Annotated in this window: 52 protein-coding genes (2 of these 52 cut by a window edge); 31 read left to right on the top strand and 21 right to left on the bottom strand. The window is 52.3% G+C overall.

Translation table 11 applies throughout. The annotated features are described in order from the left end of the window. The 8 genes from csrD to tldD all read left to right on the top strand — a co-directional run. Positions 1–1,722, top strand: partial view of an RNase E specificity factor CsrD gene (gene csrD / locus CLR69_RS14535; protein ID WP_129713548.1) — the 3' portion only. It extends 216 nt beyond the left edge of the window; 1,722 of the gene's 1,938 nt are visible here — the last part of the coding sequence; the start codon falls outside the window, past its left edge; it ends in the stop codon at positions 1,720–1,722. A gap of 317 nt (positions 1,723–2,039) precedes the next feature. Further along, positions 2,040–3,083, top strand: coding sequence for a rod shape-determining protein MreB (gene mreB, locus CLR69_RS14530; RefSeq protein WP_010300322.1), 1,044 nt, complete (start codon positions 2,040–2,042; stop codon positions 3,081–3,083). Between the two features lie 174 nt (positions 3,084–3,257). Then, the gene (gene mreC, locus CLR69_RS14525) at positions 3,258–4,241 is read left to right on the top strand and encodes a rod shape-determining protein MreC (RefSeq protein WP_129710270.1); all 984 of its coding nucleotides are present in this window, start codon (positions 3,258–3,260) and stop codon (positions 4,239–4,241) included. Further along, on the top strand, positions 4,238–4,726 hold the full coding sequence (mreD, locus tag CLR69_RS14520; protein ID WP_011091903.1) for a rod shape-determining protein MreD: 489 nt from the start codon (positions 4,238–4,240) through the stop codon (positions 4,724–4,726). Before mreC ends, mreD begins: the two co-directional genes overlap by 4 nt. Positions 4,727–4,734: 8 nt before the next feature. Continuing rightward, positions 4,735–5,328 carry a Maf family protein gene (locus CLR69_RS14515; RefSeq protein ID WP_129713547.1) on the top strand — a complete coding sequence of 198 codons (594 nt, stop codon included), beginning with the start codon at positions 4,735–4,737 and terminating at the stop codon, positions 5,326–5,328. Next, entirely contained in the window at positions 5,318–6,787 is a 1,470-nt protein-coding gene (rng, locus tag CLR69_RS14510) for a ribonuclease G (protein WP_048258346.1), read from the top strand. Before CLR69_RS14515 ends, rng begins: the two co-directional genes overlap by 11 nt. Positions 6,788–6,828: 41 nt before the next feature. Next, positions 6,829–10,659 (top strand): AsmA2 domain-containing protein YhdP, encoded by a 3,831-nt coding sequence (gene yhdP, locus CLR69_RS14505; protein WP_129713546.1) that lies wholly within the window; start codon positions 6,829–6,831, stop codon positions 10,657–10,659. A 56-nt stretch (positions 10,660–10,715) separates the two neighbouring features. Beyond that, positions 10,716–12,161 (top strand): metalloprotease TldD, encoded by a 1,446-nt coding sequence (gene tldD / locus CLR69_RS14500; protein WP_129713545.1) that lies wholly within the window; start codon positions 10,716–10,718, stop codon positions 12,159–12,161. A gap of 39 nt (positions 12,162–12,200) precedes the next feature. Here tldD and aaeR read toward each other — a convergent pair whose 3' ends face one another. Next, positions 12,201–13,145 carry an HTH-type transcriptional activator AaeR gene (gene aaeR / locus CLR69_RS14495; RefSeq protein ID WP_129713544.1) on the bottom strand — a complete coding sequence of 315 codons (945 nt, stop codon included), beginning with the start codon at positions 13,143–13,145 and terminating at the stop codon, positions 12,201–12,203. A gap of 466 nt (positions 13,146–13,611) precedes the next feature. On the opposite strand from aaeR, the gene aaeX reads away from it, so the two are divergent. From aaeX to CLR69_RS14475, 4 genes are all read left to right on the top strand, one after another. Then, positions 13,612–13,815, top strand: a complete 204-nt coding sequence (gene aaeX, locus CLR69_RS14490; RefSeq protein ID WP_005975424.1) for a p-hydroxybenzoic acid efflux pump operon protein AaeX — start codon at positions 13,612–13,614, stop codon at positions 13,813–13,815. 7 nt (positions 13,816–13,822) lie between these two features. Beyond that, positions 13,823–14,788, top strand: coding sequence for a p-hydroxybenzoic acid efflux pump subunit AaeA (aaeA, locus tag CLR69_RS14485; RefSeq protein WP_129702512.1), 966 nt, complete (start codon positions 13,823–13,825; stop codon positions 14,786–14,788). A 38-nt stretch (positions 14,789–14,826) separates the two neighbouring features. Then, positions 14,827–16,788 (top strand): p-hydroxybenzoic acid efflux pump subunit AaeB, encoded by a 1,962-nt coding sequence (gene aaeB, locus CLR69_RS14480; RefSeq protein WP_422762869.1) that lies wholly within the window; start codon positions 14,827–14,829, stop codon positions 16,786–16,788. A 139-nt stretch (positions 16,789–16,927) separates the two neighbouring features. Beyond that, the gene (locus CLR69_RS14475) at positions 16,928–18,382 is read left to right on the top strand and encodes an NAD-dependent succinate-semialdehyde dehydrogenase (protein WP_129702513.1); all 1,455 of its coding nucleotides are present in this window, start codon (positions 16,928–16,930) and stop codon (positions 18,380–18,382) included. A gap of 99 nt (positions 18,383–18,481) precedes the next feature. Here CLR69_RS14475 and yjgA read toward each other — a convergent pair whose 3' ends face one another. Further along, a complete protein-coding gene (gene yjgA, locus CLR69_RS14470) occupies positions 18,482–19,033 on the bottom strand; it encodes a ribosome biogenesis factor YjgA (RefSeq protein WP_129702514.1) in 552 nt (183 codons plus the stop codon). A 295-nt stretch (positions 19,034–19,328) separates the two neighbouring features. Here yjgA and pmbA point away from each other — a divergent pair, with 295 nt between their 5' ends. Beyond that, positions 19,329–20,669 carry a metalloprotease PmbA gene (gene pmbA / locus CLR69_RS14465; protein WP_129713543.1) on the top strand — a complete coding sequence of 447 codons (1,341 nt, stop codon included), beginning with the start codon at positions 19,329–19,331 and terminating at the stop codon, positions 20,667–20,669. 72 nt (positions 20,670–20,741) lie between these two features. Here pmbA and rnk read toward each other — a convergent pair whose 3' ends face one another. The 12 genes from rnk to CLR69_RS14405 all read right to left on the bottom strand — a co-directional run bounded on the left by rnk (position 20,742) and on the right by CLR69_RS14405 (position 29,458). Next, on the bottom strand, positions 20,742–21,152 hold the full coding sequence (gene rnk, locus CLR69_RS14460; RefSeq protein WP_129713542.1) for a nucleoside diphosphate kinase regulator: 411 nt from the start codon (positions 21,150–21,152) through the stop codon (positions 20,742–20,744). Positions 21,153–21,306: 154 nt separating this feature from the next. Continuing rightward, positions 21,307–21,579: a PTS phosphocarrier protein NPr gene (gene npr / locus CLR69_RS14455; protein ID WP_129702517.1), complete on the bottom strand. Its 273-nt coding sequence runs from the start codon at positions 21,577–21,579 to the stop codon at positions 21,307–21,309. Between the two features lie 31 nt (positions 21,580–21,610). Continuing rightward, the gene (gene rapZ / locus CLR69_RS14450; RefSeq protein WP_129713541.1) at positions 21,611–22,468 is read right to left on the bottom strand and encodes an RNase adapter RapZ; all 858 of its coding nucleotides are present in this window, start codon (positions 22,466–22,468) and stop codon (positions 21,611–21,613) included. Between the two features lie 151 nt (positions 22,469–22,619). Then, entirely contained in the window at positions 22,620–23,093 is a 474-nt protein-coding gene (ptsN, locus tag CLR69_RS14445) for a PTS IIA-like nitrogen regulatory protein PtsN (RefSeq protein WP_129713540.1), read from the bottom strand. Between the two features lie 96 nt (positions 23,094–23,189). Further along, positions 23,190–23,477: a ribosome hibernation promoting factor gene (gene hpf, locus CLR69_RS14440; protein ID WP_011091920.1), complete on the bottom strand. Its 288-nt coding sequence runs from the start codon at positions 23,475–23,477 to the stop codon at positions 23,190–23,192. A 23-nt stretch (positions 23,478–23,500) separates the two neighbouring features. Beyond that, a complete protein-coding gene (gene rpoN / locus CLR69_RS14435) occupies positions 23,501–24,934 on the bottom strand; it encodes an RNA polymerase factor sigma-54 (protein ID WP_129702519.1) in 1,434 nt (477 codons plus the stop codon). A gap of 49 nt (positions 24,935–24,983) precedes the next feature. Beyond that, a complete protein-coding gene (gene lptB / locus CLR69_RS14430) occupies positions 24,984–25,709 on the bottom strand; it encodes an LPS export ABC transporter ATP-binding protein (protein WP_010296638.1) in 726 nt (241 codons plus the stop codon). Positions 25,710–25,712: 3 nt separating this feature from the next. Continuing rightward, on the bottom strand, positions 25,713–26,285 hold the full coding sequence (lptA, locus tag CLR69_RS14425; RefSeq protein ID WP_129702520.1) for a lipopolysaccharide ABC transporter substrate-binding protein LptA: 573 nt from the start codon (positions 26,283–26,285) through the stop codon (positions 25,713–25,715). Continuing rightward, positions 26,266–26,832, bottom strand: coding sequence for an LPS export ABC transporter periplasmic protein LptC (gene lptC, locus CLR69_RS14420; protein ID WP_129702521.1), 567 nt, complete (start codon positions 26,830–26,832; stop codon positions 26,266–26,268). The genes lptA and lptC overlap by 20 nt, the downstream gene beginning before the upstream one ends. After that, complete coding sequence (kdsC, locus tag CLR69_RS14415; protein WP_129702522.1) at positions 26,829–27,395, bottom strand: 3-deoxy-manno-octulosonate-8-phosphatase KdsC; 567 nt, start codon at positions 27,393–27,395, stop codon at positions 26,829–26,831. The genes lptC and kdsC overlap by 4 nt, the downstream gene beginning before the upstream one ends. A gap of 19 nt (positions 27,396–27,414) precedes the next feature. Beyond that, a complete protein-coding gene (gene kdsD, locus CLR69_RS14410; RefSeq protein ID WP_129702523.1) occupies positions 27,415–28,452 on the bottom strand; it encodes an arabinose-5-phosphate isomerase KdsD in 1,038 nt (345 codons plus the stop codon). 40 nt (positions 28,453–28,492) lie between these two features. After that, the gene (locus CLR69_RS14405) at positions 28,493–29,458 is read right to left on the bottom strand and encodes a calcium/sodium antiporter (protein WP_129702524.1); all 966 of its coding nucleotides are present in this window, start codon (positions 29,456–29,458) and stop codon (positions 28,493–28,495) included. A gap of 392 nt (positions 29,459–29,850) precedes the next feature. Between CLR69_RS14405 and mlaF the strand changes: the two genes are divergently transcribed. The 7 genes from mlaF to murA all read left to right on the top strand — a co-directional run bounded on the left by mlaF (position 29,851) and on the right by murA (position 34,691). Further along, positions 29,851–30,663, top strand: a complete 813-nt coding sequence (gene mlaF / locus CLR69_RS14400; protein ID WP_129702525.1) for a phospholipid ABC transporter ATP-binding protein MlaF — start codon at positions 29,851–29,853, stop codon at positions 30,661–30,663. Positions 30,664–30,670: 7 nt separating this feature from the next. After that, complete coding sequence (gene mlaE, locus CLR69_RS14395; protein ID WP_113626491.1) at positions 30,671–31,453, top strand: lipid asymmetry maintenance ABC transporter permease subunit MlaE; 783 nt, start codon at positions 30,671–30,673, stop codon at positions 31,451–31,453. Between the two features lie 4 nt (positions 31,454–31,457). Beyond that, positions 31,458–32,024, top strand: coding sequence for an outer membrane lipid asymmetry maintenance protein MlaD (mlaD, locus tag CLR69_RS14390; protein WP_129713539.1), 567 nt, complete (start codon positions 31,458–31,460; stop codon positions 32,022–32,024). Positions 32,025–32,036: 12 nt separating this feature from the next. Then, on the top strand, positions 32,037–32,666 hold the full coding sequence (gene mlaC, locus CLR69_RS14385) for a phospholipid-binding protein MlaC (protein ID WP_129713538.1): 630 nt from the start codon (positions 32,037–32,039) through the stop codon (positions 32,664–32,666). Between the two features lie 13 nt (positions 32,667–32,679). After that, a complete protein-coding gene (mlaB, locus tag CLR69_RS14380) occupies positions 32,680–32,970 on the top strand; it encodes a lipid asymmetry maintenance protein MlaB (protein WP_129713537.1) in 291 nt (96 codons plus the stop codon). A gap of 123 nt (positions 32,971–33,093) precedes the next feature. Further along, positions 33,094–33,348, top strand: coding sequence for a BolA family iron metabolism protein IbaG (gene ibaG / locus CLR69_RS14375; protein WP_039304057.1), 255 nt, complete (start codon positions 33,094–33,096; stop codon positions 33,346–33,348). 80 nt (positions 33,349–33,428) lie between these two features. Next, a complete protein-coding gene (murA, locus tag CLR69_RS14370) occupies positions 33,429–34,691 on the top strand; it encodes a UDP-N-acetylglucosamine 1-carboxyvinyltransferase (RefSeq protein ID WP_039304060.1) in 1,263 nt (420 codons plus the stop codon). Between the two features lie 107 nt (positions 34,692–34,798). On the opposite strand, the gene degS is transcribed toward murA, so the two are convergent. From degS to zapG, 3 genes are all read right to left on the bottom strand, one after another. Beyond that, entirely contained in the window at positions 34,799–35,896 is a 1,098-nt protein-coding gene (degS, locus tag CLR69_RS14365) for an outer membrane-stress sensor serine endopeptidase DegS (RefSeq protein ID WP_129702529.1), read from the bottom strand. A 214-nt stretch (positions 35,897–36,110) separates the two neighbouring features. Further along, entirely contained in the window at positions 36,111–37,481 is a 1,371-nt protein-coding gene (gene degQ, locus CLR69_RS14360; protein WP_129702530.1) for a serine endoprotease DegQ, read from the bottom strand. Positions 37,482–37,919: 438 nt separating this feature from the next. Then, positions 37,920–38,324 carry a Z-ring associated protein ZapG gene (gene zapG, locus CLR69_RS14355; protein ID WP_010296674.1) on the bottom strand — a complete coding sequence of 135 codons (405 nt, stop codon included), beginning with the start codon at positions 38,322–38,324 and terminating at the stop codon, positions 37,920–37,922. A gap of 215 nt (positions 38,325–38,539) precedes the next feature. Here zapG and zapE point away from each other — a divergent pair, with 215 nt between their 5' ends. The 5 genes from zapE to sspB all read left to right on the top strand — a co-directional run bounded on the left by zapE (position 38,540) and on the right by sspB (position 42,244). Next, positions 38,540–39,691, top strand: a complete 1,152-nt coding sequence (gene zapE / locus CLR69_RS14350) for a cell division protein ZapE (protein ID WP_129713536.1) — start codon at positions 38,540–38,542, stop codon at positions 39,689–39,691. A gap of 237 nt (positions 39,692–39,928) precedes the next feature. After that, complete coding sequence (gene rplM / locus CLR69_RS14345; protein WP_005975488.1) at positions 39,929–40,357, top strand: 50S ribosomal protein L13; 429 nt, start codon at positions 39,929–39,931, stop codon at positions 40,355–40,357. Between the two features lie 15 nt (positions 40,358–40,372). Continuing rightward, on the top strand, positions 40,373–40,765 hold the full coding sequence (gene rpsI / locus CLR69_RS14340) for a 30S ribosomal protein S9 (RefSeq protein WP_012773012.1): 393 nt from the start codon (positions 40,373–40,375) through the stop codon (positions 40,763–40,765). 328 nt (positions 40,766–41,093) lie between these two features. After that, a complete protein-coding gene (gene sspA / locus CLR69_RS14335) occupies positions 41,094–41,735 on the top strand; it encodes a stringent starvation protein SspA (protein ID WP_039304076.1) in 642 nt (213 codons plus the stop codon). A 5-nt stretch (positions 41,736–41,740) separates the two neighbouring features. After that, positions 41,741–42,244 carry a ClpXP protease specificity-enhancing factor gene (sspB, locus tag CLR69_RS14330; protein WP_129702532.1) on the top strand — a complete coding sequence of 168 codons (504 nt, stop codon included), beginning with the start codon at positions 41,741–41,743 and terminating at the stop codon, positions 42,242–42,244. Positions 42,245–42,359: 115 nt separating this feature from the next. On the opposite strand, the gene CLR69_RS14325 is transcribed toward sspB, so the two are convergent. Next, complete coding sequence (locus CLR69_RS14325; RefSeq protein ID WP_129713535.1) at positions 42,360–43,133, bottom strand: (S)-acetoin forming diacetyl reductase; 774 nt, start codon at positions 43,131–43,133, stop codon at positions 42,360–42,362. Positions 43,134–43,457: 324 nt separating this feature from the next. Between CLR69_RS14325 and CLR69_RS14320 the strand changes: the two genes are divergently transcribed. Continuing rightward, entirely contained in the window at positions 43,458–43,916 is a 459-nt protein-coding gene (locus tag CLR69_RS14320; RefSeq protein WP_340137996.1) for a GFA family protein, read from the top strand. Between the two features lie 66 nt (positions 43,917–43,982). Here the strand turns inward: CLR69_RS14320 and CLR69_RS14315 are convergent, their stop codons facing one another. Both CLR69_RS14315 and gltB read right to left on the bottom strand, forming a co-directional pair. Next, positions 43,983–45,401, bottom strand: a complete 1,419-nt coding sequence (locus CLR69_RS14315) for a glutamate synthase small subunit (protein ID WP_129713533.1) — start codon at positions 45,399–45,401, stop codon at positions 43,983–43,985. 9 nt (positions 45,402–45,410) lie between these two features. After that, positions 45,411–49,871: a glutamate synthase large subunit gene (gltB, locus tag CLR69_RS14310; RefSeq protein WP_129713532.1), complete on the bottom strand. Its 4,461-nt coding sequence runs from the start codon at positions 49,869–49,871 to the stop codon at positions 45,411–45,413. A gap of 651 nt (positions 49,872–50,522) precedes the next feature. On the opposite strand from gltB, the gene mnmL reads away from it, so the two are divergent. From mnmL to CLR69_RS14285, 5 genes are all read left to right on the top strand, one after another. Further along, positions 50,523–51,452, top strand: a complete 930-nt coding sequence (gene mnmL / locus CLR69_RS14305; RefSeq protein WP_129702537.1) for a tRNA modification radical SAM protein MnmL/YtqA — start codon at positions 50,523–50,525, stop codon at positions 51,450–51,452. Positions 51,453–51,571: 119 nt separating this feature from the next. Further along, the gene (arcB, locus tag CLR69_RS14300) at positions 51,572–53,938 is read left to right on the top strand and encodes an aerobic respiration two-component sensor histidine kinase ArcB (RefSeq protein WP_129702538.1); all 2,367 of its coding nucleotides are present in this window, start codon (positions 51,572–51,574) and stop codon (positions 53,936–53,938) included. A gap of 462 nt (positions 53,939–54,400) precedes the next feature. Further along, complete coding sequence (gene elbB / locus CLR69_RS14295; RefSeq protein ID WP_129713568.1) at positions 54,401–55,054, top strand: isoprenoid biosynthesis glyoxalase ElbB; 654 nt, start codon at positions 54,401–54,403, stop codon at positions 55,052–55,054. Beyond that, a complete protein-coding gene (gene mtgA / locus CLR69_RS14290) occupies positions 55,051–55,785 on the top strand; it encodes a monofunctional biosynthetic peptidoglycan transglycosylase (protein ID WP_129713531.1) in 735 nt (244 codons plus the stop codon). The genes elbB and mtgA overlap by 4 nt, the downstream gene beginning before the upstream one ends. Before the next feature lie 71 nt (positions 55,786–55,856). After that, complete coding sequence (locus tag CLR69_RS14285; protein WP_129713530.1) at positions 55,857–57,152, top strand: alginate lyase family protein; 1,296 nt, start codon at positions 55,857–55,859, stop codon at positions 57,150–57,152. 137 nt (positions 57,153–57,289) lie between these two features. On the opposite strand, the gene dolP is transcribed toward CLR69_RS14285, so the two are convergent. Continuing rightward, positions 57,290–57,671: the 3' portion of a division/outer membrane stress-associated lipid-binding lipoprotein gene (dolP, locus tag CLR69_RS14280; protein ID WP_129702541.1), read on the bottom strand. It continues 191 nt past the right edge of the window; only the last 382 of its 573 coding nucleotides appear in the window; its start codon lies beyond the right edge, outside the window — the gene reads right to left on this strand; it ends in the stop codon at positions 57,290–57,292.

Genomic DNA, 57,671 nt, shown 5'->3' with positions numbered 1-57,671 from the left:
GGTATTGTCGCACTGGAGATTCAGGATAACGATTCGCCTCTCTATTCAATACAGCTGCCCGAGGCCGGCTGGGAACGCACGCATCTCTATCATGAGGTCGAGTTTCCACTGATGCATCATCTGAACATGACGATCGTCTTAAAATATGTCGATCCGCTGATTGGTCTACCGCGCTTAGTGGTGTCGACTCTGTCGGTGTTGCTGGCCGCTGGCCTGATGCTTCTGATGCTGTACTTCTCCATTCTTTGGCTACGTCGCCAGACTGCCGGACAGGAAGAGTTAGAAAAGCGCGCGCAGCGTATTCTCCAGGGCGAGCGTGAATCCGTTATGCAGGGATCGGTACGTGAATGGCCAGTCAACACCAGCGGAGCGCTCGATCAGCTGTTGTCTGATTTAGTGGAGGCGCGGGAGGAGCGTGGGCGGGTTGATACCTTAATCCGTGCTTTCGCTGCGCAAGATGCTGAAACCGGGCTGAGTAACCGTCTGTTTTTCGATAACCAACTGACCACCCAGTTGGAAGATGGTGAAGAGGTGGGAACGCACGGTATCGTCATGATGATCCGTGTGCCAGACTTTGAAACGTTGCAGGAAACGCACGGCGATAGCAACGTGCTTCAGGAGTATCGTTTTACTCTTGTTAACCTGCTGTCGACATTTGTCATGCGCTATCCCTCTGCGCTGCTAGCGCGTTATTTCAGTAGCGATTTCACCGTGTTACTCCCTCACAGTACGCTAAAAGAAGCCAATGCGATTGCCACGCAGCTGGTGAAAGCCATCGATATCCTCCCTGCCTGCTCGTTGATCGACCGGGAGGAGGTTCTCCACATCGGTATCTGCGCCTATCGTGGCGGGCAAAGCGCCGAGCAGGTGATGGAAAGTGTGGAAGACGCGACGCGCAATGCGGTATTGCAGGGAGGTAACAGCTGGTGCGTGTTTGACAGGCAAGTGCCGGATAAGAGTCGCGGTAGCGTAAAATGGCGAACTTTGTTGGAACAAACGTTGGCGCGCGGCGGCCCGAGACTGTATCAAAAGCCTGCGGTGACGAAAGAGGGGGTCGTACATCATCGTGAAATGATGAGCCGGATTTATGACGGAGAACAGGAACTGCTTGCGGCCGAGTATATGCCGCTGGTTCAACAACTGGGGCTGGCGACCAGCTATGATCGGCAGCTAGTTGCACGAATTGTTGATTTGTCAGCGAACTGGCCCGGAGAAACACTGGCTTTACCAGTAAGTGTGGACTCACTTTTACAAAAACCTTTTTTGCGTTGGCTGAAAGAAATATTGCTGCAATGTCCGAAAACGCAGCGGCAGCGCATTTTATTTGAACTTGCAGAGGCAGATGTTTGTCAATATATCGGCCGTCTGCGCCCGGTTCTCAATTTGATCCTGGGATTAGGCTGTCGCCTGGCAGTTACGCAGGCGGGTTTGACGCTGGTCAGCACGACGTATATCAAGTCACTTCCCGTGGAGATCATCAAGCTTCATCCCGGTTTGGTGCGCAGTCTTGAACGCCGTCCAGAAAATCAGCTTTTTGTACAAAGCCTGACCGAGGCGTGTAAAGGAACCCAAACGCGGGTGTTTGCCGCTGGTGTGCGTACCAAAGAGGAGTGGCGGATGCTGTTGGGCAAGGGGGTTTATGGTGGGCAAGGCGATTTTTTTGCCGCATCTGTCCTTGTAACGGATGAGATGAAAAAATATTCACCGCGGCATCGTGTTTAGTATAAACGTCCTGTTCAAATTGACGTAGAATGAGGCGGTTGTTAAATCGGTTAGTGTGTGCTTACGTTAGCGTCAATCCGATTAAATGTTAGATTTTATGTCCTGTGTTAGCGCAATTCTGTCGGGTGGACAGCGGTAAGATGCCTTGCCGCCTGAGGAGAAGGCATTCTGTGCCTTTCCCCTGACGCCGACCGTGCGCAACTCAGACTTATTTTTCACCGAAGCAGAGCTTTTTCGTGCCTTGTCGCTGCTTCGTGTGGTTGGTAAAGTAGGCGGATTTATTTTTCGCCCCCAGCTTGCAGGATTATCCTTTAGTTATGTTTAAGAAATTTCGTGGCATGTTTTCCAACGACTTGTCCATCGACCTGGGTACCGCCAATACCCTAATTTATGTTAAAGGGCAGGGCATCATACTGAATGAACCCTCTGTGGTTGCGATTCGTCAGGATCGTGCCGGTTCCCAAAAAAGCGTGGCAGCAGTAGGCCATGATGCTAAGCAGATGCTGGGCAGAACGCCTGGGAATATCGTGGCGATTCGCCCGATGAAAGATGGTGTGATTGCCGATTTCCAGGTGACGGAAAAAATGTTGCAGCACTTCATCAAACAAGTGCATAGCGACAGCTTTATGCGTCCAAGCCCGCGCGTACTGGTGTGTGTTCCAGTTGGAGCCACGCAGGTTGAGCGTCGTGCCATCCGTGAATCTGCGCTAGGTGCCGGTGCCCGCGAAGTGTTCCTGATCGAAGAGCCGATGGCGGCAGCGATCGGTGCTGGCATGCCAGTATCTGAAGCGACCGGTTCCATGGTTGTGGATATCGGTGGTGGTACCACGGAAGTTGCGGTGATCTCGCTGAACGGCGTGGTGTACTCCTCTTCTGTACGTATTGGCGGTGACCGCTTTGATGAAGCGATCATCAACTACGTTCGTCGTAACTATGGTTCACTGATCGGTGAAGCAACGGCAGAACGTATCAAGCATGAAATCGGCTCCGCGTATCCGGGTGACGAAGTGCTTGAGATTGAAGTGCGTGGACGTAACCTGGCTGAAGGTGTACCGCGTGGATTCACGCTGAACTCCAACGAAATTCTGGAAGCGCTGCAAGAGCCGTTGACGGGTATCGTCAGCGCGGTAATGGCAGCGTTGGAACAGTGCCCACCGGAACTGGCCTCCGACATTTCCGAGCGCGGTATGGTGTTAACTGGCGGCGGTGCGCTGCTGCGTAACCTGGATCGCTTGCTGATGGAAGAAACCGGTATTCCGGTTGTAGTGGCTGAAGATCCGCTGACCTGTGTTGCCCGTGGCGGCGGCAAGGCGCTGGAAATGATCGACATGCACGGTGGCGATTTGTTCAGCGAGGAGTAATCCTGTCTGGAAAAAGGGGGGACCGGATGGATGAACGCCTGCGTTTTTCATCTCTCGTGGTTACCCCTTTTTTATTTGCCTGATCAATGAAACTCGCCCTACGGGGTGCTGCTTTGTGACGTTAAAAATCGCCAAGGGCGATTTGAGGTTGCTGTCGAGGAATACGCAAATTCTATGAAGCCGCTTTTTAGCAGGGGGCCTTCCCTGCAATTACGACTTTTTCTTGCTGTCGTTACCGCGATTGTTGTGATCGTTGCGGACAGTCGGCTCGGTTCGTTCGTCAAAATTAGAACGTACATGGACACCACTGTTAGCCCATTCTATTTTCTGGCAAATGGGCCCCGTCAGGTTCTGGACAATATGTCTGCATCACTGGCAACCCGTGAGCAATTAGGCATTGAAAACACCGCGCTGCGTCAGGAACTGTTGATGAAAAACAGCGACCTGCTGCTGCTGGGCCAGCTTAAGCAGGAAAATGCGCGGTTGCGTGAACTACTGGGCTCGCCGTTGCGTCAAGATGAGCAGAAGATGGTTACGCAGGTGATGTCCGCCGGAACCGACCCTTACAGCGATCAGGTGGTGATTGATAAAGGTCAGGCGAACGGCGTGTATGAAGGGCAACCGGTCATCAGCGATAAAGGCGTGGTGGGTCAGGTTGTCGCGGTTGGCCAGTTTACCAGCCGGGTTTTGTTGATTTGTGATGTTTCCCACGCGTTGCCGATTCAGGTGCTACGCAATGATATCCGCGTAATTGCTGCTGGTAATGGCTGTACCGACGATCTGCAACTAGAACACCTTCCTAACAATACCGATATCCGAGTGGGTGATGTGTTGGTCACATCGGGTCTGGGCGGACGTTTCCCCGAAGGGTATCCAGTCGCAGTAGTATCATCGGTTAAAGAAGATACACAGCGCGCCTATACGATTATTCAAGCGCGTCCGACAGCGGGGCTGCAACGCTTGCGCTACCTGTTATTGCTGTGGGGCGTGGAAAACAACGCCAATACGTCGCTGCCGCCAGCGGAAGTGCATCGGGTTGCTAACGAGCGTCTGATGCAGATGATGCCGCAGGTTTTACCGTCACCTGACGAAATGGGGCCGCCGCTTCCACCTGATGCCGCCGCGCCCACCGCTGAGCCGCAGAGAGGCCGCCAATGAACCGTTATCGCAGGCATGGCAACTGGATTATTTGGCTTTCTTTTCTGATCGCTATGGTTTTGCAGATCATGCCGTGGCCGGATGAAATCTATATGTTTCGCCCCTCCTGGCTGACGCTGTTTCTGATTTACTGGGTGATGGCCTTGCCGCATCGCGTGAATGTCGGTACCGGATTTGTGTTGGGCCTGATTATGGACCTGATTCTTGGGTCTACACTGGGAGTACGGGCGCTGGCACTGAGCATTGTTGCTTATCTGGTTGCCTTTAAATTCCAACTGTTCCGAAATATGGCGTTATGGCAGCAGGCATTAATCGTCATGCTCTTGTCGCTGCTGATGGATCTCACGGTGTTCTGGGCAGAATTTTTAGTTATTAATGTCTCTTTCCGGCCGGAAACATTCTGGAATAGTGTCGTTGATGGCGTACTCTGGCCGTGGCTGTTCCTGCTGATGCGTAAAATTCGTCGTCAGTTTACTGTGCAATAAGGTGATTCATGACTCTGCTTTATCTGGCCTCCGCTTCTCCCCGCCGTCGTGAACTGCTCACGCAGCTCGACATTCCTTTTTCTGTGCTGAATGTCGCGGTGGAAGAACAACGTTTACCAGAGGAAGCGGCGGAGGTTTACGTCCGGCGTCTGGCGCATGAAAAAGCCACCGCGGGTGTCGCGGCTGCACCGTCTGATTTACCGGTTCTGGGGGCGGATACTATCGTCGTGCTGAACGGCCAGGTATTGGAAAAACCTCAGGACGAAACCCATGCGGCAGAGATGCTGAGCCAACTGTCCGGCAAACAACATCAGGTGATGACCGCCGTCGCGCTGGCAGATAAAGACGATATATTAAGTTGTCTGGTGATAACCGACGTCATCTTCCGTCCGCTCTCGCAGCAGGATATCGAACGGTATATCGCGAGCGGTGAGCCGATGGATAAAGCGGGCGCTTACGGTATTCAGGGCAAAGGTGGATGCTTTGTCCGGTCGCTCAACGGGAGCTATTACGCGGTCGTTGGGCTGCCGTTGGTAGAAACCCATGAGCTATTCAGTAATTTTGCTGCATTGCGGAGTGCAAGAGGAAAACATGACTGCTGAGTTACTGGTAAACGTTACACCATCAGAAACGCGCGTTGCCTATATCGACGGCGGTATTCTGCAAGAAATTCATATTGAGCGTGATGCGAAACGCGGTATTGTCGGCAACATTTATAAAGGTCGTGTGAGCCGCGTCCTGCCGGGCATGCAGGCGGCGTTTGTGGATATTGGCTTGGATAAAGCCGCGTTCCTGCACGCCTCCGATATTATGCCGCACACCGAATGTGTTGCCGGTGACGAACAAAAGAATTTTCACGTCCGTGATATCGCCGAACTGGTGCGTCAGGGGCAGGACCTTATGGTTCAGGTTGTCAAAGATCCGCTGGGAACCAAAGGCGCACGTCTGACTACCGACATCACACTGCCATCGCGCTATCTGGTGTTCATGCCCGGCGCATCGCACGTTGGCGTTTCACAGCGTATTGAGAGTGAAGCGGAGCGCGATCGCTTAAAGAAAACGGTCGCTGACTATTGCGATGATGATGGTGGTTTTATCATTCGCACCGCAGCAGAAGGGATCGGTGAAGAAGAGCTCTCGCAGGATGCGGCGTTCCTGAAGCGCCTGTGGGGCAAGGTGATGGAGCGCAAAAAGCGTAACCAGAGCAAATGTAAGCTCTACGGTGAAGTCGCGCTCGCACAGCGAATCTTACGGGATTTTGCAGGGGCTGCACTGGATCGTATTCGGATTGACTCCCGACTGACGTACGAAGCGTTGCTGGAGTTTACCTCTGAATATATCCCGGAAATGACGCGCAAACTCGAACACTACGCGGGTAAGCAGCCGATTTTTGACCTGTTTGATGTAGAAAATGAGATCCAGCGTTCGCTGGACAGAAAGGTTGAACTGAAGTCCGGTGGCTATTTGATCATTGATCAGACGGAGGCGATGACGACTGTCGATATCAACACGGGAGCATTCGTCGGCCACCGCAATCTGGATGAAACCATTTTCAATACCAATACGGAAGCGACGCAGGCGATTGCGCGGCAGCTGCGCCTGCGTAACCTCGGCGGCATCATCATTATCGACTTCATCGATATGAATAACGAAGATCACCGTCGGCGTGTGCTGCATTCACTGGAGCAGGCGCTGAGTAAAGATCGGGTTAAAACCAGTATTAACGGCTTCTCTCAACTAGGATTAGTAGAGATGACGCGCAAGCGCACGCGTGAGAGTATCGAACACGTGTTGTGCCATGAATGCCCGACGTGTCATGGTCGTGGCACGGTGAAGACGGTAGAAAGCGTCTGTTATGAAATCATGCGTGAAATCGTGCGTGTCCACCACGCTTATGACACTGACCGTTTCCTGGTCTATGCCTCACCAGCTGTCGGTGAAGCGCTGAGAAGTGAAGAGTCGCACGCGTTAGCTGAGGTTGAAATTTTCGTCGGCAAGCAGGTCAAAGTACAAATCGAACCCCTGTATAGCCAGGAGCAGTTTGACGTCGTAATGATGTAAATTCGTGCGCTCGTCGTCGGCGACGAAAGAAGGAGAAATTAGTGAGGCGACTGCCCGGAATATTAGTCATCACGGGTGCCACTCTTGTCGTGATGGTTGCGCTGTTAGTCAGCGGCTTAAGACTGGTGCTGCCACAGCTCGATCATTTCCGGCCACAGCTGGTGGCCTGGGCGCAGTCTGCTGCCGGTGTTCCGTTAGAAATCGGCTCAATGACGGGGCGCTGGGAGTCCTTTGGCCCCACGCTGGAAATTGAAAAATTTCGCACTTCTCTGCCGGAATCGGACTGGCAGGTTGATCGCATTACGCTGGCGCTGGATGTGTGGCAGTCGCTGTTGCACGGGCGCTGGCAGTTCCGCGATCTCACGTTTCATCAGTTAAAGCTCGATCTTAATAGCCAATTTAATGAGCCGCAGCAGGATAACAAACTGATGGAGTCCGGAAAGGTCAGCGATCTTTTCCTGCGCCAGTTTGACCACTTTGATCTGCGTGATAGCCAAATTACCTTTCTTACCCCTTCCGGTTCCCGAGCGGAACTCAGTATTCCTCAACTGACCTGGTTGAATTCCGACAATCGTCACCGTGCAGAAGGTTTGATCAGCCTGTCGAGTTTTAACGGCCAGCACGGTGTGGTGCAGATGCGCATGGATTTGCGCGATGAGCAGGGGCTGCTTGGTAACGGTACGTTCTATCTGCAAGCAGACAATATCGATATGAAGCCTTGGCTCAGCCGCTGGATGAAAAACAATACCGGGCTGGAAAGCGCTGATTTTAGTCTGGCGGCATGGCTCAACGTCCGTGACGGTGGGATACACAGTGGCGATGTGCTCCTTAATCAGGGGACGGCAAGCTGGGGTGAGGGAAGTGATGCACATCGTCTGAATGTGGATGACATGACGCTACATGTTAGCCGTCAGGAAAACGGCTGGCAGGTGGATGTTCCTGAATTGAATCTGGCAACGGATGGCGTCGCCTGGCCGAAAGGTCGGCTTTCTGCCCTGTGGCTGCCAAAAAATGAACACATGCTAGGGCCCGACCGGCAGGAAGAGCTACGCATCCGAGCCAGTAATCTGGCGCTGGATCGGGTAAGCACGTTGCTTCCATTGCTGTCCGGCACTACGCCAGCTTTGAAAGCGCACTGGGATGAACTGCAACCGACGGGCACATTGAATACCGTTGCCGTCGATATCCCTCTGCAACAGCCAGAGAGAAGCCGCTTTCACGCCAACTGGCAGGATGTGAGCTGGAAGCAGTGGAAATTGCTGCCGGGAGTCGATCACTTTTCCGGTTCTGCCCGTGGTAGCGTTGAGCGTGGTCAAGTCAGTGTTACGTTAAAGCAGAGCACATTGCCCTATGTGGATATGTTCCGCGCGCCGCTGGAAATCAAGCAGGCCAGTGGCACGATAGACTGGCGTAATGACGCACAAGGGTTATCGCTCTGGAGCCATGGGCTGGACGTAGAGGCGAAATCGCTGTGGGCTAACGGTGATTTCCGTTACGAACAGCCTGCTAAGCAGGAACCGAAGCTGGATATTCTGGCGGGAATTCGGTTGACCGATGCGGCGGATGCCTGGCGCTACTATCCTGAACTGTTTATGGGCACTGAACTGGTGGACTATCTGAGCGGTGCGCTGAAGGGCGGTCGCGTCGATAATGCGACGCTGATTTTTGCCGGTAATCCGCAACATTTCCCCTATATCCATAACGAAGGCCAGTTTGAAGTTTGGGTACCCGTTAAGGATGCCACCTTTGAGTTTCAGCCGGGCTGGCCTGCGCTAACGCCGCTGGATATCAATCTGGATTTCGCTAATAACGGTCTGTGGATGTTTGCACCGCAAACCTGGCTGGGTAAGGTTGAAGGCAAAAATATTAGCGCGGTCATTCCTGATTATGAAAAAGAGATGCTGCTTATTGACGGTGAACTGGATGGTCCAGGGCCAGAAGTGGGTAACTATTTTCATCAGACGCCGCTGAAATCCTCGCTGGGTACGGCGCTGGACGAACTGAAAATTGGCGGGCCAGTGAAAGGCACGCTGCATCTGGATATTCCGCTTGTTGGTGATGATGTCCGCGCCAGTGGCGACATCGCGCTGAATAATAACAGCCTGTATATCAAACCACTGGATACCACGATTAAGAATCTCACGGGTAAGTTCCGCTATGAAAACGGCAATTTACGCAGTGAAACACTACAGGCGAATTGGTTGAATCAGCCGATGGCGGTCAATTTCACGACGGAAGAGCAGGCGAAAGCGTTTCTGGTGAATGTGGGCTTGCAGGGCGACTGGCAGCCAGCGCTATTGCCCGGTATACCAGCATCGGCAAGTAAAGCCCTGTCTGGTACGGCTAACTGGAAAAGTACGGTTGCTGTCAACCTGCCGCACTCGGGTAAAACAACCTACGATGTTGATGTACAAGCTGATTTAAATAAAGTGAGTAGTCACTTACCTAATCCGCTAAATAAACCGGCTGGTGAGAACCTGCCGCTGGAGGTCAAAGCAAGCGGCGACCTGAATGGTTTTACTATGCAGGGGCGAGTGGGCAAAGATAACCGTTTCAATAGCCAATGGCTGCTGAAAGGCGACACCGTGACGCTGGCACGGGCAAGCTGGCAGAATGCGGCAGCAACGGCTCCGGCATTACCAGACGATTCCGCTTTGGAGCTTGATCTCCCGCCGCTGGATGCAGAAAGCTGGCTGGGGCTTTTGCCGTCGCTACGAACCTCGACGTCGGCGGAAGGGAAGAAAGCGCGTAGCTCTCTACGTTTCCCTGAGGCGGTGACGCTGCAGACGCCTGAGCTGCAACTGTTAGGACAGCAGTGGCACGATCTGGAAATTACGCGAAAAAATACGCTTGGCGGCAGTGAAGTGCAGGCGAAAGGACGCGAAATTGACGGAAAGGTTGAGATACCCAATCGTGGTATGTGGCGCAGCGACATTAATTATCTCTACTACAATCCTCAGTGGAAAGGTAATGAAGCGACCAATCCGGTGGCTCTGGCGGAGAAAAAATCACCGCTGAACGACCCAAGTATCAGCTTTGAAGACTGGCCGTCGCTGGCGGTTAACTGCCGTCAGTGTTGGATTATCGGGCAGAATATGGGACGTATTCAGGGAACGTTGTTGCCGGAGAAGGAGAAATTGACGCTGTCGGACGGCATTATTGATACAGGCAAAGCGCGCCTGACGGTAAACGGGTCCTGGCAGGAAAATGCAGAAGGTGTACGGACTGCACTAAAAGGCCGTCTGACGGGGGATAGCCTGGAACAGAATGCTAACTGGTTTGGCGTAGATTCACCGCTGAAGGCGGGGTCTTTCGATGTGGATTACGATTTATATTGGCGCGGTACGCCTTGGGCGCCGGATATTGCCAGCCTGAGCGGGATATTGCACACGCGCATTGGCAAAGGTGAAATAGCCGAGGTCGGTGCGGGTCAAGCTGGCCAATTACTGCGTTTATTGAGCTTCGATGCGCTGATGCGTAAGCTGCGGTTCGATTTTAGTGATACGTTTGGTCGTGGGTTCTACTTTGACTCGATTCGCAGCACTGCATGGATTAAAGACGGCGTGCTGCATACTGATGATATGCTGATCGACGGGCTGGAGGCGGACATCGCGATGAAAGGCGATCTCGACCTCGCTAAGCGACAGGTCAATATGGAAGCGGTTATCGCCCCGGAAATTTCTGCGACGGTGGGCGTAGCGACCGCATTTGCCGTCAATCCGGTTGTGGGAGCAGCGGTGTTTGCTGCCAGTAAAGTGTTAGCACCGCTATGGAACAAGATTTCGCTGATTCGCTACCAGATTTCCGGTAGCCTCGATCAACCAAAGATTCAGGAAGTGCTGCGTGAGCCGAACAATAAGAAAGGCGAATAATGCCGTTAGGGCAGCGCAGTGTACTCAGCCGATTATCTGATAAAGAGTGAAAAACTATGAGCCTTTCGTTTGTCAGTGAGCAGTTACTCACCGCCAACAAATTGAATCTTGACGATCTCGCCGCTGTGCTGGGGTCGCTTAATGAGCGCCGACTGGATTATGCCGACCTCTATTTCCAATCCAGCTATCATGAATCCTGGGTACTGGAAGATCGCATCATCAAAGACGGTTCCTATAACATCGATCAGGGTGTGGGTATCCGTGCGATTGACGGTGAGAAAACCGGGTTTGCATATGCCGATCAGATCACGCTGAACGCATTGCATCAGAGCGCGCAGGCAGCACGCAGTATTGTGCGAGAACAAGGCACCGGAACGGCACGCACGCTGGGTGAAGTATCGCACCGCGCGCTCTATCCGACATTGAATCCGCTGGATAGCCTGATGCGTGAAGATAAGATTGCGCTGTTGCAACGAGCGGATACGGTCGCACGCGCCGCCGATGCGCGAGTGCAGGAAGTGTCTGCCAGCTTGACCGGCGTGTATGAGCTGGTGCTGGTGGCTGCGACGGATGGCACGCTGGCGGCAGATGTGCGTCCGCTGGTTCGCTTGTCGATCAGCGTGCTGGTCGAAGCTGACGGTAAACGTGAGCGTGGTAGCAGCGGCGGCGGCACGCGTGGCGGCTATGAGTATTTCTGGGAAGTGACGGACGGTGAAGCTCGCGTTGACGCCTGGGCGAAAGAAGCGGTGCGCATGGCGATGGTTAACCTGTCGGCGGTGGCGGCACCCGCAGGGCCAATGCCTGTAGTGTTAGGCGCAGGTTGGCCGGGCGTTCTGCTGCATGAAGCGGTCGGTCACGGTCTGGAAGGCGACTTTAACCGTCGCGGTACGTCAGTATTCAGCGGACAGATGGGCAAACTTGTTGCGTCAGAACTGTGTACGGTGGTGGATGACGGTACGTTGAGTGGGCGTCGTGGTTCCCTCTCAATGGATGACGAAGGCGTTCCGGGGCAATACAACGTTCTGATCGAAAACGGCATTCTGAAAGGCTACATGCAGGACAAGCTGAATGCTCGTCTGATGGGCGTTGCGCCGACGGGTAACGGTCGCCGCGAGTCTTATGCGCATCTGCCGATGCCGCGTATGACAAACACCTACATGTTGGCTGGTAAATCGACGCCTGAAGAGATTATCTCCAGCGTCGAATACGGTCTGTATGCGCCAAACTTTGGTGGTGGTCAGGTTGATATCACCTCTGGCAAATTCGTCTTCTCGACATCCGAAGCCTATCTGATCGAAAAAGGGCGTATCACCACGCCAGTTAAGGGCGCGACGCTGATTGGCTCTGGCATTGAAGCGATGCAGCAGATCTCTATGGTCGGTAATGATCTGGCGTTGGATAAAGGCGTCGGCGTGTGTGGCAAAGAAGGGCAAAGCCTGCCAGTCGGCGTTGGTCAGCCTACGTTGAAGCTGGAAAGCCTGACTGTTGGCGGCACTGCGTAATTCGCTCAGATACCCTGAATTCCCTTTGAAACCGCGCTTTTATAAGCGCGGTTTTTTTTCCTCGCCTTGATCTTGCCGATAGCCTTGATATGTCAGGGCGACGTTTTTGAAGTATTCCGTCATGTAATTAATGCAGACTTGTACTTTCAGCGGCAGGTTGTCTTTGCGTGTGTAGAGCGCGTAGACCGGGCGTGGATCGGAGTGATAGCGGTTGAACAGAATTTCGATTTCGCCACGATTAATTTCGTCCACGATCCACATAATCGGAACATACGCGATACCGGCTCCGGCCTTGAGCCAGCGCACCAGCGTTTGTGGATCGTTGGTGACAAAGCGACCTTGTGGCGTGACGCGGGTCGAAATGCCTTCTGGGGCGATCAGCTCAAATTCGCTGTCGGGTCGAACGCTGTATTCCAGCCAGGAAAAATTCACCATATCTGCTGGCTTATCCGGCGTGCCGTGCTGCGCCAGATAGCTTTTCGCGGCACAGACCACCATCGGCATCGAGCCTAATCGCTTCGAAAATAGGCTGGAGTCCTGTAGTGCACCGACGCGGATAACGATATCCAATCCGTCGGCGATCAGATCGGGAGCGGGAATTCCGGTGACCAGATTGACGGATAAACCGGGATATTCCTTCAACATCACGGCAGTCATGGTGGACAACACATTCTGCGCCATGGTGGACGAGCTACCAATACGCAACGTGCCGATCGGCGTGTTGTTGAAGGCATAAAGCTGTTCGTGTACCTCATGCGCCTCATGCAGCATTCGACGACAGCCGTGATAGTAAATCTTCCCCGCCTCCGTCAGACCAATGCTGCGCGTACTACGGTTCAGCAGTTTAATCTGTAGTTCATCTTCGAGCTTGGTGACAGTCTGACTGACGGCGGAGACGCTCATCTGCAATTGACGGGCGGCGGCGGTAAAAGAACCAAATTCCACCACGCGGGCAAACACCGACATACTCTTTAGTCTTTCCATTATTCACTCTGGCTTAAAAGTGATTTAGATCACACTATGTAGATAAGGTGATAATAAGCATCCATAATATAGCCTATCCGATGATGCCGGGTGGAGCATTGTCCGCTCAAGACTCCCCAATAATTATTTATCTAATATATAGCCTAAATAATTCGAGTTGCAGGAAGGCGGCAAGCGAGGGAATCCCGATGAGCTTACACAGGTAAGTGATTCGGGTGAGTGAACGCAGCTAACGCACATGCAGCTTGAAGTATGACGGGTATAGAGTAATACGCTGATTTCCCATCGTTAGTCAGTCCCTGCTGGCATCGCTACTCATCAGTTTAACGTTATCTCATTCGCTGGCTGGCAGCCTGCGGGATGAGGCGCTTTTGTCTATGCTGAATGTCAGTATCAGACGACATAATTTACCATCCGGTAGCACACCTGCTTGCTACCGCTACCTAATAGAAAAAAGGAAAAGAGGATGAGTTCACTCCCGGTTATGGTGCTGTTCGGGTTGTCATTTCCCCCCGTATTTTTTGTCTTGCTGGTGTCGCTGACCCTGTTTTTTGTCGTGAACCGCCTGCTGCAACCGACGGGTATCTATGACTTCGTTTGGCATCCTGCGCTGTTTAACAGCGCGCTGTTCTGCTGCTTGTTCTATTTACTGTTCCGTTACGGTCTGTGAGGCGTCTGTGAAAAGTTTCTTTCTAACCTTGTTTAGGCAGCAGGCCGCACTGATCAAAAAATTGAGCCGCGTGGTCATCACGCTGGTCATTGTGCTGTGTGCGATTGTGGCCATTTTTCGTGTCTGGGCGTTTTATACCGAATCACCCTGGACGCGTGATGCCAAGTTTACGGCTGATGTGGTGGCGATCGCCCCGGACGTCAGTGGATTACTGACTGACGTTCGCGTCACCGACAATCAGTTGGTTAGTAAAGGTGATGTACTGTTTGTCATCGACCAGCCGCGTTACCACCAGGCCGTGGCGCAGGCGGAAGCGGATGTTGCTTACTATCAGGCGCTAGTGACGGAAAAACGCCGGGAGTCAGGACGTCGTGCTCGGCTGGGCGTCAGCGCGATGTCACAGGAAAATATCGATCAGTCCAGTAATGCGTTAGAAACCGCAACGCACCAGCTTGCTAAATCGCAGGCGGTATTGTCACTGGCGAAACTGGAGCTGGAGCGTACCGTGGTGCGTGCCCCTGCCGACGGCTGGGTCACCAACCTGCATGTGCAGAGCGGTGAGTTCATCGAACGCGGGAATACAGCGGTAGCGCTGGTGAAGAAGGATTCGTTTTACCTGCTGGCGTACATGGAAGAGACCAAACTTGAGGGCGTTCGCCGTGGCTATCGTGCAGAAATCACCCCGCTGGGTAGCGAAAAGATATTTTACGGTACGGTCGATAGCGTGGCGGCTGGGGTAAATAACAGCAGCAACAGTGCGAATACTAAAGGCCTGGCTAATGTAGATTCTAATCTGGAGTGGGTGCGTTTAGCGCAGCGCGTTCCGGTAAAAATTCGTCTCGATCGTCAAATGGGTGACCTCTATCCGGCTGGCACGACGGCGACTGTGGTGATTACTGGCGAGCACGTCAACAATGACAAAAAACCGTCGCCACTCATTCGCTTGCTTTATCGCCTGCGTGAGTTTGGCTAAGTGAGACGATGATGAAAACCTCGTCGTTGACAGGATCTATGTTCTTTACGACACCGAAATTTGCGCGCCTTCGCTTTGCTTTCAAACTGAGTTTTGCGATTGTGCTGTCCCTGTTTCTAGGGTTCCACCTACAGTTAGAAACCCCGCGCTGGTCGGTTCTGACGGCGGCGATTGTCGCTGCTGGCCCGGCATTCGCTGCGGGCGGTGAGCCGTTTTCGGGTGCGATTCGCCATCGTGGCATATTGCGAATTATCGGAACTTTTATCGGCTGTATTGGTGCCCTTGTCATTATTATTGCCACCGTTCGTGCGCCTGTGGTTATGCTGATGCTGTGCTGTATTTGGGCTGGCCTTTGCACCTGGGTTTCCTCACTGGTTAAAGTCGAAAACGCCTATGTTTTCGGGCTGGCGGGCTATACCGCGCTGATTATTATTGTGTCGACGCAGGGAACGCCGCTGCTGACGCCGCAGTTTGCCGTGGAGCGCTGTAGCGAGATTGTGCTGGGTATCGTCTGTGCCATTCTGGCCGATTTACTGTTCTCACCACGTTCGATCAAGCAGGATGTTGACCGCAGCATCGGTGAACTGCTGGTGGATCAGTATCGGTTACTGCAACTCAGCATGAGTGGTGCGGAAAAAGAAGCGATAGACGCGGCATGGCACGCACTGGTGCGTAAAACGACCGCGCTAAGCGGTATGCGCAGTAGCCTGATGCTGGAGTCCTCGCGCTGGCAGAACAGCAATCGCCGCTTAATGTCGTTACATACGCAATCGCTCACGATGATCACTCAGTCGTGTGAAACTTACCTGATTTTGCAGGATGCACCGACCCCTGTAAAAAGCAGCCTGAAGCTGGTGTTGGAGCAGCCTGTTGAGTCGTTCCGTGATGTGCATGGTCGTGTGAAAGCATTGCGCCACTTGATCGCGGCTGACAGCCGTGATGTGCCGCCAACACTGATCGACTGGGTTGGTGCGGCGACGCGTTATCTGCTGATGGCGAAGGGTGTGCAGACCAACGGACGCATCAATACGATAGAAGCTGACGTGCTGAACAGCGATGTAGAAATTAAAGCTCCTTCAGCGGAAACCCACCATGCCATGATCAACGGCTTACGCACAGGTGTAGCGACGGCGCTAGGCTGCCTGTTTTGGCTCAGTACCGGCTGGACGTCTGGCAGCGTGTGTATGGTAATGATTGCGGTGGTGACATCGCTTGCCATGCGTTTGCCGAATCCACAGATGATGGCGAAAGATTTTCTTTTTGGGACAATCTACGCGCTGCCATTGGGGGCGCTGATGTTCATGTTTATCATGCCATCGACGCAGCAAAGTATGCTGCTGCTGTGCTTGAGTCTGGGGGCAATGGCTTTCTTTCTCGGGCTTGAAGTACAAAAACGTAGGTTGGGTTCGCTGGGCGCATTGGCCAGTACGATCAATATTCTGGTGTTGGACAACCCGATGACGTTCAACGTCAGCCAGTTTCTGGACAGCGCGATCGGTCAGATCATCGGCTGTTTCCTGGCGCTGATGGTGATCCTGCTGATCCGGGATAACACCAAGGCGCATACTGGGAGAACGTTGTTGAACCGCTTTGTGTATGGCGCGGTTTCGGCGCTGACCACCAACAGGGCGCGGCGCAAGGAGAATCACCTGCCTGCGCTGTACCAACAGCTGTTCCTGCTGCTGAACCGTTTCCCTGACGACATTGCCAAATATCGCCTCGCACTGTGGCTGATCATCATGCACCAACGTCTGAGAACGCTGGATATCCCGCAAAACGCGGCGCTGTCTGCCTTTCATCGTCAGATTCGTGCGACGGCGGAGCAGGTGATTTCAGCCCGACGCGATACTACACGCAGCCGCTATTTTACGCAGTTGCTGGATGAGCTTGAGCGCTATCAGCAGATGCTGACAGAACAGCAGCTTCCACCGAGCGTGACTGCGCCCGTGGGGCGATTGACTGGAATTCTGCGTGATTATCAGCATGCGCTGAGCAACTAATCATCAGTGGATGAGGCGGTGCAGCCACCTAACGATTAATCCGAGAGTGGCGCAGGTCGTGCCCATCACTCCTATACTGAATTATCCATAGCTTCTCTCAGAACGTCATGAGATATGACCATTTTCAGGAGGTAACACGATGTCAGGACACCATTTGCAGGATCATGAACTGTTTAAAACGGGCTACTTCGTTGCGGGGAAATGGCAGCAGGGCGGAACCACTTTCGAGGTGGTGAATCCGGCGACGGGCGAGTCTATTGCCAGCGTAGCGAAAGCAGGAAAGAAAGAGACGCAGGCCGCGATTGACGCGGCCCATGCCGCATTCCCTGCCTGGAAGCGTAAAACCGCGAAGGAACGTTCTGAAATTCTGTATCGCTGGTACGAGTTGATTCTGGAGAATAAACGCTATCTGGCGGAGTTGATGACCGCCGAGCAGGGCAAGCCGGTGCAGGAAGCTGAAGGCGAAGTCGTTTACGCGGCGAATTTCATCCAGTGGTTTGCTGAGCAGGGAAAGCGGGCCAACGGTGAGATTATTCCGCCTGCTAAACCTGGATCGAAGATTTATGCCACACGTGAACCCGTAGGAGTTGTTGTCGCTATTACACCGTGGAATTTTCCGTTGGCGATGTTAACGCGTAAGTTAGGGCCAGCGTTGGCGGCAGGGTGTACGGGGGTTATCAAACCCGCGAATAATACGCCGCTGTCTGCGTTTGCGCTGCTGGCACTGGCGCAGCAGGCGGGTGTGCCGGATGGCGTCCTCAACGGCGTCGCGGGCGATACGCAGGCGATAAGCGATACCGTCATGGCGAGCGATAAAGTGCGAAAAATTTCCTTCACCGGCTCAACGGCGGTAGGGAAAACGCTGGTGCGCAACGCGGCCGATACCATGAAGAAAGTGTCGATGGAACTGGGCGGCAACGCGCCTTATATCGTGTTTGATGATGCGGATATTCAGGCCGCAGTGAAAGGCGCGATCGCTAACCGCTTCCGTAACGCCGGCCAAGTTTGCGTCAGTGCCAACCGGTTTTATATTCAGGATGGCGTCTACGATGAGTTTGTTTCCCAGCTTGCTGAAGAAGTGAAAAAGCTGAAGGTTGGCAATGGTATGGATGACGGCGTTGAGCTCGGCCCACTGATCGATGATGCTGCTGTTGAGAAGGTGGAAAAACACGTCAATGACGCAGTGAAAAAAGGCGGTAAGGTGCTGGTTGGTGGCAAACGGCACAAGCTGGGCCACAGCTTTTTCGAACCGACAGTGATTGTTGACGCTGATGAGGCGATGCTGCTTGCGCAGGAAGAAACCTTTGGTCCTGTCGCGCCGTGTTTTCGTTTCAAAACGGAAGAAGAGGTGATCGAACGCGCTAACAATACGCCGTTTGGTCTGGCCGCTTACTTCTACAGCCAGAATTTGCAGCGTGTGTTCCGCGTAGCAGAAGCGCTGGAAAGCGGCATGATTGGCATTAACGAATGTGCCGTTTCGACTGAACTTGCTCCCTTTGGCGGTGTGAAAGAATCGGGGCTAGGTCGTGAAGGTTCTGTGCTGGGGCTGGACGAGTTTCTGGAAGTGAAAACCTGGCATCTGGGCGGTCTGTGATCTGAATGAATGTCGCGATCTGAATTGATCGTGAACGCAATGAGATACAGGTAATCCACGGGATGAGCGAGTCATATACTCCTCATCCCGTTATCGCCATTAATCTATGGTTTCAGCTAGCTCACGCAGATACTGGAAGATCTGACGAGTGGCTTTGGGTGGTTTGTTCGCGGCTTTCTCTTTCTGTGCATTGCGCACCAGAGAACGCAACTGCTGACGGTCGGCATGTGGATACAGCGCCAGAATCTCTGGAACCACATCGTCGCCCTCAGCAATCAGACGGTCACGCAGCTGTTCCAGTTTGTGGAATAACGCCACCTGCTGATTATGACGGTTATTCAGCTTATCCAGTGCGATTTGGATCGGTTCTGGATCGCGAGCACGCAGCATTTTACCAATCAGCTGTAGCTGACGGCGGCGGCCTTCTTTCTTAATCCGCTGCGCCAGTTCTACCGCCGCACGCAGATCGTCATCTAACGGGATCTTCTCCAGGGCATTTTTACCCAGATCAACCAGTTCCGCACCGAGATCTTTCAGCACTTCGGCGTCACGCTTTATTTCGCTTTTACTGACCCAGATAATTTCATCATCTTCGTCGTCTTCTTGATTATCCGGGACGTCGTTCAGCCAGTCTTCGGGTTTTTGCTTCATGGTTGGCTCCTAAAAAGTGTCCAGGAGCAATTCTTAACGCTACGCGTAGCGGCTCCGGGATGGTGAACAGCGTGCCCACCAGAAAAAAAGAGGCTGATACTAACAGGTTTGGGCTTTGTGCGAAATTGTCCGTAGATCCTGTTAGACTAGAAAACATTATGCTACACCTTTTTATGCTCGTCATACTTCAAGTTGCATGTGTGTTGGCTACGTGAAGTATTTAGAGTATACCCCCTTCGTGCTTGCTTGCGGGGATGATGATGGTGAGCTTTCTTCCACTCATTATGGCAGAACAATGACGATAACTACTCAGGTTGCAGAGCAGCGTAAAGCGCTGGAACTCGCGGTTGCTCAGGCGCTGGAACTGGCGCGTGCCGGTTCTGATGCGGCAGAAGTCGCGGTGTCAAAAACGACGGGCATTAGCGTCAGTACCCGTTATGGTGACGTTGAAAATGTTGAATTCAATAGCGATGGTGCATTGGGCATCACGGTTTATCACCAACAGCGTAAAGGTAGCGCATCGTCTACCGATCTCAGCCCAGATGCGATAGCACGTACTGTACAAGCCGCACTGGATATTGCGCGCTATACCTCTGTCGATCCTTTTGCTGGCCCGGCGGATCGCGATCTTCTGGCGTTTGATGCGCCTGATCTGGATCTGTTCCATCCGACCGAGCTGGATGCGGATCGTGGCATTGAGTTAGCCGCTCGCGCAGAGCAAGCTGCACTACAGGCTGACAAGCGTATCACCAACACCGAAGGCGGCAGCTTTAACAGTCACTATGGCGTTAAAGTGTTCGGTAATAGCCACGGCCTACTGAAAAGCTACTGCTCCAGCCGTCATTCCATGTCCAGCTGTGTGATTGCTGAAGTGAATGGCGATATGGAACGGGATTATGCATACACCGTTGGCCGTGCGCTGGAAGATTTGCGTAGCCCTGAATGGGTGGGCGAAGAGTGCGCGCGCCGGACGTTATCGCGCCTGTCACCGCGTAAACTGCCAACCATGCAGGCGCCGGTGATGTTTTCTGCGGAAGTGGCGACGGGCCTGTTTGGTCATTTGGTTGGTGCCATCAGCGGCGGCAGCGTTTACCGTAAATCCACCTTCCTGCTGGATAAACTGGGTCAGCAGATTCTGCCAGAGTGGCTGACGATTGAAGAACAGCCGCATCTGCTGAGAGGGCTGGCCTCTACGCCGTTCGATAGCGAAGGTGTACGGACGCAGGCGCGTGAAATTGTGAAGGCTGGTGTGTTGCAGACATGGCTGATGACGAGCTACTCCGCACGTAAACTGGGGATGCAGAGTACCGGCCACGCTGGCGGTATCCATAACTGGCGGATTGCCGGACAAGGTTTGGATTTCAACGGTATGTTGAAACAGATGGGCAAAGGCCTGTTGGTGACTGAACTGATGGGACAAGGTGTGAGCGGTGTAACGGGGGATTATTCCCGCGGGGCATCCGGCTTCTGGGTCGAAAACGGCGAAATTCAGTATCCGGTCAGCGAGATTACGATCGCGGGTAACCTGAAAGACATGCTGCGTAATATTGTGACGGTAGGGAACGATATCGAAACCCGAAGCAATATCCAGTGTGGTTCTGTGTTGCTACCAGAGCTGAAAATCGCAGGGGAATAAATCTGGCCTACATTGAGTAACCGTCGCCGTCGGCAGTGTCCGACGGCTGTTACTCTATAGCATTTCTCTGGCTTAGCTGTGGTACTCGCCTGCGGCTTCTGGCTGATAGAGTAGTTCTAATACTTCAATTCGCGTTTCTTCACCGTTTGGCAACTGCCAGGTGATCGCGTTTCCCACATGCATTCCCAATAGTGCTGCGCCCAGCGGAGCCATCACCGACAGTGGTTCTTTACTGTCCTTCACCGCAGCTGGATACACCAGTGTGCGGATATGCTCTTCGTTGGTATTCAGATCGCGGAAACGCACCCGACTATTCATGGTGACGACATGTGAGGGAATCGATGCTGAAGGCAGGATTTCTGCCCGATCCAGTTCCTCATTCAACGCCTGTGCAATATCGCTGTCCGCAAAAGCGGGCTGCTCCAATAACATATCTAGACGTTCTGCATCCAATTCACTGATTGTCAGGTTAGGTTTCTTCATACTCCTCTCCAGTTGATGTTTTCTGATGATATAAAAATAACCCCCCGCGCCCAGAGGAGCAGGGGGTATAAGAAAATATGATATTAGGGATAGTAGGAGGTTCGGAAGGGAAAGTGAAGCACTAAGGTCTACAGATAGCCTGCTAAGGAAATAGCTAGTCTTCGTCGAACCCAGATTCGAATAGGTCGATAACGGCAGAAAGCGCCTGTGCTTCATCTGGGCCAGTGGCTTCTACCTCTATAAGGCGCCCTTTGGCCGAGTCCAACATCAGCATGGCAATCACGCTACTTGCCTCTGCTTCGGTGCCGCTATCGTTACGCAGTATCACTTCCGCATCAAAGCTCTGTACGAGTTCGAACAGCTTCATCGCTGGGCGAGCATGCATACCCAGCTTGTTTTTGATTTCAACCGTTTGGCGGACTGTCATAGGTTACCTGACTGTGCTGGTTTGCCGACTATCACGAGGGTTTCCGTTTTTCCAGCGTACGGTGGCGTGACTGTACGTTCTTACCGCGTGAGCGGAAATAGTCCGCTAACTGCTCCGCGATATACACCGAACGGTGTTTCCCGCCAGTACAGCCAATAGCGACAGTCAGATAGCTACGGTTATTGGTTTCCAGCATTGGCAGCCACAGTTCGAGATAGCTACGAGTCTGGTAGATGAAATTGTGAACTTCGGTATGCCTGTCGAGGAAGGATGCAACGGGCTTATCCAGACCGGTCATCGGGCGCAGTTTCGGATCCCAGTGCGGGTTCGGCAGGAAGCGCACGTCAAAGACGTAATCCGCATCGATAGGAATACCGTGCTTGAAGCCGAACGATTCGAACACCATCGTGAGTTCGCGCTCTCGTTTGCCGAGCAGTCGCGTACGCAGCATTTCGGCCAGTTCGTGCACCGACATCTCTGAGGTGTCAATAATCAGATCGGCACGTGAACGCAGCGGTTCCAGCAGGTCACTTTCTTCATCAATCGCGCTTTCCAGAGACAGATTCTTGCTGGACAGCGGATGCAGGCGACGGGTATCGCTGTAGCGACGGATTAACGTATTGCGATCGGCATCCAGAAACAGTAATTGGGGCGAGAAGCTTGGTGGCAGTTGCTCCATGGCATGCTCAAAGATTTCCGGTGATTCCGGCATATTGCGCACGTCAATGCTGACCGCTGCGGAAATGTTCCGTGCCGCAAGCGTATGAGCCAGTTCTGGCAGCAACACCACGGGTAGATTATCTACGCAGTAGAACCCCATATCTTCCAATGCGCGCAGGGCGACAGATTTCCCTGAACCTGAGCGACCACTGACAATCATCAGCACCATCTGACGACTCCCCTCTGGCAATGTGATGGCGAATTTTCATTGCCGCTGTTTTTATAAAGTGATGTATAGCTAAAAAAATGACGGCTTAGCGCACGGATTGCAAGCATTCTCTGACGCTACCGCGAATTGCCCGTCATCGTGAATATGGCGATTAACCGGCTTCCGTCATAATCTGGTACAGCTCTTCATCGCTTTGCGCCGCACGCAGGCGTCGGCAAACCGTTTTATCCGCCAGCCGCTTGGCAACAAGCGACAGGGTGTGCAAATGGGTTTTACATTGTTCAGCCGGAACCAGCAAGGCAAAAAGTAGATCAACGGCCTGATTATCAATGGCATCGAAAGCGATCGGTTGCTCTAACTGGATGAAAACACCGATGGCCCCCAGCGCATTATCGTCTTCCAGCTTACCGTGAGGAATGGCAATGCCACCGCCGATTCCCGTGCTGCCCATACGTTCCCGGGTGAGGATAGCATCAAAGATAATCTGCGAAGGAATGTTAAGCTGCCTGGCGGCCAGCTCACTGATAATTTCCAATGCCCGTTTCTTACTCTGGCAGTGGACGGTGCTTCGGGTGCACTCAGGACGTAATACGGTGCTGAGTTGCAATACAGAATCGTGGCTCATTTTATTTTCACTTAACGACGCTTTCACTTCTGGTGATCCCGACCCACCCGATGAGTGGGCCGAGTTTGTTCCTTTGCCAAACGGCAAAGGAGAAAATTAGTGCTGTTTAAGTTTATCTTTATGCTTATTGAGCTGTCTCGCCAGCTTATCAATCAATAAATCTATCGCGGCGTACATATCTTCCGCTTCAGAGGTTGCATGCAGCTCTCCACCATTAACATGGAGCGTGGCCTCGGCAATTTGCTGAACTTTTTCCACTCTCAATACCACATTGACCTGATTAATCCGGTCAAAATACTGCTCTAATTTGGCAAACTTGCCATTCACAAAATCACGCAGCGGTTCAGTGATCTCGATGTGGTGTCCGGTAATGTTGAGCTGCATAGTGTCTTCCTTCTCTGTTGAGATCAAATCAGTTGTTTACGCTGATTTGATGGTGGGATAGATAAAGACTCTCGGTATTTTGCAACGGTACGGCGCGCTACGATGATGCCTTGATCGGAGAGCAAGGCGGTCAGCTTGCTATCGCTGAGTGGCTTCGCGGGGTTTTCTGCCGCAATAAGCTTCTTCACCAGCGCGCGAATTGCCGTTGACGAGGCTTCTCCGCCGCTATCGGTATTTACGTGGCTGGAGAAGAAATATTTTAGCTCAAAAATGCCGCGTGGACTGTGCAGGAACTTCTGTGTCGTCACGCGTGAGATGGTGGACTCATGCATATCCACCGCCTGAGCGATGTCTGCCAGTACCATCGGCTTCATGAATTCTTCACCCTGCTCGAAGAAATTCTGCTGCTGCTCGACGATACAGCGGGTGACTTTTAGCAGTGTGTCATTACGACTTTCCAGGCTCTTGATGAGCCAACGCGCCTCTTGCAGGTTACTGCGGATAAATTGCCCGTCACTGTCGTTGCGTGCACTATTACCCAGCGCCGCATACTGCTGGTTAATCTGCAAGCGGGGAACGCTATCGGTGTTCAGTTCAACGGCCCAGACTCCCTGAACTTTGCGCACCAGTACGTCAGGGATCACGTATTCGGATTCACCCGTGTTGATCGACTGCCCTGGGCGTGGATCGAGCGATTGGATCAGCGCCAGCGCTTCTTTCAGCACTTCTTCTTTCAGACGAGTAATGCGTATCAGGCTGCGGAAATCATGGTTAGCTAACAGATCGAGATGATCGCTGACGATCAGGCGAGCTTCGGCCAGACGTGGGGTGCTATCGGCGAATTGGGAAAGCTGTACCAGCAGGCAATCACGCAGATCGCGGGCAGCAACGCCTACGGGATCGAAGCGCTGCACGCGCTTAAGTACGGCCTCGACTTCTTCCAGCGTCACGTCATCGTCACCAATGCTGTCGAGGATGTCCTCTAGCGGCACGGTCAGGTAGCCAGTGTTGTCTACCGCATCGACGATAGAGGTCGCGATGGCTGCGTCGGTGTCTGAAAACGGGGTTAGCTCAACCTGCCACATCAGGTAATCCTGAAGTGTTTGCGTAGTTTCGCCTTGATAAATAGGCAGTTCTTCATCGCGATAGTCGGTGCCGGTGCCCGACGGTGTGCCTGCGGAGTAGATTTCATCCCAGGTGGCATCGAGCGGCAATTCTTCCGGCATATCTCTTTGTTCAAGGGCTTCACCGGTGTCCAGAGAATCGCTGTCTGCCTTTTCAAATGACTCGATTTCGTCGTGCTGATCCGTTTGTTCGAGCAACGGATTGCTTTCCAGCGCCAGTTGAATCTCCTGTTGCAATTCAAGCGTGGACAGTTGCAACAGGCGGATCGCCTGTTGGAGCTGTGGAGTCATGGCCAGTTGCTGGCTAAGCCTGAGTTGCAAACCTTGCTTCATAAATCGCGCTAACGTCCCATAAGTACTACAAAGAAAAAATATTACCCTATCAGAGTCGGAAGCCTTCGCCCAGATAGACGCGTTTCACCTGTTCATCGGCCAGAATATCGGTCGGTGAACCGTGGGCGATCAGGTTGCCCTGACTCACGATATAGGCTCGTTCACAGACATCAAGCGTTTCGCGGACGTTATGATCGGTAATCAACACGCCAAGCCCGCTGTCACGCAGATGCTCAATGATTTTTTTAATATCCAGTACGGAGATCGGGTCTACGCCCGCAAATGGTTCATCCAACAGGATGAATTTAGGATTTGCTGCCAGCGCACGAGCAATCTCTACGCGGCGTCTTTCCCCACCGGACAGTGATTGTCCCAGACTATCGCGCAAATGAATAATATGGAATTCTTCCATCAGTTCATTAGCACGATCTTCCTGCTGCTCGGTCGTCAGATCTTTACGGATCTGTAACACCGCCATCAGGTTGTCATAGACGCTTAAGCGACGGAAAATAGAGGCTTCCTGCGGTAGATAGCCGATGCCGCGCAGGGCGCGTTCGTGCAGGGGAAGCAGGCTGATGTCATCGTCGTCAATAACGATGCGTCCTTCATCACGCGGGACGATACCGACAACCATGTAAAATGTGGTGGTTTTACCAGCACCGTTCGGCCCGAGCAGGCCGACGATTTCACCAGAATTGACGGTGAGGCTGACGTTTTCCACGACCTTACGGCCTTTGTACGCCTTGGCCAAATTTTCTGCGGTTAATGTTGCCATAACTTATTCAGTGACCCGTGGTTGCGGTTGTTGAGAACGAGAAGGCTGGCTCTTGTTCTCTTTCTCCTGAAGCTGAGAAGGGACTAACACCGTTGTCACACGTTTTCCTTTATCGCTGGTCGCTTCCATCTGCTGCTGTTTCACCAGATAGGTGATGCGATCGCCTTTTACATTACTGTCCTGCTGTTCCAGATAAGCATCACCTGTCAGCACCAGAAAGTCTTTGGCCAGTTCATAGCGGATTTTTTGCGCGTGACCTTTTACCGGTTTGCCATTGTCCTGCATCTGGTAGAACGTCACGGGGTTACCGTAACCTTCCACGACTTCACTGCCTTGCGTGCCCTGTGGACGCGTCACGACGACCTTGTCGGCCTTCACTTCAATCGTCCCTTGCTTAACAACAACATTGCCGGTGAACGTCACCGTGTTACCCTGCATATCCAGGGATTGCTGTGCTGAATCAATGTGAATTGGTTGGTTGCTATCACCCGTGACGGCAAAAGCGGAAACGCTGACGGCGAACAGCGAGCTGGCGATCAGGGTGTTACGCATCAGGTTATTGGTTTTGGATTTCATAAGAGGTTTTTACCTTTTCGATCAACTCGGCCGTTTTGTTACGCAGATTTCCGCGCATTTTCATTCCGCTTGAGGTAAAGCTGGTGCCGTACAGGGTGACTTCATCATCGGAAGAGACGTCCTGCGTGACCAGATTCACCTGGGCATTATTCGTTGTGACGCGCTGAAGCTGTGCGTCCTTCGTCAGGCTATTCACCTCGACGTGGCCGTACAGATAGAGCATCTTGTCTTTTGTCAGCTTGGCGCGATCGGCGCGTACTGACCAGGTTGCTGTGCCTTGCTCGTTGAATAGCGTGGCAACAGGGGTTGTAAACCAACTCAACTGTTCGTCGTTGAAATACTCTGCTTTTTCCGAAATCAGTCTGTAGCTCAATTTACCAGCAGGGCTATATACCTGTGTGTCGGTCTTTTCGCTGGTATAGACTGGTACAGCGGGATCGTTGGCATCCGGTGTCGTTACCGTGTTGTCATCCGCAATATTCCAGCCGATGAGGATAAGCACTAATAGTGCCAGAAAAGCGGTTAGCCAACGTTTGGTTTTACTCATATTGACAACCCTTTGGCATGCTCCAGCTTGTCCTGCGCAAACAGAATCAAATCACACAGCTCACGTACTGCACCACGTCCTCCCGCAATGCGGGTGACATAATCTGCGCGCGGTAACAGCAGCGGGTGCGCATCTGCCACGGCAACGCTCAGCCCGACCTGTGCCATCACTGGCCAGTCGATCATATCGTCGCCAATATACGCGACCTGATTTGCTGTTACTGACAGTTTATCTAACAGATCGTTGAAGGCCAAAACCTTATCCGATTGCCCCTGATAAAGATGGTTAATACCTAGCGTTTTACAGCGATCTTCCAGCAATTTTGCGGAACGTCCGGTAATGATGGCAACCTCAATGCCTGATGTCAGCAAGCAGCGAATGCCATAGCCATCACGGACGTTAAAGGCTTTCAGCTCTTCGCCGTGGTTACCCATGTAAATCAGACCATCGGACATCACGCCGTCAACGTCGCAGATTAACAGGCGAACTTCACGGGCTTTATCCAGTACCTGTTGATCGACAGGCCCATAACAGGTATCGGTTTGCGCCCTGGTTTCACTCATTCACAATTATCCTTTCTTTTTAAACCACGCCAGCCCGCAACATATCGTGCATGTGGACAATACCGACCAGACGATCGTTTTCTGCCACTAGCACTGAGGTGATGTGGCGCGACTGCATCAGGTTAAGTGCGTCTACCGCCAGCGTTTGCGGTGCGACCCGGATGCCGCCTGCGGTCATCACATCAGCAATGCGCGCGCTGTTCAAGTCTATATTCATGTCGAAGATACGGCGCAGGTCACCATCGGTGAAGATGCCCTGAATTTTCATATCCGCCTCGCAGATTACCGTCATACCCAGATTTTTGCGCGTAATTTCCACCAGCGCATCACGCAGCGAGGCATCGTGTGGGACATGGGGAATCTCGTCGCCTGAATGCATGATATCGCTGACGCGCAGTAAAAGTTTGCGGCCGAGTGCGCCACCGGGGTGCGAGAGGGCGAAATCTTCGGCGGTAAAGCCGCGAGCCTGTAGTAAGGCAACGGCCAGCGCATCGCCCATGACCAGCGTTGCCGTGGTGCTGGTGGTGGGGGCCAGACCGAGTGGGCAGGCTTCCTGTGGGACGTGGACGCACAGGTGAATATCTGCCGCTTTACCCATCGTACTTTCTGGTGCGCCAGTCATGCAGATCAGGAACACTTTCTGGCGTTTCAGAACGGGAATCAGCGAGAGGATTTCATGCGATTCGCCAGAATTAGAAATGGCGATCACGATATCATGCGGTGTCACCATGCCGAGGTCGCCGTGGCTGGCTTCGCCCGGATGAACAAAAAAAGCGGGGGTGCCGGTGCTGGCGAAAGTTGCGGCAATTTTGCAACCGATATGGCCAGATTTGCCCATTCCCATCACGACCACTTTGCCCTGGCAGTGAAAGATCTTTTTGCAGGCGATGGCAAAATTGTCGTCAATGTACTGGTCTAATTGCGCAAGCCCATCGCGTTCGATACTTAATACCTGCTTGCCCGCCTGCTGGAAGTCGAAATCTGGCTGTAGTCTATGTTCGGATAGTGCACGGTCAGACTGCTGTTTTAGGTGAGCGTCTTGTTCAAACTGTGACATACCAATAGTCCTGATTATGATGAAAAACGGAACAACGTAATTATGAAAAACAGAACAACACTGCAAGGTAGGCGATAAACGCGCAGCATAATAATGCGCCGGCGCCCTGTCCTATACGGCGTTTTTTGCTGAGGCAGAGTGCAGTTAACAGCACGCTTGCCGCCAGCATGACCCAATAGTCGCGTTGAAAAATCTGAGGGTTCAGTGCGCCCGGCGAGAGCAGCGCGGGAACGCCCAGAACAATCGCGATATTAAAAATGTTCGAGCCAATCAGGTTACCCAACGCGATATCATCTTCTTTCTTCAACGTCCCGACGATAGCGGTAGCGAGCTCCGGTAAGCTGGTGCCAATTGCCAATATCGTCAGTCCGATAGTCAATTCGCTGATATCGAAGTAGCGCGCAATGACGGTGGCGTTATCCACTACCATACGGGCAGCCATGGGTAAAATAATCATGCCGAGAATCAGCCACAGTACGGCAACCATCTGATTACTGTCGTCCTGCGGAAGTTCCGCCAATTGTTCCCGAGTCAGGCTATCACCGCCTTCCTGCTGTGCTTGTTGTGCCATGCGAAGTATCAACACCAGACACAGAATGGCGGCAAAGAGCAGCAGCATGCCGTCGGCACGGCTCAGGTAACTATCATGCAGTAAAACGCCACACAATAAAGTGACGGACAACATGAGAGGCAATTCCCGGCGGAGTATGGCCGAATGTACTGTGAGTGGGCGAATGAGCGCAGCGCTGCCGAGAATGAGTAAAATATTGGTGATGTTGGAGCCGATAACATTACCGACCGCCATATCATTCTGATCGTTTAAAGCGGCGGTAACAGAGACAACCAGCTCAGGTAGCGAGGTGCCGAAGCCAACAATGGTGATACCGATGACGAAAGGCGGTAAACCGAGGGAACGTGCAAGCACGGCGGCGCCATAGACAAGACGATCGGCACCGTAGACCAGTAGTAGCAAACCAACGAACAAGAGTAGTGTTGCAAAAAGCATGCAGCGTCCTTTAATAGGATATATACCCGTCATACTTCAAGCCGCAGGTGCGTTGGCAATACTCGGCTCATTTCTGAGCCTCGCCTTGGCAGGCCGTCTTCCTGCAACTCGAATTATTTAGTGTATAATCACCGGCTTGTTGTCGAATAAGTCAGTATTTCTGGCCGGATTTCGCACAAAAAGCATTTTTCTGTGATGAGTGCTAATTCTGACGGTGCTTGGCGAAAAAGTAAAACCTGTCGCGATAAGTAAAACCAGGTAACGGTTTATGCCGCCATTTTGGACAAGAACTTACGGTAAGTTTTTGTAAAACTCTCACCCTGATGAAAGTCAGCCGTTAGGCTGGAGTGAAAGACCTCTATAAGCGTACTGATTGGTAAGGAATGGAAATAATGAACCATGAGGCAACTAATCTGGTTGAGATCCGTGGTCTTAGCTTTCGTCGCGGAGAGCGAGAGATTTTTACGGATATCACGCTGAACGTGCCTAAAGGCAAGGTCACTGCGATCATGGGACCTTCCGGGATCGGCAAAACGACGTTGTTGCGTTTGATTGGCGGGCAACTACCGCCGGACAGTGGCGAAATTTGGTTTGATGGCGAGAATATCCCCGCGCTATCCCGCAGCGAACTGTACAACGCGCGCAAGAAAATGAGCATGTTGTTTCAGTCCGGCGCATTATTCACCGATTTGAACGTGTTTGATAATGTCGCCTGGCCGCTGCGTGAACATACCCAATTGCCGGAATCGCTGCTGCGTAGCATCGTTATGATGAAGCTGGAAGCGGTAGGGTTACGTGGGGCTGCCGAGCTGATGCCCGCGGAACTTTCCGGCGGCATGGCGCGGCGCGCGGCGCTGGCGAGAGCCATTGCGCTCGATCCTGAACTGATTATGTTTGATGAGCCTTTTGTCGGGCAGGATCCGATCACGCTGGGGACGCTGGTGAAGCTCATCGACGAATTGAATCACGCACTGGGTGTGACCTGCATTGTGGTTTCTCACGATGTGCCGGAGGTGATGAGCATTGCTGATTATGCGTATATCGTGGCCGACAAACGGGTGGTTGCGGAAGGGACGGCAGATCAACTCAGAGCGAATAATGACCCGCAGGTTCGTCAGTTCCTGGATGGCATCGCCGACGGACCAGTGCCTTTCCGTTTTCCAGCGGGTGACTATAAAACGTCGCTGCTAGGCTCAGGGGGTTAACACAGTCATGTTATTACGGACGTTGGCGTCGTTAGGGCGTCAGGGCATTTCCGCCAGTGCCTCGTTTGGGCGCGCGGGGCTGATGTTGTTTAATGCGCTGGTGGGTAAACCCGAATTCAGAAAACAGTGGCCGCTGTTGGTGAAACAACTTTACAGCGTTGGCGTGCAGTCGTTGCTTATCATCATGGTTTCCGGCCTGTTCATCGGTATGGTGCTGGGGTTACAGGGTTATATCATCCTGACAACTTACAGCGCCGAGGCGAGTTTGGGCATGATGGTGGCGCTGTCGCTGCTGCGAGAGCTTGGTCCGGTGGTGACGGCACTGCTGTTCGCCGGGCGTGCTGGGTCCGCGTTGACGGCGGAAATTGGACTGATGAAAGCAACCGAGCAGCTTTCCAGCATGGAGATGATGGCGGTTGACCCGCTGCGCCGCGTTGTTGCGCCACGCTTCTGGGCCGGGCTAATCAGCATGCCACTGCTGGCGGTGATTTTTGTCGCCGTGGGGATTTGGGGGGGCGCGTTGGTTGGTGTGGACTGGAAAGGCATCGACAGCGGGTTCTTCTGGTCTGCCATGCAGGGCGCGGTTGACTGGCGTCAGGATGTATTGAACTGCGTGATTAAAAGTATCGTATTTGCGATTACCGTGACCTGGATTGCACTGTTTAACGGCTATGACGCGATCCCGACGTCTGAGGGGATTAGCCGTGCAACGACCCGAACCGTCGTGCACTCGTCGTTAGCGGTACTGGGATTGGATTTTGTGCTGACAGCACTGATGTTTGGGAACTGAGTCGATGCAAACAAAGAAAACTGAAGTTTGGGTTGGTGTGTTTATGTTGATCGCGCTTGCTGCCATCCTCTTTTTATGCCTGAAAGTGGCCGACCTCAAGTCGATCGGTAGCGAGCCAACGTACCGTCTGTACGCGACATTTGACAACATTGGCGGGTTGAAAGCGCGTTCTCCGATCCGAATTGGCGGCGTGGTTATTGGCCGTGTGGCGGATATCTCGCTGGATGAGAAAACCTACCTGCCGCGCGTAGCGATGGATATTCAGCAACGTTACGATCATATTCCCGATACCAGTTCTCTGGCTATTCGCACCTCTGGCTTGCTGGGCGAGCAGTATCTGGCACTGAACATGGGGTTTGAAGATGAGGAAATGGGCACGACAATTCTGAAGGACGGTGGTGTGATTCAAGATACCAAGTCAGCGATGGTGCTTGAAGACCTCATCGGCCAATTCCTATATAAGAGCGGTAGCAATAGCGAGGATAATGCTGCTCAATCGGGTACGGAGCCGGGGGCCAGTCCTGCGGCAACCTCTGAGCATAGCAACGAACCCGTTCCTTCACATCCATAAGAGGATATCTGCATGTTTAAACGTTTACTGATGGTGGCTTTACTGGTGGTCGCGCCATTAGCCAACGCGGCGGATCAAACGAACCCCTATCGTTTAATGAATGAAGCGGCGGGAAAAACCTTTGATCGATTAAAGAATGAGCAGCCAAAAATCAAGCAAAATCCTGACTATTTACGCACTGTCGTGCGTGAAGAGCTGCTGCCGTATGTTCAGGTGAGATATGCCGGTGCGCTGGTTTTGGGTCGTTACTACAAAGATTCGACACCGGCACAGCGTGATGCCTATTTCAAAGCGTTTGAAGCCTATCTTGAGCAGGCTTACGGGCAGGCTTTGGCGATGTATAACGGGCAGAGTTATCAAATTGCTCCTGAACAGCCGCTAGGCAATGCCGATATCGTTTCCATTCGCGTCACCATCGTTGATAACGGTGGCCGTCCGCCGGTACGTCTGGATTTCCAATGGCGTAAAAACAGTAAAACGGGTAACTGGCAGGCGTACGACATGATTGCCGAAGGTGTCAGTATGATCACCACTAAGCAGAACGAATGGGCGTCAATATTGCGTCAGAAAGGCGTTGATGGTCTGACTCAACAGCTGGAATCCTCGGCGAAGCAGACAATCACGCTGGATCAGAAAAAGTAATTTGGGTACGAACATGGCGAACGCATTGAACTGGCAGGCGCAGGAATCAACGCTGGCATTAACCGGTGATCTGGATCGTGAAACGCTGTTACCGTTCTGGCAGCAGCGTGAATCGTTACTCGCGGGTAAAAGCACGTTGGATGTGTCTGGATTAAATCGCGTTGATTCTGCTGGGCTGGCATTGCTGATGCACGTTTATCAGCAGTCGTGTTCAGGAAAGCAGATAGCGATTGTCGGTGCTAGCGATCGGCTAAGAACGCTCATTGCGCTCTATAACCTGAATGAAATCATTCCTGTGTCTTAACCTGTCGCGCTGGTGTCTAATTTCCCCTTCAGACATCAGCGCATTCTTTGTTTAAGATAGCGTCATATTCATCTAAGATACCTCCCTGTAAATCATCTCCCCCTGACATAGAAATCGAGAGCGATGGAAAATAACGAAATTAAAGACGTGCTGATGAACGCATTAGCACTGGAAGAAGCCCATGTTTCTGGTGATGGCAGCCATTTTCAAGTCATCGCGGTGGGTGGACTTTTTGCTGGAATGAGCCGAGTAAAAAAACAGCAGGCTGTTTATGCGCCGCTGATGGAGTACATCGCGGATAACCGTATCCATGCATTGTCGATCAAGGCTTATACGCCGGAAGAGTGGCAGCGCGACCGTAAACTGAACGGCTTCTAAGTATTCCCCGTGCGAGGGGGAATCGGCTGCTGGTATCAGTGTGACGAAATATTGAATTAAGACATCGAGATACAAAGACTATGGATAAATTTCGTGTTCAGGGCCCAACCCGCCTAGCGGGAGAAGTGACCATTTCCGGCGCCAAGAATGCTGCGTTGCCAATCCTGTTCGCTGCATTACTTGCAGAAGAGCCAGTAGAAATTCAGAACGTACCGAAACTGCGCGATATTGATACCACCATGAAGCTGCTTGGTCAGTTGGGTGCGCGCGTTGAGCGTAACGGTTCCGTCCATGTGGATGCCAGCGATGTAAACGTGTTTTGTGCACCGTACGATTTGGTGAAAACCATGCGTGCCTCTATCTGGGCTTTGGGGCCGCTGGTAGCGCGTTTTGGTCAGGGTCAGGTATCGCTGCCCGGCGGCTGTGCGATTGGTGCGCGTCCGGTCGATTTGCATATTTACGGCCTTGAGCAGCTTGGTGCGCAGATCGTATTGGAAGAAGGCTATGTAAAAGCGACGGTTGATGGACGCCTGAAAGGCGCGCACATCGTGATGGATAAAGTGAGCGTGGGCGCCACGGTAACCATCATGAGTGCAGCGACGCTGGCGGAAGGCACCACGATTATTGAGAACGCAGCGCGTGAACCGGAGATTGTCGATACGGCAAACTTCCTGAATACGCTGGGTGCGAAAATCAGCGGTGCAGGTAGCGATAAAATCACCATTGAAGGCGTCGCGCGTTTGGGTGGCGGCGTGTACCGCGTTGTGCCTGACCGTATTGAAACCGGGACATTCCTGGTTGCGGCTGCGGTATCTCGTGGTCAGATTATTTGTCGTAATACTCGTCCTGATACGCTGGATGCGGTATTGGCGAAGCTGCGCGAAGCGGGCGCGGAGATTGAAATCGGCGAAGACTGGATCAGTCTGGATATGCATGGTAAGCGTCCGAAAGCGGTTACCGTTCGCACATCCCCGCATCCGGGGTTCCCGACCGATATGCAGGCGCAGTTCAGCCTGCTGAACCTGGTCGCAGAAGGGACGGGCGTGATCACCGAAACCATTTTCGAAAATCGCTTCATGCATGTGCCTGAGCTTATCCGTATGGGCGCACAGGCGGAAATCGAGAGTAATACGGTGATTTGCCACGGTGTTGATAAGCTGTCGGGCGCGCAGGTGATGGCGACCGACTTACGTGCGTCAGCCAGTCTGGTATTAGCCGGTTGTATCGCTGAAGGTGTGACGATAGTGGATCGTATTTATCACATCGATCGTGGCTATGACCGTATTGAAGATAAGTTGCGTGCGTTGGGCGCGAATATCGAGCGCGTTAAAGAGCACGAGTAAACGCTTCGCCTGTTTATCTTCAGAATCATGTTTGTTAGCCGGGTGGGCTCCCACCCGGTTTCTTGTTTACCTGCCGATAGCGTTTTATCAACTAGCCTCTGATGCCGCTATTGGGTGGGAAATTCCTGAATCGTCATTTGTAGCGTGATTTGCTTGTTATCGCGCTCAATGGTAACCGGAATGACGGTGCCGGGGCGTATTTCCGAAACCTGCTCCATGGTTTCGATAATTGAGCGGGCAGGTTTATTGTTCACGCTCACGATGACGTCTTCAATGTGGATACCCGCTTTATCCGCCGGCCCACCTGGATCGATAGTCTGAACGAGAATACCAGTTAATCGCCCCTGTGCATCGCGACTATTGGTCGACGTGCTGTTCTCAAAGTTTTCGAGCTGTACACCGTTGACGCCAATATAGCCGCGTACTACACGACCATCGCGGATGAGTTTGCCCATCACCTTGGTAGCCAGCGCCACGGGAATCGCGAAGCTAATGCCTTCCGGTGTTTCGCCGTTGTTACTTTTATCAAAAGAGAGGGTATTAATACCGACCAGTTCACCGAGCGTATTGACGAGCGCGCCGCCGGAGTTGCCGTGGTTAATGGATGCATCGGTTTGCAGCAAGTTTTGGCGTCCTACCTGGCTTCTTTGCTGTCCGTACGCGCTGAGGCTGACGCGGCCGGTGGCGCTGATGACGCCCTGCGTAACGGTTTGCCCCAGATTATAAGGATTGCCGATTGCCATCACGACATCGCCGACGTGCGGCATACGGTCTGGATTCATGGGAATAACGGGCAAGTTGACGCCATCAATTTGTAACACCGCCAGATCGGTCAGGGAATCAGAGCCAATGACGCGGGCTTCATACAGCCTACCGTCTGACAGCTCAATCTGAATCTGCTGCACGTTATTAATCACATGCTTGTTGGTTAAAATATACCCTTTGTCATTCATGATGACGCCAGAACCCAGAGGGTGAATAGCGACTTCACTGGGTTTTTCTTGATTAGCAACCCGGTTGTAAATGTTAACCACAGCAGGAGCCGCACGGTTTACGCCCTGATGGTAACTGACGGGCGAGCCATCAGCACTCCTGTCATTGCTTTTCAGAAACGACATGCCAGATCCGATAAACGGCAGTACGGCCAGAATAATACCGGCAACGAGGGCACCAAATAGCGCTGAACGTAATAACTTAGCAAGCATGGCCGTGATTTACTGTGGAAAAAGGGAGATGGGGGGAAGGATATCACGAGAAGTTCGGACACCGCATGGATCGGTGTCCGATTTTTTATGGCATGCCATCCCTGGCGCCATCCTTACGGGCTGTTGCTGATACAACGTTAAAAATTTCTCCCGGAAATTTTTTAACATCAGCGATTTTCTGGCCGGTTAGGCTGTCGTAAAAGACGACAAGCAATTAACGTAGCAGCAGATAGATCGTTTCTTCGCCACGGACGATGTTCAACGCCAGAACGGAAGGTTTCGCTTCCAGCAGTTTGCGCAGTTGCGTGATATTTTCAATACGTTCGCGGTTTACGCCGATAATGATATCGCCTTTTTGCAGACCAACCTGCGCAGCAGGCGTGTCCTTAGCGACGTTATCAATCTGCACGCCTTTGCTGCCATCTTTCAGTTGACCATTGGTCAAAGATGCACCCTGCAATGACGGTGAAAGCGTTTCGGCGCTGGTCGATGCGGAGGAGCTGTTATCCAACACGACAGAAACCTCTTGCTGTTTACCATCACGCAGCAGGCCGATTTTTACCGTCTTGCCCGGCGCGGTGGTGCCGACTTTGGCTCGCAGTTCTGCAAAGCTGCTGATCGGTTTACCGTCCAGCGTCGTCAACACGTCACCCGCCTTGATACCGGCTTTGGCTGCGGCCGATTTCGGTAAGACTTCGCTGACGAAGGCACCGCGCTGTGCGTCGACTTTAAAGGCTTTCGCCATCTCAGACGTCATCTCGCTGCCTTTAATCCCCAGCAGCCCGCGTTTGACCTCGCCAAACTCAACCAATTGCTGCGCCAGATTCTGGGCCATATTGCTAGGGATGGCGAAACCAATGCCGATGTTCCCACCGCCCGGAGCCAGAATCGCCGTGTTGATACCGATCAGTTCGCCGTTGAGGTTAACCAGCGCACCGCCTGAGTTACCACGGTTGATAGAAGCATCGGTCTGGATGAAGTTTTCCAGCCCTTCAAGATTAAGGCCACTACGTCCCAGTGCCGAGATAATGCCGGATGTTGCCGTTTGGCCGAGACCGAACGGGTTACCAACGGCAACGGCAAAATCACCGACACGCAACTGATCGGAATCCGCCATTTTCACTGCGACCAGATTTTTGGCGTCATTCAACTGTAACAGAGCAATATCGGTCTGCTCGTCGCGGCCGATCAGCTTCGCATCATATTCACGTCCGTCATTAAGCTGGACGCGGATTTTGTCGGCGTTATTGATAACGTGATTGTTGGTGAGCACATAACCTTTTGCAGCATCAATAATCACGCCGGATCCCAGCCCTTCAAACGGACGAGAATTTTGTTTGTCCGTCGGGAAGTTCGGGCCAAAGAAGAATTTGAACTCTTCCGGTACGCGCTGACGCTGTACCTGTGTACCTTCAACATGCACGCTGACGACGGCTGGCAAGACTTTTTCCAGCATCGGGGCCAGGCTTGGCGTCTGTTGCCCTTGAACCACGGCAGGCAGAGCAGCATTTGCTGCGGGAAGCGTGGACAGGGTCAAACCTATACTCATTGCCAGTGCACTAAATAATAATGACGTTTTTTTCATTGTTATTAACTCTCTCACGGCCTGCGGATGAATAAAACGATGATATATAAACTTAAAGACACGGTGAAGAGTCAGACTGACGATCAATGTGTAAAGTTCACTGCTGTTTCGTCAGCAGATTGTAACCATCGCTTTTTATGGTGTGTGATCGGACGATGATAGCCTGCGGTGCGCGTCTTAATAAGCGTAGAATAAGGGAGGAGAAACGTGAGGCCAGAGCGCCCCACGTTATACCCGTCATACTTCAAGCTGCATGTATGTTGGCTGCGTTTACTCACCCGAATCACTTACTTGGGTAAGCTCATCGGGATGAAATGAGAGACATCCCGTCTCTCACCGAAGGCCAGCCGTTGGCTGGTCAAATTCGTTCCCGACGAATTTGTCCCTCTCTTGCCGCCTTCATGCAACTCGAATTATTTAGGGTATAATTAGTTGATATTATTTACGAATCGGGCGCTCGCCCCGCAGCAGACCCGACGCACCATCGGAATAATCGCGTGGTGGCATATTCACTGGTGCCTGATCGTTATCCGCTTCTGACTCAGTCAGACGGTATTTAAACGGATTATCCTGGCCGGGAACGTGAGGTAACAGGTTATTGGAGCTTTTCGCCATGTGCTGATAAAGCTGACGATAGTCATCTGCCATGTTATCCAACAGCTCCGCACTACGGGCGAAGTGTCCAACCAATTCCTGACGATAGTCTTCCAGTTCGGTTTTGCTTTTCTCCAGCTCATTTTGCAATACCTGCTGTTGCCGCAGCTTACGGTTACCAAAGCGCATGGCTACAGCACCAATAATAATACCGACAACTAAACCTATCAGCGCATACTCCCAAGTCATAATAGCTCCTATTTTGACGTCGTTGTCCCGTAGGGTTTTTCACTTAATAATAGTCACTATAACCGTTAACCTTGCCTGAGTGGAATCCTGATGCTCGATGACTGACGGGAATGTTGACTCACCGCAGACATCAAGGTTGTTAACTGCGACGATTACGGCTTAAATCGACGGCAACACACAGCAAAACACGACTAACTTTTTTCTCAGGGATTGCGATGGCTACTCCACAGACAACACGGCAGCAAACAACACCCTTGGCGCTTTACCAACAGGCACTTTCCGCCGGTGAATATCAACCAGACGAGGTGCAGCGGCAAACCGTTGTGCGTCTGGAGGCGATACATCAGGCGCTATGCGAACGTGCTGCGGATGACGATGCGGGCGCGTCTGGCCGTGTGGGGAAATGGCGTAGCTGGCTAGGGCTGCGTGATAAACGCGAGTCCACGCCGGTTCAGGGGTTGTACATGTGGGGCGGTGTTGGGCGAGGTAAAACCTGGTTGATGGATATGTTTTTCCACAGCTTGCCTGCCGAGCGCAAGATGCGTCTGCATTTCCATCGCTTTATGCTGCGTGTACATGAAGAGCTTAACCAGTTTCAGGGGCAGGAAAATCCGTTAGAGAAGGTAGCTGACGGCTTCAAAGCCGAAACGGATGTGCTGTGCTTTGATGAATTTTTCGTCTCTGACATCACCGATGCGATGCTGCTGGCTGAGCTGCTGCGTGCGCTGTTTGCCCGTGGCATTGCGCTGGTGGCGACGTCGAATATTCCGCCGGACGATCTCTATCGTAATGGATTGCAACGCGCGCGTTTTCTTCCTGCAATTGAGTTGATTAAACAGTATTGCGAAGTACGCAATGTCGATGCGGGTATCGATTATCGTCTGCGTACGCTGACACAGGCACACCTTTATCTATCGCCGCTGAATGACGAGACAAATGCCGCGATGCAGCAGATGTTCACTCGCCTGACCGGAAAGAAATGGCAGACGCCGGGACCAGTGCTGGAGATCAATCATCGTCCGTTAACAACGCTCGGTGTGAGCGACGGCGTGCTGGCAGTCGATTTCCACACGCTATGTACAGAGGCGCGTAGCCAAAATGATTACATCGCGCTTTCACGCCTCTATCACACGATGCTGTTGCACAATGTGACGGTAATGGAAACGAAGGAAGAGAACACCGCCCGTCGTTTTTTGGCACTGGTGGATGAGTGCTACGACCGTCGCATCAAATTGATTATCTCTGCGCAGGCATCGATGTTTGATATCTATCAGGGAGAACACCTGAAATTTGAATATCAGCGCTGTTTATCCCGCTTACAGGAAATGCAAAGTGAAGAGTACCTGCGGCAGCCGCATTTGGCGTAATGCAGGCTGCGGATTTTTAGTCATTTGCGTGTGAAAAAAGGTCGATCTTTGAGAATGACTTCTCTATAATCTTGCGACCCCACGTTACAACAAAGTTTTTTTCCCAAAAACTTTATAGTGCCGGCAATGGCTATTCGAAGGGGTAGGTTTGCTGGACTTGATGGTCGTGTGAGCCTCAACTGTTTTCGAGCGTTTGGGTGTTCACCAACGTGTAACTAATTATTGGGTAAGCTTTTAATGAAAACTTTTACAGCTAAACCAGAGACCGTAAAACGCGACTGGTACGTTGTTGATGCGAACGGTAAAACTTTAGGCCGTCTCGCTACTGAACTGGCTCGTCGTCTGCGCGGCAAGCATAAAGCGGAATACACTCCGCACGTTGATACGGGTGATTACATCATCGTTCTGAACGCTGACAAAGTTGCTGTAACTGGCAACAAGCGTACTGACAAGATTTATTATCATCACACCGGTCACATCGGTGGTATTAAACAAGCGACCTTTGAAGAGATGATTGCCCGCCGTCCTGAGCGTGTGATTGAAATCGCGGTTAAAGGCATGCTGCCGAAGGGCCCGTTGGGTCGTGCTATGTTCCGTAAACTGAAAGTTTACGCGGGCACCGAGCACAATCACGCGGCACAGCAACCGCAAGTTCTGGACATTTAATCGGGATTATAGGCAATGGCTGAAAATCAATACTACGGCACTGGTCGCCGCAAAAGCTCCGCCGCTCGCGTGTTCATCAAACCGGGCAACGGTAACATCGTTATCAACCAGCGTAGTCTGGAACAGTACTTCGGTCGCGAAACTGCCCGCATGGTAGTTCGTCAGCCGCTTGAACTGGTCGACATGGTTGAGAAACTGGATCTGTACATCACCGTTAAAGGTGGTGGTATCTCTGGTCAGGCTGGTGCGATCCGTCACGGTATCACCCGCGCTCTGATGGAGTATGATGAGTCTCTGCGTGGCGAACTGCGTAAAGCAGGTTTCGTTACTCGTGATGCTCGTCAGGTTGAACGTAAGAAAGTCGGTCTGCGTAAAGCACGTCGTCGTCCTCAGTTCTCCAAGCGTTAATTTCTGGCTGCATTGCAGCGAAATCAATGCAAAAAACCCGGTGCTGGTCACCGGGTTTTTTATGTCTAAAAATAATTTCCTCGAAATATACGCTTTACTTTCCGTATGTTAGCGATGAAATTACGCTTATACCCCCACAAAACGAACAAAATCTGATAAGCTATTAGCCGATTTTATGCCCGTGTGTCAGCTATCGCGTAGCTGTTTAAAACGATGGATCTTATCAGATGACGTTTACACATTGGCGAGCAGAATTTCGAATAGCGATTTGCAGGTTATTCACTGCGTGGTTATTCGCCATATTTTCTCAATAAACTTGGAGGTTTTCATGGCTGTCGCTGCCAACAAACGTTCGGTAATGACGCTGTTTTCTGGTCCGTCCGACATTTTTAGCCATCAGGTCCGCATTGTATTGGCGGAAAAAGGTGTGAGTGTCGAGATTGAGCAGGTGGACATGGATAATCTGCCTCAGGATCTTATTGACCTCAATCCTTATGGTTCTGTGCCGACGCTGGTCGATCGCGAACTGACGCTCTATGAATCACGTATTATCATGGAGTATCTGGATGAACGTTTTCCTCATCCGCCGTTAATGCCCGTCTATCCGGTTGCGCGCGGTAACAGCCGCCTGATGATGCATCGTATTGAGAGCGATTGGTATTCTCTGCTGAAGAAAATTACGCATGGCAACGCGCAGGAAGCGGACGCAGCACGTAAGCAATTGCGTGAAGAACTATTGGCAATTGCTCCAGTGTTCAATGAAGCACCTTATTTCATGAGCGAAGAGTTCAGCCTGGTGGATTGCTATCTGGCTCCGCTGCTGTGGCGTCTGCCGCAGATCGGTATTGAACTGAGTGGTTCGGGCGCGAAAGAACTGAAAGGCTACATGACACGCGTCTTTGAGCGTGATGCGTTCCTGGCTTCCCTGACGGAAGTGGAACGAGAAATGCGTTTGCAAACCCGAGGTTAAACTGTATGGCGTTGTCTCAACTGTCTCCGCGTCGTCCGTATTTATTACGGGCTTTTTATGATTGGTTGCTGGATAACCAATTAACGCCTCATCTGGTGGTCGATGTGACTCTGCCAGATGTTATGGTGCCGATGGAGTTCGCCCGTGACGGCCAGATTGTGCTGAATATCGCACCGCGCGCTGTTGGTGGCCTTGAGTTAGCTGATGACAGCGTTCGTTTCAATGCCCGTTTTGGCGGCGTGCCGCGTCAGGTTTACGTGCCGATGGCGGCCGTAATGGCGATCTACGCACGTGAGAACGGGGCTGGAACGATGTTTGAGTCCGAACCTGCTTACGAATCTGCCGGTGAGTATGAAGACTTTCAGGAAGGCGTACCCTCTTCAGGGACTGTCATGTCGATTGTCGATAGCTTGCCTGATTCTGTAGCGCCTGACGATGGTTCTGGTTCTGATGACGAGCCACCACAGCCACCTAAAGGTGGTAGACCCTCTCTACGGGTCGTAAAATAATTTCTTCCTAAGGGCACTTTAACAGTGCCCTTTTTATTACGGAACGAACTGAAAAATAGCCCGTTCCTTTTTGGTTCGCGTTGTTAACTGAATATATTGTTAACTGAACGTGCCGTTAATTGAACACCATTCCGCCATCAATCAACAACGACTGTCCTGTCATATAGTCGGAATCATGGCTGGCCAGATAAGAGACGCACGCGGCGACATCTTCTGGCTCGGATAGACGACCCAGCGTGATGCGTTTGGCGAATTCTTCCGTTGCGTAGCCGCGTGGTTTTCCTGCGGACTCAGAGATCTTGCGATCGATTTCATCCCACATTGGCGTTTTTACGATACCCGGACAGTAGCCATTGACCGTGATGCCCAGTGGCGCTAAATCGCGAGCGGCAGTTTGCGTCAAGCCGCGAACTGCAAATTTACTCGAACTGTATACGGCGAGTTCGGGATTACCGACATGTCCTGCCTGTGAGCAGGCATTGATGATTTTTCCGCCGTGACCCAACGATTTGAAGGCATCAAGTGCCGCCTGAATGCCCCAGATGACGCCTTTGACGTTGATGTTGTAAACGCGATCGATGACTTCTGGCGTGATATCTTCAATCAGGGTTGAGGGGGCAACACCGGCGTTATTGACGATGACGTTAAAGTCACCAAAGCGCGTTTTAGCTTCTGCGACGGCAGCAAAAACTGCCTCACGATCTGCGACGTCTGCCTGTAGTGCGATGGCTTGCCCGCTGGATTTTTCTATTTCCTGCGCCACGCTGCGTGCTGTTTCTTGGTTATAGTCCACGATGGCGACGGCAAAGCCATCTGCCGCCAGTCTGAGAGCAATAGCACGGCCAATACCTTGACCGCCTCCTGTTACAAGAGCCACTTCGACTGTCATATTTCCTCCTTAATGAAATCCAATCTCAATAAAGACAAGTAAATGCCGGAGATAAGTGTAGGCCTTTTACGTGAAATTGCAGGATTTATTACGAAAAGTTCTTTAGAGCGTAGTGGAAAGATGAAGGGTTTATTAGCCTCTCTGGTGTGAAGTTCCAAACGAAGGCATGCGGTGGCTGTCACGACCCTATTTATTTCGATTGTTGACTACGATGCTTAGGAAAAGGCGGCTTGAAAGTTGAACTCTGTCCGACTTCCTGACAAGCAGATAAAGGGGATAGATAACATGTGCTATAACCGAAGCTAGTGGTGATACCTGCTTGTTATGCGGTATTGCGATTTTAGAAAGCAAAAATCAGGGGAGGGAGCGATGCATCAAGGTCGTTGTTTATGTGGTGGGGTAACGATTTCCACCGTGCATTCGGTCAGTGACGTAGGGGCTTGCCACTGTGGTATGTGCCAGACGTGGGGTGGCGGGCCCCTTATGACCGTTGAGTGCAAAGACCCGGCGATTGAGATAGAAGGCGAGGAGAACATCACGCTCTGGCGGTCATCGGAATGGGCCGAGCGCGGTTTTTGCCGAGTATGTGGAACGCACCTATTCTATCGGCTGCGCGGTGGAGATGCCTATCATATTCCGGCTGGCTTTTTTGCTGATGAGACCGATAAGACGCTGGTATCGCAGATTTATATTGATAAGAAGCCGGGCTACTACTCGTTTGCTGAGAAGACGCCGATGCTGACGGAGCAGGATGTTATCGCCCTGTATTCAGATAAAGATTGAATACTCAGGCTACGGAAGCAAAAGAAAAGGGCAGCCAATGCTGCCCTCAAGAGACGTGGTGCGTTTCTACACTTCCAGATAGTTCATGATACCGTCAGCGGCTTTACGACCTTCTGCGATGGCCGTAACCACCAGATCGGAACCGCGTACTGCGTCACCACCCGCAAAAATTTTCGGGTTGCTGGTCTGGAAAGCGTTGTCGCAACTTTCCGGTGCAACAATGCGCCCTTGATCGTCCAGCTTGACGTCATGTTCTGCTAACCATGCCATTTTGTGCGGACGGAAGCCGAACGCCATGATGACCGCATCGGCTTCCAGTACGTGCTCGGAACCTTCTACGAGTTCAGGACGACGACGCCCGTTGGCATCAGGTACGCCCAGTGCGGTACGCGCCATTTTCACTCCGCACACTTTGCCCGCGCCATTAATCTCGACGCTCAGCGGTTGCAGGTTGAATTTGAACTCTACGCCTTCTTCACGCGCGTTTTTCACTTCGCGCTTGGAGCCCGGCATGTTCTCTTCATCACGGCGATAGGCACAGGTAACGTGCGTCGCACCCTGACGAATTGAAGTGCGTACGCAGTCCATCGCGGTGTCACCACCGCCCAGTACCACAACGCGTTTCCCCTGCATGCTGATGTAAGGTTCGTCTGCTGCGGCTTCAAAGCCCATCAACTGCTTGGTATTAGCGATCAGGAACGGCAGAGCATCATAGACGCCCTGAGCATCTTCATTATCCAATCCACCGCGCATAGACTGATAAGTGCCGACACCGAGGAAGACGGCATCGTACTCGTCCAGCAGCGCTTTCATCTGCACGTCTTTGCCGACTTCGGTGTTCAGACGGAATTCGATCCCCATCTCGGTGAAGATTTCACGGCGTTTCACCATCACCTCTTTTTCCAGCTTGAAAGAGGGGATACCGAAGGTCAGCAGTCCACCGATCTCAGGATGACGATCGAAGACGACGGCCTGTACGCCATTTCGTGCCAGCACATCGGCACAGGCTAACCCAGCAGGGCCAGCACCGATGATAGCAACACGTTTGCCTGTCGGTTTGACGTTGGCAACGCTCGGCTTCCAGCCCATCTCGATCGCTTTATCATTGATGTAGCGCTCGATATTGCCGATGGTGACCGCGCCGAACTCATCATTCAGCGTACAAGAGCCTTCACACAGACGATCTTGTGGGCACACGCGGCCGCAGACTTCCGGTAGGCTATTCGTCTGGTGTGATAACTCAGCCGCTTCGATAATGCGGCCTTCGTTCGCCAGCTTCAGCCAGTTCGGGATGTAGTTATGTACTGGACATTTCCATTCACAGTAAGGATTTCCGCATGACAGGCAGCGATCTGCCTGTGCTTTGGACTGGCTTTCTGAGAACGGCTCGTAGATCTCAACAAATTCAATTTTACGAATCTTCAGCGGTTTCTTGGGCGGATCAACGCGCTGTAAGTCGATAAACTGGTAAACATTCTGACTCATGATGACCTCTTACTGCGCCTGAACCCGCAGCTCTGCTGCGGAACGACTACGGTGACCCAACAATGCCTTCACATCACTTGACTTCGGTTTCACCAGAGCAAACTTCGGTGCCCAGGTCGGCCAGTTAGCGAGGATCTCTTCTCCGCGGTGTGAACCGGTATTCTGTACATGCTCAGTGATCAGGCCACGCAGATGCTCTTCATGAATAGCCAGCTCTTCCACATCCAGCACTTCTACCAGCTCTGGGTTAACGCGTTTGCGGAATTCACCGTCTTCATCCAGCACGTAGGCGAATCCACCGGTCATGCCTGCGCCAAAGTTAACGCCGGTACGGCCCAACACGCAGACGATACCACCCGTCATGTATTCACAACCGTTATCGCCGATGCCTTCTACCACGGTGATACAGCCTGAGTTACGTACGGCGAAACGCTCACCTGCTCGGCCTGCGGCAAACAGCTTACCGCCGGTGGCACCGTAGAGGCAGGTGTTACCGATGATGCTGGCTTCGTGACTGCGGAAGGCTGAACCCACCGGAGGTCGCACGGAGATGCTGCCACCCGCCATGCCTTTGCCTACGTAGTCGTTGGCATCGCCAGTTAATTTCAGCTCAAGACCGCCTGCGTTCCAGACACCAAAACTCTGCCCTGCGGTACCGGAGAAGTAAGCTTTGATCGGATCGCCTGCCAGTCCTTGATCGCCATGTTTCTCGGCAATCGCGCCAGACAGCGTCGCGCCGACGGAGCGATCGGTGTTACGGATATCGAAGTAGAGCGCTTTGCCCTGTTTTGCATCAATGTGCGACTGTGCCTGTGCCAGCAGCTCTTTGTTCAACAAGCCTTTATCGAACGACAGATTGCTTTCCGTGCAGTACAGCGCTTTACCCGGCTGAGGCTGTGCGGCGTGCAGCAGCGGTGACAGATCCAGCTTGTTTTGTTTAGCGCTGAAACCATCGAGTTCAACCAGCAGGTCGGTGCGGCCAATTAAGTCCACCAGACGGCTGACGCCCAGCTCTGCCATCAGCACGCGGGTTTCATGTGCGATGAAGTGGAAGTAGTTAGTCACACGCTCAGGCAAACCATGATAGTGATCGCGGCGCAGCTTCTCATCCTGCGTTGCAACGCCCGTTGCACAGTTATTCAGGTGGCAGATACGCAGGTATTTACAGCCCAGCGCGACCATTGGCCCTGTACCGAAGCCGAAGCTTTCCGCACCCAGAATCGCCGCTTTGACGATATCCAGACCAGTTTTCAGGCCACCGTCTACTTGAAGGCGGATTTTGTGACGCAGTCCGTTGGAGACCAAAGCCTGCTGTGTTTCAACCAGACCGAGTTCCCACGGGCAACCCGCGTATTTCACTGAGGACAGCGGGCTGGCACCCGTACCGCCGTCGTAACCGGCGATGGTGATCAGGTCGGCATACGCCTTGGCAACGCCGGTAGCGATAGTACCAACGCCTGGTTCGGACACCAGTTTCACCGAAATCATTGCTTTCGGATTGACCTGCTTCAGATCGAAAATCAACTGCGCCAAGTCTTCGATAGAGTAAATATCGTGGTGCGGCGGTGGTGAAATCAGCGTTACGCCCGGTACGGAATAGCGCAGACGAGCAATGTACGGCGTGACTTTATCACCCGGCAACTGACCGCCTTCGCCTGGTTTTGCACCCTGTGCCACTTTAATCTGAATCACATCGGCGTTGACCAGATAGGCTGGCGTCACACCAAAGCGACCAGAAGCAACCTGCTTGATACGGGACACTTTATTGGTGCCGTAACGCGCCGGATCTTCACCACCCTCACCGGAGTTGGAGAAACCGCCCAGTCCGTTCATCGCTTCCGCCAGCGATTCATGCGCTTCAGGGCTGAGTGCACCGATAGACATCGCCGCGGTATCGAAACGTTTGAACATTTCAGAAGCCGGTTCAACGCTGTCGATAGCGATGGCTGCGCCTTCTTGCGGTTTCAGCGCTAGCAGGTCGCGTAACGTCGCCGCTGGGCGCTCGTTAACCAGTTTGGCGTATTGCTCGTAATCGCTGTACTCCCCGGTTTTCACTGCGGTTTGCAGCGTCGTGACGACATCCGGGTTATAGGCGTGATATTCGCCGCCGTGAACAAATTTCAGCAGACCACCCTGTTCCAGCGTTTTGCGCTTCAGCCAGGCACGCTTGGACAGATTCAGCAGATCCTGTTCGAAGTCGCTGTAGTGTGCCCCGCCGATACGGCTGACTACGCCCAGGAAGCATTGCGTCGACACATCTTTATGCAGGCCCACGGCTTCAAACAGCTTGGAGCAGCGATAAGACGCAATCGTCGAGATGCCCATTTTGGACATAATCTTGTACAGGCCTTTATTGATGCCGTTACGGTAGTTCAGCATCACGGCACGATAAGGTTTGTCGATGGTGTGGTTATCCACCATCCGCGCCAGCGTTTCGTAGGCGAGGTAAGGGTAGATAGCCGTCGCACCAAAGCCTAACAGTACGGCAAAGTGGTGCGGGTCGCGTGCACTGGCAGTTTCAACAATGATGTTGGCATCACAGCGCAGGCTCTTTTCCACCAGACGGCGCTGAACGGCACCCACCGCCATTGGCGCAGGAACAGGCAAGCGTGATTCGCTAATGCCACGGTCAGACAGCACCAGCAGAACGGCACCGTCTCTGACTTTGTTTTCCGCTTCGTCACACAGTTTTTCGATGGTCTGTTGCAGCGTTTGCTGCGACGGATCAAACGTCAGATCCAGCGTGTCGGCCCGATAGTGCAGCTCATCCTGTGACGTCAACTGTGTGAAGTCGGAGTAAAGCAGGATCGGTGATTTAAAGCTCAGACGGTGAGCCTGACCTTCCGCTTCACAGAAGACGTTCATTTCACGGCCAATGCTGGTCGCCAGCGACATTACATGCGCTTCGCGCAGCGGATCGATCGGCGGGTTGGTGACCTGCGCGAACTGCTGGCGGAAGTAGTCGTAAATGATGCGTGGACGGCTCGACAGCACGGCGAACGGCGTGTCATCACCCATAGAACCAGTGGCTTCCTGACCGTTCTCGCCGAGTACGCGGATGACCTGATCCAGCTCTTCACTACTGTAGCCGTACTGTTTCTGGTAGGTTTCCAGCAGATCATCGTTGAATTCACGACTGCCAACCTGATCGTCTGGCAACTCTTCAAACGGCACCAGACGTTTAACGTTTTTCTCCATCCATTCTTTGTAAGGATGGCGGCTTTTCAGATCGTTATCGGTTTCGGCAGAGTGCAGGATACGTCCGCTGCGGGTGTCGATCACCATCAGTTCGCCAGGGCCAACGCGGCCTTTTTCAACGACTTCATCCGGCTGATAATCCCAGATGCCAACTTCAGACGCGCAGGTGATCAGCTTGTCTTTGGTGATGACATAGCGCGCAGGGCGCAAACCGTTACGATCCAAGTTACAGGCAGCATAGCGCCCGTCGGACATCACGATACCGGCCGGACCATCCCACGGCTCCATGTGCATGGAGTTAAAGTCGAAGAAGGAACGCAGTTCAGGATCCATATCCGGGTTGTTCTGCCAGGCTGGCGGAACCAGCAGGCGCATGGCACGGATGATGTCCATCCCACCGCTTAGGAACAGTTCCAGCATGTTATCCAGCGAGCTGGAGTCGGAGCCGGTTTCGTTAACGAATGGCGCAGCATCCTGCAAATCTGGGATCAACGGGGTTTTGAACTTGTAAGCGCGCGCGCGCGCCCATTGGCGGTTACCAGCGATGGTGTTGATCTCGCCATTGTGCGCCAGATAGCGGAACGGTTGTGCCAGCGGCCAGCGGGGTACCGTGTTGGTTGAAAAGCGTTGGTGGAACAGGCAAATTGCCGATTCCAGACGCAGATCGGCCAGATCGAGGTAGAAGCGTGGCAAATCCGCTGGCATACACAGACCTTTGTAGATCGTGACCAGATTGGAGAAGCTACAAACGTAGAACTCTTTGTCTTCGATACGCTTTTCGATACGACGGCGCGCCATAAACAGGCGGCGTTCCATATCACGTTGACGCCAGCCTGCCGGGGCGTTAACGAAAATTTGCTCAATACGCGGCATGGATGACAGGGCAATTTCACCCAATACATCCGGGTTGGTCGGCACTTCACGCCAGCCCAGTACAGACAGCGTTTCGTTCTGCAACTCTTCTTCTACAATCCGACGCGTGGTGCGAGCCAGCTCTTCGTCCTGATTGAGAAACATCATGCCAACGGCGTAGTTCTTGGCTAAACGCCAGCCGTGCTCTTCCGCCACCAGACGAAAGAAACGATCGGGCTTCTGAAGTAATAAACCGCAGCCGTCGCCAGTCTTGCCGTCAGCAAGGATTGCGCCACGGTGCTGCATGCGTGCGAGTGCGTGAATCGCGGTACGCACTACTTTATGGCTCGGCTCACCTTCTATATGGGCGATTAATCCGAAACCACAGTTATCTCTCTCTTGGGATGCATCGTACAACATATTAGTGAACCTCCCCAGGCTCTGTGTGACTCTCACAACCTACTGCGAGAAAGCACCGTGGCGTTGAGCGGCTAGTATTACGCTCTCTTCTTCGGCCTCTCGTGACGGTCTCACAAGTGGTAAATGACTTGTTTTTAGAGGGAGTCTTCATTTACTGCATAAATATGACGAATCATGGACCCGTCAGGAAAGCTTCCAGCGGATTCCCAAATTAGCGAGAAACCCTGTTCAGGTCAAATACCAGTGCAAAATGTGCTGATAAACGATAGTTTTTAATTATACCTATGAAACATAATGATTTTTTTAGAAAAACTATCTCGGGAAACGAATATGGGATCTAATTGAAGTGTGAGCTGTATCACTATACAAAAGCGTGAGAACCTTTCTCCATGCTACGTTCTTTCTACGTTCTAGAATATTCTGCTGTATATGGCTACTTTTAGATTTTATGAAACTATTTTTAAGTGTTGCTTCATCTTTTCATTAAGCCTGTATACGGGATAAGAAAAATTAATTAGCACGGACGTGAGTTTATTTTCACTAAAAGCGAATAAAAATGCATTTCATTGGGGTGTGTGTGATTGATCGCGGTCATCGCGAAGGGGGCAAGAGAAAGGTAGTCTGCTGTTCCTCAAGGGAGCAGGCTAGAATATGCAATTGCAAAAATTAATCAATATGTTTGGCGGAAATCTTCAACGTCGCTACGGCGAGAAGATCCACAAGCTAACGCTGCACGGTGGTTTTAATTGCCCTAACCGTGATGGCACGCTGGGGCGAGGCGGGTGTACGTTCTGTAATGTCGCCTCGTTTGCCGATGAACAGATGCAGCAACGCAGCATTGCGCAGCAGTTGGAGGCGCAGGCGGGAAAGGTGAATCGGGCCAAGCGCTATCTGGCTTATTTTCAGGCATATACCAGCACCTATGCCGAGGTTCAGGTTCTGGAAAACATGTATCAGGAAGCGCTGAAGCAGGCCGAAATGGTGGGGCTTTGTGTGGGAACTCGTCCCGACTGCGTGCCAGATGCCGTGTTGGATTTGCTGTCCCATTATAACGACAGAGGCTATGAGGTGTGGTTGGAACTCGGGTTGCAAAGTGCCTGTGACAAAACGCTGCATCGTATTAATCGTGGACATGACTTCGCCTGCTATCAGGAAACCACCCGTCGCGCGCGTGAACGCGGTTTGAAGGTATGCAGCCATCTGATTGTGGGTTTACCGGGAGAAGACGCACAGCGTTGTTTAACGACGTTGGAGCAGGTTGTCGAGACTGGGGTGGAAGGCATTAAGCTTCACCCTCTCCATATCGTAGAAGGCAGCACGATGGCGAAAGCCTGGCGAGCCGGAAGGCTTCCCGAATTGGCTCTGGAGCGCTATGTAGAAACGGCGGGAGAGATGATTCGCCATACGCCGCCGGATGTCATCTATCACCGCATTTCCGCCAGTGCCCGCCGTCCAACCCTGCTGGCTCCACTCTGGTGTGAAAACCGTTGGACGGGCATGGTGGAGCTGGACCGCTATCTGCAAACGCATGGCGTACAGGGTTCCGCGCTCGGCACGCCCTACCGCTATGCTGATGTGTAATTCGTCAAAAGACACGGCCAGTAGAAGCCAATATTTCATGTTGTGAATCTACGGGGTAGCGCCGTATAAGCCGCTATTTTACGTTATGATGCGCAGGTGGGTGTCTAAGGGAAATCGCTATGAAGCAAATTCGTCTGTTGGCTCAGTACTATGTTGATTTGATGGTAAAACTGGGGCTTGTCCGTTTTTCACTGCTGCTGGCCTCGGTATTGGTGCTGCTGGCGATGGTGGTGCAAATGGCGGTCACCCTATTGCTCAGCGGGGAGGTCGAAAATATCGACGTCGTCCGCTCCATTTTCTTCGGGTTATTGATTACGCCCTGGGCCGTTTATTTCCTCTCTGTGGTGGTGGAACAGCTTGAAGAGTCGCGTCAGCGACTGTCGAAGCTGGTGGCGAAACTGGAAGAAATGCGTCATCGGGATCTGGAGCTGAATGTGCAGCTTCAGGAGAACATTGCGCAGCTCAATCAGGAAATTGCCGACCGTATCAAAGCGGAAGAGGCTCGTGTGCTGGTGATGAGTCGACTCAAAGAAGAGATGTCCCGCCGCGAACAGGCACAAATTGAGCTGGAGCAGCAATCTGCGTTGCTGCGTTCGTTCCTCGATGCCTCGCCGGATCTGGTTTACTACCGTAACGAAGAAAAAGAATTCTCCGGCTGCAACCGCGCGATGGAACTGCTAGTGGGCAAAAGCCAGAAGCAGCTGATTGGCCTGACGCCGCAGGATGTTTACTCCCCCGATATTGCCGAGAAAGTGATGGAGACGGACGAAAAAGTGTTCCGCCATAACGTTTCTCTGACCTACGAACAGTGGCTGGTTTATCCCGATGGGCGTAAAGCCTGTTTTGAGCTGCGCAAAGTGCCGTTTTATGACCGAATGGGAAAACGTCACGGGCTGATGGGATTTGGACGCGATATAACGGAGCGTAAGCGTTACCAGGACGCGTTAGAGAACGCCAGTAGGGAGAAGACCACTTTTATCTCAACAATCAGCCACGAGCTTCGTACGCCGCTTAATGGCATTGTCGGCTTAAGTCGCATCCTGCTGGATACGCAACTTGACCCTGAACAGCAAAAATACCTGAAAACCATCCACGTCAGCGCGATTACGCTGGGCAATATTTTTAACGACGTGATTGAGATGGACAAACAGGAGCGCCGCAAGGTGCAACTGGATAACCAACCGATCGACTTCACCGGTTTCCTGGTGGATCTGGAGAACCTCGGTGGCCTGTTGGCGGAACCGAAAGGCCTGAAGCTGATTATGGACCAGCACCCGCCTCTGCCACAGAAAGTGATTACCGACGGAACGCGCCTGCGGCAGATTCTGTGGAACCTACTCAGTAACGCGGTGAAATTCACGCCGAAGGGGGGAAATGGCGAAAAGGGCGAAATTGTGGTGCGCGTCTGGCATGAAAAGGGCGATCGCCTGCGCTTCGAGGTTGAAGATTCTGGGATGGGCATCCCAGCAGATGAATTGGAAAAAATCTTCGCCATGTATTATCAGGTTAAGGACCAGCACGGCGGGAAACCTGCGACGGGTACGGGAATCGGTCTGGCGGTGTCGAAACGTCTGGCACAAAGCATGGGAGGGGATATCCATGTTTCCAGTACGCAAGGTAAGGGCTCTTGCTTCACTCTGACTGTCATTGCGCCGAGCGTCGATGAAGCGGGAAGCGGCCTGGAAGACGATGATTTACCACTACCTGCGCTGAACGTTCTGCTGGTGGAGGACATCGAATTAAACGTGGTGGTTGCGCGCTCGGTGTTGGAAAAACTGGGCAATAGCGTGGACGTCGCGATGACCGGGCAAGAAGCGCTGGATATGTTCGATCCCGATGAATTCGATCTGGTGCTGCTCGATATCCAACTGCCGGATATGACCGGGCTGGATGTGGCACGTCAGCTACGTTCACGCTATGGCAACCGTAGCCTGCCGCCGCTGGTGGCGCTGACGGCGAACGTGCTGAAGGATAAACGCGAATATCTGGATGCGGGTATGGATGACGTGCTTAGCAAACCGCTGTCGGTACCTGCGCTCACGGCCGTCATTAAGCAATACTGGGATACTCACACGGTGTGGACGGAAGAACCGATGGTTGAAGAGGGTGATGAAATGGCACAAGCAAAAGAAGATCTGCTGGATATCCCGATGCTGGAACAGTATCTGGATTTGGTGGGGCCGAAACTGATTCACCAAAGTCTGGAGATGTTTGAGCAGATGATGCCGGGCTATCTGGCGATTCTCGATTCCAACATGACGGCGCGTGACCAGAAAGGCATTACGGAAGAAGGGCACAAAATTAAAGGCGCGGCGGGTTCTGTCGGGCTACGACATCTGCAACAGGTTGCCCAACAGATTCAGACCTCATCGTTACCAGCATGGTGGGATAACGTGCAGGAATGGGTTGATGAACTTAAGCACGACTGGCGTCATGATGTTCAGGTGCTGCGTGATTGGGTAGCAAAAGCAGAAAAAGAGTCCTGATACGTTCTGTTGCGGCCACAGGGACGTGGCGAATAAAACGACTAGGAATTTTTTTCATCTTACGCGATATCAGTGCAAAAAATTGGCAGATTGCGCGTAGGTGATGAGTGAAGAGGGAAGGAGCATGCAAGGCTTTGCACGTTTTCATACGGTAGAAAAAAATGACCCCGGCCGAAGCCGGGGTGCGCGAATTATGCGCCAACACCAGGGAAAACATGCACCTGCATTTAGATTTCAGGTTTTGTAAACTCGCAAGTGCGGATATTCGTGTCTTATCTAACTGTCTTAACGACATACAGCTTACAACAACAATTACAACCTAACTACTTTACATCTTCATCAAGCAACAAAATAGCAAATGTAGAAATCTTTGTTACAAGAATCATTAAAATGTGTGATGTAGATTAGTGTTTGTCAATTAAAAAATCAATTAGTTGATGTAATGAAATGAGGGAAAAGATGATGAAACGAGTCGGCATTGTCCTTAGTGGCTGTGGTGTTTATGACGGTTCCGAGATTCATGAAGCCGTGTTGACATTACTTGCGCTGGATCGCGCAGGCGCAGAAGCGGTTTGCTTTGCGCCAGATAAGCCGCAATTACAGGTGGTTAATCACCTTACAGGTGACGTAACTGATGAGAATCGCAACGTTTTAGCAGAATCAGCACGGATCGCCAGAGGAAAAATCCAGCCGCTTTCGACAGCAAATACACAAGAGTTAGATGCGCTGATTGTGCCGGGTGGTTTTGGCGCTGCGAAAAATTTAAGCGACTTTGCCACGCAAGGATCGGCCTGCCAGATTGATGAAACGCTGCAATTGCTCACACAGGAGATTTATAAGCAAAATAAACCAATTGGCTTTATTTGCATCTCGCCCGCGCTGCTGCCGACGATCTTGGGGGTACCTGTCCGAGTAACCATTGGTAACGATATTGATACCGTCGAAGCCATCGAAGAGATGGGGGGAATCCACGTCGTTTGCCCGGTTGATGATATCGTGGTGGATGAAGAACATAAAATCGTGACAACACCAGCCTATATGCTGGCTAACTCCATCAGCGAAGCGGCACAAGGGATTGATAAGCTCGTTGCTCGCGTATTGGATCTCACCGAATGAGGTGGAGCCGAGGGCGTGGAGGCTTATTCGCGTGGTTGAAGCGCCTGATCGTTCGGAGTGTGTTGGTTGTCGTCGGTGCGTGGCTGGCTGGCATTCTGTTGTTTTCTTTCCTGCCCGTGCCGTTCTCCGCGGTGATGGTCGACAGACAGATCAGCGCATGGTTGAAAGGCGAGTTTTCCTATGTTGCCCATTCGGATTGGGTGTCGATGGAAGATATCGCACCGGAAATGGCGCTGGCAGTGATGGCGGCGGAAGACCAAAAATTTCCTCAGCATTGGGGCTTCGATGTTGATGCGATTGGTCAGGCATTGAAGCACAACGAACGCAATTCGCAGCGGATTCGCGGTGCGTCTACGCTGTCGCAGCAGATGGTAAAGAACCTGTTTCTGTGGGATGGACGTAGCTGGGTGCGTAAGGGGCTTGAGGCGGGTATTACCACCGGGGTGGAGTTGGTCTGGACAAAACGGCGAATTCTTACCGTGTATCTGAATATTGCCGAGTTTGGCCCCGGTATTTTTGGCGTTGAAGCGGCGGCTAAACGTTATTTCAACAAGCCTGCCAGCAGGCTGACGGCAAGTGAATCTGCTTTGCTAGCGGCGGTGCTACCAAACCCTATTCGCTTTCGTGCGAATGCGCCCTCCGGCTATGTGATTCAACGTCAGCAGTGGATTTTACGTCAGATGCGACAGATGGGTGGCGATGCATTTTTGCGAGACAACAATCTGAATTAAGTCACCTTGTTCGTTTAGTATACCGAGAAATTTTCGCGTTAACGGTCGTGTTTTCGACATCAGGAGAAAGTATGCGGTTACGTTATTGGTCAGGTTTACTGGTTGTATTGTGTTGTATGGCTTCCGTTGTCCGTGCGAATGCGGAGCCTAAAGCGGCATCCCCCGGTAATCCCTACGCCTTCTTGCAACAGCCTCAGTTATCCGCAGTAAAACAGCAGCTACAGCAGAAAACGGAGAAGCCACAGATGCGAATGGCGTATGAGCAGCTTATTTCGGAAGCCGATCGTGCGTTGAAAAGTGATAACCTCAGCGTGACGGAAAAGAAATCCACGCCACCCAGTGGTTCAAAGCATGATTATTTGAGCCTCAGCGCCTACTGGTGGCCCGATCCCGATAAAGCTGATGGTTTGCCTTGGATTCGTCGTGATGGGCAGGTAAACCCTGCCAGCAAGGATGACGAGACTGATGGCGTCCGTCTGGCGAAATTCACCGCCCAAACGCAGGCATTGACGCTGGCATGGTATTTTTCCGGCAAACAAGCTTATGCCGATAAGGCCATGTCGATGATTCGTACCTGGTTTATCGACCCCGCTACGCGTATGAACCCTAATCTCGATTTTGCGCAGGGCGTGCCGGGCATTGCGCCGGGCAGGGGCTCGGGCGTATTGGACGGACGTTACTTTTCCACTCGTATTGTCGACTCGTTGATAATATTGCGTCAGGCTCCGGGCTGGACGACGCAGGATGAGCAGCAGATGCAGAAATGGATGAGTGATTATCTGCACTGGTTACAAACCAGCAAACTGGGGAAAAAAGAAGCAACGGCGCAGAACAACCACGGTAGCTGGTATACCGTACAGGTTGCGGGTATCGCCTGGTATCTGGGGAAAATCGACCTTGTGAAATCCATGGCGCAATTGCAGCGTGAGAAATTGGATCACCAACTGCAACCGGATGGTTCTCAGCCAGAAGAGTTGGCGCGTACCCGCTCTTTCCATTACAGCTACTTCAATCTTCAGGCGATAACGGATATGGCTATTTTGGCTTCCCGTGTCGGGGAGAATATCTGGCAGTACCAAACGCCGAAAGGAAGCAGTGTGATAAAGGCATTGGATTTTATGGCACCGTATCTGGATGAAAATAAAGCGTGGCCGCGCAAGACGATGGACAGGCAAAGTAGCCGTCTTATTCCGTTGTTATTGCAGGCGGAGCGTGGTTTGAAAACGCCGCGTTACGAGACGCAAATCAAGCAAGCAGGCTTTACCGAATTGCTTACTGGCGAGGCGAGTGCGCGAGATAAAGAACCGAGCCATGTCAGCGTTGAAACCCGTCGCGCACTTTGGTTACTTACTCCGGCTACGCCGTAATTCTGTGGTACGGTGATTCCATCAGGTAAAGATACGCTTACCCGAACCGGGATAAAAAGAGCAGAAATAAAAAACCGCTGATGAAGACATCAGCGGTTTTGGTTTTTAACCATCGAAAACGCAAAGAGATAACAACGTTATTGCAGGTAAGTAAAGGCCGTTGTCACGTGCTTCACGCCGCCAACTTTACTGGCGATTTCTGCGGCCGAGGTACCTTCACGCTGTGTCACTAAACCTAACAGGAAGACTTCGCCATTTTCCGTGGTGACTTTTACGTTAGAGGATTTAACCGTGTCGCTCGCCAGGATTTGTGAGCGAACTTTGGTGGTGATCCAGGTATCCATGGAGGCGGTTCCCATTGATACCGGAGTACCCTGGCGTATTTCGTTGTAGACTTCTGCCGCACCATCCACGCCGAGGGCAATTTGTTTAGCCCGGCTTGCCATTTCGGTATTTGGCGCCTGTCCTGTTAACAATACTTTCCCCTGATAAGCCGTCGCAATGATACGGGCATCTTTT

Origin of the sequence: Pectobacterium zantedeschiae, from assembly GCF_004137795.1 — a bacterium.
Lineage (GTDB): Bacteria > Pseudomonadota > Gammaproteobacteria > Enterobacterales > Enterobacteriaceae > Pectobacterium > Pectobacterium zantedeschiae.
Note: the sequence above shows the minus strand (reverse complement) of the source record. Positions and strands in the feature narration are given on the sequence as shown.

Bases quoted from the DNA above. Each gene is read 5' to 3' on its own strand.
- rapZ (WP_129713541.1), bottom strand. From the start codon at position 22,468: ATGGTGCTGATGATTGTCAGTGGTCGCTCAGGTTCAGGGAAATCTGTC.
- aaeX (WP_005975424.1), top strand. From the start codon at position 13,612: ATGAGTTCACTCCCGGTTATGGTGCTGTTCGGGTTGTCATTTCCCCCC.
- arcB (WP_129702538.1), top strand. From the start codon at position 51,572: ATGAAGCAAATTCGTCTGTTGGCTCAGTACTATGTTGATTTGATGGTA.
- pmbA (WP_129713543.1), top strand. From the start codon at position 19,329: ATGACGATAACTACTCAGGTTGCAGAGCAGCGTAAAGCGCTGGAACTC.
- CLR69_RS14315 (WP_129713533.1), bottom strand. From the start codon at position 45,401: ATGAGTCAGAATGTTTACCAGTTTATCGACTTACAGCGCGTTGATCCG.
- lptA (WP_129702520.1), bottom strand. From the start codon at position 26,285: ATGAAATCCAAAACCAATAACCTGATGCGTAACACCCTGATCGCCAGC.
- rpoN (WP_129702519.1), bottom strand. From the start codon at position 24,934: ATGAAGCAAGGTTTGCAACTCAGGCTTAGCCAGCAACTGGCCATGACT.
- ibaG (WP_039304057.1), top strand. From the start codon at position 33,094: ATGGAAAATAACGAAATTAAAGACGTGCTGATGAACGCATTAGCACTG.
- mlaD (WP_129713539.1), top strand. From the start codon at position 31,458: ATGCAAACAAAGAAAACTGAAGTTTGGGTTGGTGTGTTTATGTTGATC.
- mreC (WP_129710270.1), top strand. From the start codon at position 3,258: ATGAAGCCGCTTTTTAGCAGGGGGCCTTCCCTGCAATTACGACTTTTT.
- npr (WP_129702517.1), bottom strand. From the start codon at position 21,579: ATGACAGTCCGCCAAACGGTTGAAATCAAAAACAAGCTGGGTATGCAT.
- tldD (WP_129713545.1), top strand. From the start codon at position 10,716: ATGAGCCTTTCGTTTGTCAGTGAGCAGTTACTCACCGCCAACAAATTG.
- gltB (WP_129713532.1), bottom strand. From the start codon at position 49,871: ATGTTGTACGATGCATCCCAAGAGAGAGATAACTGTGGTTTCGGATTA.
- mlaB (WP_129713537.1), top strand. From the start codon at position 32,680: ATGGCGAACGCATTGAACTGGCAGGCGCAGGAATCAACGCTGGCATTA.
- CLR69_RS14515 (WP_129713547.1), top strand. From the start codon at position 4,735: ATGACTCTGCTTTATCTGGCCTCCGCTTCTCCCCGCCGTCGTGAACTG.
- sspA (WP_039304076.1), top strand. From the start codon at position 41,094: ATGGCTGTCGCTGCCAACAAACGTTCGGTAATGACGCTGTTTTCTGGT.
- mnmL (WP_129702537.1), top strand. From the start codon at position 50,523: ATGCAATTGCAAAAATTAATCAATATGTTTGGCGGAAATCTTCAACGT.
- CLR69_RS14405 (WP_129702524.1), bottom strand. From the start codon at position 29,458: ATGCTTTTTGCAACACTACTCTTGTTCGTTGGTTTGCTACTACTGGTC.
- yjgA (WP_129702514.1), bottom strand. From the start codon at position 19,033: ATGAAGCAAAAACCCGAAGACTGGCTGAACGACGTCCCGGATAATCAA.
- hpf (WP_011091920.1), bottom strand. From the start codon at position 23,477: ATGCAGCTCAACATTACCGGACACCACATCGAGATCACTGAACCGCTG.
- murA (WP_039304060.1), top strand. From the start codon at position 33,429: ATGGATAAATTTCGTGTTCAGGGCCCAACCCGCCTAGCGGGAGAAGTG.
- CLR69_RS14325 (WP_129713535.1), bottom strand. From the start codon at position 43,133: ATGACAGTCGAAGTGGCTCTTGTAACAGGAGGCGGTCAAGGTATTGGC.
- kdsD (WP_129702523.1), bottom strand. From the start codon at position 28,452: ATGTCACAGTTTGAACAAGACGCTCACCTAAAACAGCAGTCTGACCGT.
- ptsN (WP_129713540.1), bottom strand. From the start codon at position 23,093: ATGAGCCACGATTCTGTATTGCAACTCAGCACCGTATTACGTCCTGAG.
- rng (WP_048258346.1), top strand. From the start codon at position 5,318: ATGACTGCTGAGTTACTGGTAAACGTTACACCATCAGAAACGCGCGTT.
- rnk (WP_129713542.1), bottom strand. From the start codon at position 21,152: ATGAAGAAACCTAACCTGACAATCAGTGAATTGGATGCAGAACGTCTA.
- zapE (WP_129713536.1), top strand. From the start codon at position 38,540: ATGGCTACTCCACAGACAACACGGCAGCAAACAACACCCTTGGCGCTT.
- zapG (WP_010296674.1), bottom strand. From the start codon at position 38,324: ATGACTTGGGAGTATGCGCTGATAGGTTTAGTTGTCGGTATTATTATT.
- mlaE (WP_113626491.1), top strand. From the start codon at position 30,671: ATGTTATTACGGACGTTGGCGTCGTTAGGGCGTCAGGGCATTTCCGCC.
- elbB (WP_129713568.1), top strand. From the start codon at position 54,401: ATGAAACGAGTCGGCATTGTCCTTAGTGGCTGTGGTGTTTATGACGGT.
- CLR69_RS14475 (WP_129702513.1), top strand. From the start codon at position 16,928: ATGTCAGGACACCATTTGCAGGATCATGAACTGTTTAAAACGGGCTAC.
- kdsC (WP_129702522.1), bottom strand. From the start codon at position 27,395: ATGAGTGAAACCAGGGCGCAAACCGATACCTGTTATGGGCCTGTCGAT.
- mreB (WP_010300322.1), top strand. From the start codon at position 2,040: ATGTTTAAGAAATTTCGTGGCATGTTTTCCAACGACTTGTCCATCGAC.
- degS (WP_129702529.1), bottom strand. From the start codon at position 35,896: ATGCTTGCTAAGTTATTACGTTCAGCGCTATTTGGTGCCCTCGTTGCC.
- CLR69_RS14285 (WP_129713530.1), top strand. From the start codon at position 55,857: ATGCGGTTACGTTATTGGTCAGGTTTACTGGTTGTATTGTGTTGTATG.
- mlaF (WP_129702525.1), top strand. From the start codon at position 29,851: ATGAACCATGAGGCAACTAATCTGGTTGAGATCCGTGGTCTTAGCTTT.
- rpsI (WP_012773012.1), top strand. From the start codon at position 40,373: ATGGCTGAAAATCAATACTACGGCACTGGTCGCCGCAAAAGCTCCGCC.
- lptB (WP_010296638.1), bottom strand. From the start codon at position 25,709: ATGGCAACATTAACCGCAGAAAATTTGGCCAAGGCGTACAAAGGCCGT.
- sspB (WP_129702532.1), top strand. From the start codon at position 41,741: ATGGCGTTGTCTCAACTGTCTCCGCGTCGTCCGTATTTATTACGGGCT.
- mlaC (WP_129713538.1), top strand. From the start codon at position 32,037: ATGTTTAAACGTTTACTGATGGTGGCTTTACTGGTGGTCGCGCCATTA.
- degQ (WP_129702530.1), bottom strand. From the start codon at position 37,481: ATGAAAAAAACGTCATTATTATTTAGTGCACTGGCAATGAGTATAGGT.
- lptC (WP_129702521.1), bottom strand. From the start codon at position 26,832: ATGAGTAAAACCAAACGTTGGCTAACCGCTTTTCTGGCACTATTAGTG.
- aaeR (WP_129713544.1), bottom strand. From the start codon at position 13,145: ATGGAAAGACTAAAGAGTATGTCGGTGTTTGCCCGCGTGGTGGAATTT.
- mtgA (WP_129713531.1), top strand. From the start codon at position 55,051: ATGAGGTGGAGCCGAGGGCGTGGAGGCTTATTCGCGTGGTTGAAGCGC.
- rplM (WP_005975488.1), top strand. From the start codon at position 39,929: ATGAAAACTTTTACAGCTAAACCAGAGACCGTAAAACGCGACTGGTAC.
- CLR69_RS14320 (WP_340137996.1), top strand. From the start codon at position 43,458: ATGCGGTATTGCGATTTTAGAAAGCAAAAATCAGGGGAGGGAGCGATG.
- aaeB (WP_422762869.1), top strand. From the start codon at position 14,827: ATGTTCTTTACGACACCGAAATTTGCGCGCCTTCGCTTTGCTTTCAAA.
- mreD (WP_011091903.1), top strand. From the start codon at position 4,238: ATGAACCGTTATCGCAGGCATGGCAACTGGATTATTTGGCTTTCTTTT.